Source organism: Novosphingobium sp. BL-S-34 (assembly GCF_056857015.1).
Genome location: NZ_CM166473.1, coordinates 1,474,235 through 1,530,864 on the forward strand (window position 1 = coordinate 1,474,235; position 56,630 = coordinate 1,530,864).

Below are 56,630 nucleotides of genomic sequence, written 5' to 3' on the forward strand. Positions count from 1 at the left end.
GAACTGCCTTTGAACCGCAAGGCCGTTGTAGATCAGGGCATTCTCGTCGACGCAGCAGGTGCTGACCGCGGCCACCTTGAACAGGTCCGAGTTGATCAGTGCCCAGCGCGCCGCCGAGGCCCCATCGCTAAGCCCCGTGATACCAAGGCGCGCGGGATCGGCGATGCCGCGATCAACCGCCGCCTTCACCCCGACCTCGATAGCTGACTGAATGCTGCGTCGCTCTGCCCAGTTGCGGTGGTAGGCGTTCAGCAATTGCTCCGGGGTCCTGATATCGGGATGGAGCGATGCCACCGAAGGGGGGCGCTCAATGCTGAGAACCGCAATGCCGCGCGCTGCGAGAGCAAAAATCGGGTACTCATCACCTGTGCCGCCGCGAAGAAAGCCTCGGCTGTTATACTGGACGACCACCATGGGCAGCCGGGTGCCACTGCGATAGCCCGGCGGCAGAGCGAGATCGCCCCAAGCTTCGAGACCGAGGTCGTTGCGCCACCGCAAGCGCTCAACCCTGCCAAGGGAAATTGCTTGGAACTCGGGGTTTGGATCGAAGAGATCCGACATCCTGCCGCTCAGCGTGTCGATCTGCGCGATACGTCGCGGCGTCGTCGCATTCTCGCGCGTGCAGACGAGACTTCCCCGCGCAAGCAGGCATCCCAGCAGGACGTCATCGGTCTTGAGGATTGAAACCGGCGCGGAGCCGGAATTACCCGACCATCGGTAAAGCGCGGTTGTTTCCTTGTTCCAGCCTTCCCGCCGCAGAAACAGCAGATCGTGCGCGAGCGGCGCCCACCAGACCCCCAGGAAATCGCCGTCACATGACGCGTGCCGACATGTGACAGTCGAGCTCTCACCGGATGCACGCGGGCTCGTGGTGACCGAGAGTTCCAGGGACGCATAGGGATTGCCATTACGGTGAGTGACGGTGGCAACCCGGCCGTCAGGTGCTGTCGCGCCCAGCGAACTATCCTGTTCAACGACGTGCTCTGAGGTGTCTGCGGGTCGATCATCGCCGCCATCGACCGAAACCGACCGGGTCACGAGCGGTTGGAGCGGCAGCTGCGGCACGGGGCCATGCGTCGGCAGGATCCTTTCATCGTAGAGCCAACCGCGGCGGCCTTCCGCTAAGATGTCCTGCAGTTTCTCTGCCGACGCCGCCCGGACTGTATAGATGACCCGCTTTCCGTCAGCGCTCCAGGCCGCAGCCTCCACATCGGCGTCGGAATGCGTGAGGGCTCTTGCGCCGTTCCCGTCTCTCCTGACGAGCCAGACCTCAACCTTGCCATCTTCACGATTGCCGTCCCGGCGAAGGAACAGGATCGACTGTCCGTCAGGCGACCATCTCGGCGTGACGACGACATTGAAACCGTCGGCGATCTGCGTTCCGTAAAATGGAAATCGCTGGAATATGTAATCGCCGGCGGGCGCGATCATTCTGATCTTGCGCCCTTTCCCAGCTTTCAGGTTCGCCGGTCCCTTGCCATCCAACGAGAGGGCAACGAGAGCTCGGCAATACCGATTTTCGAGAGGGTCGGCGCGCGTGAGGATGAAGGCAGCCTCCGTGCCGTCCGGCGAGATAGCGAGCGGGCCCGGTGCCTCGGTGGAGGCCCCATCTGCCGGTCCGAAATCGCGAAGCCGGATGAGATCGCCGGGTGTGATCGGCCGCAGTTCCGTTTGGGCCGACCGACCACCGGCGCCTATCGTGCGCGCAACAGTTGGATCGGCAGGTAGGAGGCCATCGCACCGCGTCTGCGCGATTGCAGGCACGGCAGCCGCCCCAGCCATGAGTGCGACCGCCAGACCGCAGGATCGCAGGTGCCGGCCGCTGGTCGAAGCGGTCACCATGCCTTGGTTACCCCGAAGCCGATGTAGCGACCGATCCCCGAGTAGTTCGTCGTGTCGAAGGACGTGTCGTAGATACTGCTTGTCGCGATGGTCTGGGGCGCATCGTCCAAGATGTTCTGGACCGTTAGGGTGAGAACGAGGCCGCGCAGCGGGCCTTGTGGCTGCTGAAAGGCATAGCGTGCGGTGAGATCGACGGTGGTCTGTCCGCTGATGTTGACGGTCGTGCCCGTCCGCTCGTCATCGACGCCGCCAACCCGGCTCACGGTGGTATTGAGCGAGAACCCGTCGAGGTTCCAGGTCGCGCTTGCGCGGCCGCGCCAGTTCGGCGGGTTGAACAGGGTGCCTGCAAGCTGCGTTGTCGCGGCACCGGCGATCAGGGTCTGGGTGCTGCGCAAATAGCTGGCATTGAGCGAGAGCGCGAGCGATCCGGCCCTCTCTCCGAGGTCCTGGGTGTAGTCCGCCAGGACGTCGACACCGTGAATACGCTGGTTTCCGGCATTCACGCTGGTATTGTTGGCGATGGCGACGACGCTGGAGGCGTCAAAGGCCGAGCCGGCGCCATTGTAGAACGTGGCGGCATTGGCAACGAGGGCCTCGACAGTGGCAAGGTTTGGGTTCCGCTCGATGTAGGGCGCGTAGAGCGCATTGCTCAGCGCCTGCGAGAAGTAAGTGATAGGCGCGACGATCCGGTCAGTGTAGCGCGTCGAGAAATAGCCCAACTGGAACCCGAGACCCGGTAGCTGACGCGGCTTGTACTCCAGCGTGGCCGTCCAGCTGGTGGCCTTTTCCGGACGAAGGTCCGGATTTCCACCGGTCAGATAGAGCGCAGTGCCGCCAGCGCCCCCGAGCGACGAGGCGTTGTAGTATAGCGCGCTCTGCGCCAGGTACTGCTGGTACAGCGTCGGGGCCCGGAAGGACTTGCCCCAGTTTGCCTTGAGCGCGAGATCCTCGACGGGCGCGAAGATCGCGCCCAGCTTCGGCGTTACGACGTCGTCAACCCCGGGATAATGTTCGAAACGCAGCGCCGCGCTGAGATTCAGGCGGTTGATCCAGTCAATCCCCTGCTCCGGCGCAACGACCGGCAGGCTCAGCTCGCCGTAGGCGTAGTAGCTGTCCTGCGAATGATGGCCGGTAAGGTAGTTGCCCTTGCCGCGATCGATGAATAGCTGGTTGTAGCGATAGCCGATGCCCATCGCTACCCTGGCAGCGCCCGCAGGCAATGCGAACAACGGTCCATCAGCGGCCAGCTCCACGGAACTGCCCTTGTTGCAGTAACACAGCGGGATGGTGCCCGTCTGCGTGCTGCCTGTGTAGCTGTTGCTCGCCAGGTGAACGTCTTCCGTCCCGTAGACACCCGAAAGCGCGAGGCGCCAGCCCCCCAGGAGGTTCAGCTTGAGCGACGGCGCAATCGAGAAGGACTTGCTTTGCGAGACCTTCTCGATGCGGCTTACCGAAAGATCACCGGACGTATTGTTCGGCTGGACGAGAACGCTGTCACGGTTGTTGAACAGGCCGTCGATTTCGAAGGTTAGATTGTCCGCGAGGTCCTGATGGGCTGCGCCGGCAAAGGCATTGCGCTTCATCGGCGGGATCAGTGTATTTCCGGGACGAGAAGCAGTGAAGGGCCGGTCGCCGGTCAGGATCTGCGTATTTCGGGCAAACTCATAGGAGCCGACGAAGCCGCCCGAGCCCCATCGCTTGCCAGCGGTAAGGCCGTACTGCTGCCGGAAATCACCGCCCGCCGTGGAAGTGCCGAGGTTGGCCGACGTAAGGATGCCGTCGTAGTCGCGGCGAAGGATGACATTGGCGACACCGGCCACGGCATCCGAACCGTAGAGCGCCGAGGCACCGTCAGCGACGATCTCGACGCGCTCGACAATGGCAAACGGCAGTGCCGAAATGTCGACGCCTTGCCGCGAACCATTGTACGCCAGACGGTGGCCGTTGATGAGCGTCAGCGTGGCATCGCTTCCCAGTCCGCGAAGGTTGACCGTCGATGCACCGCCGACATCGACGCCGCTTGCGGTGGGAACGTTAGCACCGAGGCCTGGATTCTGTCCTCCGCCGAACGATTGCGGAATGCTGCGCACGACATCGGCAAGTTCGGTCTTTCCCTGCTCCTGCGCCTTGTCGGTATCGACGGAGATCACCGGCGAGGTGACGGGAGCTCCGCGGATGCGGCTGCCGGTGACGGTTATTGCAGGACCCGCTTCGGATCTTTCCGAAGCCTCGGGGTTGTTCGGCAAGGTAGCGGCCTCGATGCGCCCTACGGAAAACCCGTCCTTGCTCCGCACTGCTTCCAGGCCGCTCCCTCCAAGCAGCAGACGCAGGGCTTCCTCCAGAGTGTACGTTCCGCGCAGAGCGGGAGCGCGCCTCGCGGCGACACTCCCGTCATCCGCAAGGACCGTCCGGCCCGAGAGCAGCGCCAGAGCCCGTAACGAATCTGCCAGGCGCTGCTCTGGAAGATCGATGGTTAGTTGCGCAGTTTGCTGCGCTTGTGCGACCGTCGGGCCAATAAGTACTCCGGTCAGCGAGGTCGTCGCCAACCACAGCGTGATGCCATATCCCGTCTTTTTCATTTTTTGCCGTTTCCCCCCTGTGCCGGACATCGGCGGGTCAAGGATGGAGACGGTGGTGGGGGTGACGGTCCCCCCACATTTTTTTGATCAGGAAAAAGCGGGGATCAGTTCGTCGGCGAAATTCTGATCTGATCAGGGTGGGAGCGATCGATGCGCAAGTGGTACATCCTGGCGATGACTTCGGCGAAACTGTCCGGTTCGCGCACGCGGAAGGCTCCGCTTACAAGGCGACGGCCAAGACCCCTGCCCGCCAGTACAAGCTTGGTGCGGTTGTAACGGTTAAGAACTGCAATCGCATCGTCGAGGCGGGTACTGTCAAGAGCAAGCATCCCGGAAGGCCACCCCGCGTCGGGACGGGGCGCGGCAACACGGCCGCTCACAGGCTCAATTGCCTCGCCGGATGTCAGCTTGAGGTCAGCCGCTGTCCCGGCGCTCCGGGTAACTGCAATCGGCCCCGCCGGCGCTGCAATCTGCAGATGCGGGCCGAGGTTGCTGGCATCGAACATTGACCCATCGACGCGAAGACTGTCCTGCGATGTCGCCACGATGAATTGGCGCGCGCCCTTTCCGCTATCGACGCGTACCCGGCCTTTCACGAGGAAAAGACGCTGCGCCGCGCCGCCGCCGTCAACCTTCACTTCGGTTTCGGTATCGAGCGTGATGAAGGGCCCATCCTTGAGGCGAAAGGTCCTGATCTCGCCAAGACCGGTTTTGTAAGTCGCCGCTGAAGCCGGCGTGATCAACTCGGGAATGAAAGGGTTGGATGCCAGGGCCATAGCGGCGAAGCAGGCCAGGGCGAGGGAAGCGGCAATGCCGATGGCTATGTGCGTGCTGCGCCGCTGATAGAAAGGCGCACGCCTCAGCTTCTCCGAGCCGATCCCGAACGGGCGCATCTCGCTGCGTTTCAGGTCGCGCGAATTTCCCCAGACCCGTTCGGCTTCATCGAAAGCTTCGCGGTGCCGCGGATCAGCTTCCAGCCAGACGGCGAGCTTGTCCTCGATGCCCGGCTCTCCGGCATTTCGCCTGAAAAGCCAGCTCGACGCCTCTCCGTGAAACTGATCGGCAAGCGAGTACCCCTCGCTGTCCGTCATGGCCGCAAATGCCGGCCGAGGTGCTTGATCGCCTTGCCCATGTGCTTCTCCACCCCTTTCACGCTCAGGCCCGTTTGCTTGGCGATTTCGGCATGACTAAAGCCATCGACCCGGCATGCCAGAAAAATCTGACGCGTCAGCGGTTTCAGGCGGGTTAGCGCATCCTCGATGCGTCGCAGTCGGTCGCGTGCCTCGAGCATCGCAATCGGATCGCCATCCGCCAGGACCACCTCTTCGATAGGCATGTGCTTGTCTTGCCCCCGCCGCACCGCGACACGCGCTCTGTCGACCAGCTGGTTCTGGGCGCATTGCCGCAGATATGGGCCTGGTTTTTCGAGAGTTTCCGCATTACCCCGTGCTACGAACCGGGCGAAGACCTGCTGTACGATATCTTCTGCATCGTCGAAGCCCGCCTTGCGCGCAACGAAGCCAACAAGGCCGGAGCGTTCATGGCGATAGAGTTTCTCAAGAGCGGCAACCTCACCCCTCGGAAGATCATGATCGGGGGGAAGCGGGTCGGACTCGTCAACCCCCGCGCGCGCAAGACTCAAACCGAAGCGCATCGGTTACGACCGGTTTCGCAAAAAGTGACCAGCAACCCCATGTGCACGGCTCTCCTCGATTACGAGGCAGAACCGGCTACGACCGGGTGGTGAGAAACGCACAAGAGCACGCGTCAACGCCTTTAGCTGCAAGCAGCCTGGACAGAGCGTCAACTACCCGGTCACGTCAGCCGAATACACGACGACGCAAAGGAAACTGTTTCTCTTGCGAGGTTCTCACGCCTCGGCATTGCTCACATGGTGCAACGCTTGGAGAAAGGTAATGAACTCTCGACAGTCTGCAAGCGTAAATTCACTTTCCACAGAACCGTGCCCGAAATAGCACAGCTTGGCCGCGCCTGACGGGTTTTACTCTATCGACGCGCGAAACTCGCTTTCGTCTTCACGAAGAGCCCTTGTCGAAGTGATCGGCAAACCTTGCTTTCCGTGCCCTTGTGCATTGCGGAGAAGCACGTATGGCGCGTCAGATGTGCTTCACCTACAAAGGACATGGTGCCTTCGTTCGGTCCGCTGATTGCCAAACGGCGAAAAGCCGTGAGCCAAGACACCAAACCGTCAATTCCTGGGGTCGGTGGCACATCTCAGGAAAGCAGTGAGCGCATTCTGACCAGTGAAGCGTTGGCGAGTGGGGACAGCATCCGCCCTTTCAAGTAAGCAGCAAAGACCGTCAGCGCGGGAGGAACACTGCAATATCTCAATATGCGTTTTGGTTTTGCCTTCAAACTCACCGGTAATAAGCTGCACCATCTCGCTGCGTGGCGGGTCGGATCTGCCTCTAATCACGACTGCCTCTGTGTCCGGGATGACCCGACACTTGACCCAAAACTCGTCGATACGGGTCATCTCAATCAATTCGTCCGGAAAACAGCCGCTCTGGAACGATGCGGCGTCGTCGAACGTGCCGCTGAGCCATATGCCGTACTCTTCGAAATACGGAAGGGCCAACATCCGATCATGGGCAGGTCGGGTGGCTTCGATGCAGTCTGTCATCACGCCTGAATAGACCGGACCCCACTCGTCGCTCATGCGCCTGAGCCCCGCCCACGCGAAACTCGTTCTATGGGAGAAACCCGGGTCGCGGGTGGGGACGCGCCCTTAACAACGGAAACTTCGCGATCTGCAGTAGACTGATAACAACTTCGACCGCGTCACGACCATACATCGGTATGCGCTCTCACGTCACACCGTCTTGATGCACGAGAAGCCACCCTTGGGCAGGATGCCCGACGACCGCCGGAACGCCCCGGCAATCGCCAAGGAGAACGTCGTGGCAAAGGTGCTGGTGCTCTACTACTCGTCCTACGGACACATCGAGAAAATGGCGAACGCCATCGCTGAAGGCGCCCGCGAAGCTGGTGCAGCCGTTGACGTCAAACGCGTGCCCGAGACGGTTCCGGAGGAGATCGCGCGTTCCGCGCACTTTAAGCTCGACCAGGCTGCACCGATCGCGGTGATCGACGACCTCGCCGAATACGACGCCATCCTGATCGGAACGGGCACGCGCTTCGGCCGTATGTCCAGCCAGATGGCGTCGTTCCTCGATCGGGCGGGAGGCCTGTGGATGCGCGGCGCGCTTAATGGGAAGGTCGGCGGTGCCTTCACATCCTCCGCGACCCAGCATGGCGGAAACGAGATGACGCTTTTCTCGATCATCACGAACCTCATGCACTTCGGTATGACCATTGTCGGCCTCTCCTACAGCCATCCCGGTCAGGGCACGATCGACGAGATCGCCGGCGGTGCCCCATACGGTGCGACCACGATCGCGGGCAGCGACGGCTCGCGACAACCTTCCGAGATCGAACTCGCTGGCGCTCGCCACCAGGGCATGCTGGTGGCGACCACCGCGGCCAAGCTGTTCAACTGATCCCCCGGCATCGGCGGGTCAGCCTGCGCCCCGGCTGCAGAGAGCGCATCAACCGTTGGACGATCGACTGACAATTTCGAGGCGTAGCGATCCGGCCCCATAGAACGCCTGCGGCGCAGCCAATCCGATATCACGACGCTGTCACCCCGAGCCCTCTGAGACCTTTTCCGATTCCCGTTTCTTCACACCTGTGTTGCGAGCCACACCTTCGAGACTCCAGGAGCTCTCGAACATCCTTCCGGAGCGCATCGAGCTTCGTCTGACCTAACTTGACGACCACTCCGATCCAGCCTGCAACGCACGGGACTAGCGCTCAACTTTGTCAGCTTTTATGCGCGCAAGCGCGAGCCTTACCCCATACCATGGCATATATTGCCCGACGGTCCCTTTGTGCGAGAATGGCGCGGCGTCGAGGCTCGTTCGGGGGGCTGCGCTTAAACGGGATCACGAGCGTGTCAACGAGAGCTGCCGATCTAGTCGCGAGCGTTCGTGGGTCCTCCGACTGGGACGCCCTCAGCGGACACGTGTGCGCCATATTCCGCGATCTCGACGAACAGTATGAGGTGATGATGCCGTTCTTCCGCGGGGGCATCGAGCGCGGCGAGCGCGCCTATCACACCATCGATCCTGCGCGCGTGAAGGACCACGCCGAGCGATTGGTCGCAGGCGGAATAGACGTGTCGGCCGCGATCGCTTCAGGCCAATTGACCATCAACGATTGGTCGCAGACATTCTTCGACCGTGGACCCTTTGATGCCATGGATATCATTGGCATGTTCAAGGATCTCTGCGAGGAGGGCCGCGAGATTGGCTATCCGCGAACCCGGTTCTTCTGCGAATACGAATACGCGAAGCTGATCCTGAACCCCGACCAGATGCTCGAGTACGAAGCGACGATGCAAATGCTCGGCCACGGGCCTTTCAACGCGATAGACGCATCGATCTGCTCGTATCGCATCCCCGAATGGACCGGTCAGGTGCTGGTGCAGGCGCTGCGGACCCATCCGACCGTCATCCTCAACGGCCACATCCACGAGAACCCCTTCTTCGAACCCCCGCAGACGGTCATCTCCGCACTCCATCAGAGGCAGCAGATGCATCGTTTCTGCTAAGCGGGAGCTGCGCACTTGCCTGAAGCTGCGCGGTCGCTGACCGAGGAGTGCGACTACCTCCGAGGCTGCGTGAACGACTTGGTCTCGATCCTCGGACTGCGCCCAATGTGGGCCGGCGCCGACCAGTCCCGTATCGCCGATATCCTGGCCGATGCCCTCGCTCAAACGGTCAGACCGCAATTCGTGCTGGTCCGCCTGTTCGACGCCTACGATGGGCCCGACATCGAGGCGTTCAGAGCAACGGCGAGCGACATCTCCACACTTAGGGACTCGGTCGCTTCCTCGGCTAACTCTTGGTTCAAGCACGAGGTCCGGCTCGGCAGTCACGCGCTCACATCCGTGATCGATGGCAACGAGCTTTCCATCGTAGCCCTCGATCTCGGGATCCGGGGCGAATTCGGGTTCGTGTTCGTCGGCTCCGATCATCCCGAATTCCCTTCTTCTGCTGAAAGGCTCCTCGTCAACGTGGCGGCAAGCCAGGCCCTGATAGCTGTGCAGCAGCACTGGCTCCTCCAGGAGCAGAAAGATGTCGCGGTGCGTCTCGACGCCCTTGTAGCGATGCGATCGCAGGAGTTGGAGGATGCCACCGAAGCACTCAGACGCAGCGAGGCACTCATGGCGCTTGCGGAGAAGGCCAACCTAACAGGTAGCTTCCGATGGCATCCCGCCAGCGACACGTTGGAGTGGTCGGCTCAGTCCCGCCGTCTCTTCGGATTCGAACTGGACAGACAAGTCACCAGCGAAGACTTCTTCAGCCGCGTGGATCCAGCTGATCGCGATCAACTCCGCAGCGCGGGCGATCGAGCGCTGCTGGAACCCATTGATCTCGATCTCACCTTCACGGCTATGCCGCCAGGGCATGATCCGCGTGTGCTCCATCTCGTCGCATTTCCGGGCACGCACGTGACCGAGCGGGGCGCCTACATCGGGACGATGCAGGACATAACCGAGCGGGTCCGCGCGGAGGCCGCAAACCGCCAGGCAGAGATCAGGATGCGCGAACTTCGCGACGAGCTGTCACACGCGAACCGGCTCGCGACGCTGGGCCAGTTCTCCGCTTCGATATCACATGATGTGAGCCAGCCGCTCTCCAGCGTTTCCGCGAACGCGATGGCGGGTCTGAACTGGCTCAATGCGCCCACGCCGAACCTGGACTCCGCCCGCCGCGCCATGGAGCGCATAGTGGGAGGAGTGAAGCGTGCGGCGGACATACTGGACAGGGTGAAGTCGTTCAGCCGGCGAAACGCACCGTGCGTCTTAGTCGACCTGAACGACCTTGTGCGCGACACCGTGGCGCTGGTGGATGCTGACGCGCGTCGACGCCGGGTCGTCGTTTCGATGGCGTCGATTGACGAACTGCCTCCGATCGAGGCCGATCGCGTGCAGATTCAGCAGGTCCTGATGAACCTGATCGTTAATGCGCTCGATGCCTTCGACGAGGGCTGGCTGGGTCCACGAACCGTCACGGTGAGTTCGTGGTGCCGAGACGGAGAGGTCGGTGTGGACGTCTTGGACACAGGGCCCGGTCTGTCGGAAGCGGCTCTCCCCCGGCTGTTCGAGGCATTCAACACGACCAAGCCCAGCGGCCTTGGGATGGGGCTTTCGATCTGCCGCGACATCCTCGCGGACCATCAGGGTCGCATCTGGGCCGGAGCCAATCAGCCGAATGGCGCGATCTTCTCGTTCGGCGTTCCGGTAGCCAATCCAGTCGCCGGGTCGAATTGACTGAGTGAAGTTGGGGACGTGCATCTTCTCCGATCCTACCAACGCGCGGGGGGCCGCCGCAGCGCGCTGGCTATCGCGCGCATATGGAGCGTAGGGAGTGCGCAACGGAATCTGAGAGGATCACAGAGTTGCTCGATGGCCCACGCCTAGCCCCGTTGACAGGATCGAAAGCCGACGCGCTCGTAGTGCTCGTCCACGGCTATGGTTCGAACGGAGACGACCTGATCTCGCTGGCGCGCGCGATCCAGCCGGCGCTGCCGGCCGCCGCCTTCGTAGCGCCGAACGCTCCGTCGCAGCTCCCCCAGATGGCCGCCGCCTACCAATGGTGGCCGATCGAGACCTTCTCCATGGCGGAGCGTGCCCACGGTGCCGCGGCGGCCGCCCCCGGGCTCGACGCCTTCCTGACGCTGGAGCTCGAAAAGGCGGAGGTGACTAGCGACCGCCTGCTGCTGGTCGGATTCAGCCAGGGGACGATGATGGCGCTGCACGTCGGGCTGCGACGCGCCCAGCCGGTCGCGGGCATCGTGGGCATTTCCGGCATGCTGGTCGCTCCCGAACTCCTTGAGGAGGAGATGCGCACCCGACCGCCAGTTCTCCTGATCCACGGGACCGAGGACGACGTCGTTCCGTTCAGGTCGATGGATCTGGCTGAGCGGACGCTGAGCGCGGCCGGCGTCGAGGTGGCGACACACGTCTCCGAAGGCGTAGGGCATGGCGTGGAACACGACGGCCTCGTCGCGACCGTCAATTTCGCACGCAGAATACTACTCTAGCCCGCCGCCGGAGCGATACCGTCCAAGGACGGTAGGGGCACCACTGCTCGTAGGATGGCGGCGCGGTCGCGGGTTGGCGCATGACTCCTCCTCCAAAGCAGGAGGATTAGAGATGGACGGACCCGTCGCAATTCGACTGGTCAGTGCCGCCGTGACCGCCGTCAGCATCATGTTCCTCGGCATCACCATCTGCATGGCCAGCGTGCCGGGATCGTCGCGCAAGGGCCGAGATCGCCCAGCGGGGCACGCCGACAGGAGTGCCGGCGTGCACCACGTGCCACCGTCCCGATTTACTCGGTAACGCGGCAATCGGTGCGCCCTCGATCGCCGGGAAGCCCGCCGCCTACATCATCGCCCGCCTCGCCCACTACGCCGGGCCGCAGGGACACAACCCAATGATGAAGCAAATTGCTGTGGGGTTAGCACCAGATGAGAAGCGGGCGGTTGCCAGCTACCTCGCGACGTTGAAGCCGGTCCATCGAGAAAATAGCCGATGAGGACCAAGAGCCGAAAAGGCATTCCAGGAACAACGATCACAGGGCAGGACAATCTTGAATCTGTTCCGCCTTCGCGATTGTCCGGCGGAGCTTTCTCGGGCAGCTAACGAGTGATCGGATTCATCGCGGGGGTGAGATTGCACAAGGGAGCATCAAGTATCGTCGGCGCATGCGCCGGCCTGCTGATGCTGCCCTGCGCGGCGACCAGCGGGGCCGCCCAAGAATCCGCTCAGACTGCACCATCCATTTCGGTTTCCCATCGCGGCTGGACGAAACAGATGGGCGCTCCAACCTTCGTTCAGTCCATCACTCAGGACAGACAGGGTTTCCTGTGGGTCGGAAGCCTGGACGGGCTGTTTCGGTTCGATGGTGTCAGCTTCGAACCGATCATGCCGCCGAAGGGCCACAAGCGGACCGCCTTGGCGGTGACGGCGCTGGCGACGTCGCCAGATGGGGACATCTGGATCGGATACGGGGCCGGTGGCGGCGTGTCCGTTTTCCGCGGATCGCGCGCCGTCGATGCGAAGCTGCCCCATCCCGGCGAAGCCATAACCGGGATCGCCATAGATGCACGCGGAGCCCCCTGGGTCATCAATTCTGGCGGCGGAGGCGAGAACATCCTTAGGCGGGCCGGTGACCGTTGGGTTCCGGTGCACGCTCCCGATGGCAGGTCCTTCAGCGACGTCGTCGACCTCGAGGTGGCGAGCGATGGATCGATGTGGGCCTATGCCTCTGGTAGGATCTACGTCGCTCGCCCCGGTGCGGTCGGCTTTGTGGCGACCGACATAACGGGCGATGAGATGGGCGACCTTGCGCGCGGGCCATCCGGAGAGATGATTCTGACCGAATCACATGGGGTCCGGCGTATCCAGGTCCATCCAGACGGACTTCCATCGAGCGCCACGCAGATCAGTTCGGTTCCGCCATTTAATCGCTTGAGCACATTGGTCGATCGTCAGGGCGTGCTCTGGGGCACAACCTACATGAACGGCGCGTTCTTTGGCCCTCTCGGCACTGCTCCCGTGTCCTATTCCGAGCCGCAAGGGATCACCTCGGCGAGGACCGTGGCGATCTTTATCGATCGTAGCGGCAACGTCTGGACTGGAGGCGAAGGTGGTCTCGATCGCTTCTCACGGCCAGTCGTCGAAACGGTGCCCGGCCTGCCGACCAATCCGCAGAACGGCTACAGGCTGCTGCTCAATGCGGCTGGAAACGTGCGGATCCTTGCCGGCAATACGGTGTGGGCGGTCTCCGGTTCCAAGGCGCCCACGCCCGTCATCGTGTTGCCGTCTCGGCCCTACGGCGCGTGCGTCGGAGGCCCGGGGGTCATCTGGACTGTTACAGGCGCAGGTCTTCGGGAAGTTCGCAACGGCCATCCGGTGAAGACCCATGAATGGCCGATCGCGCCGATCGCCGCACCCTTCTGTGCCGCGCGAGGTGACGGAGTCGTCCATGTCGTCGTCCCCGGAACCGGGCTCTTTCGGCTGGAAGGTGGCAAATGGCATCGAGTTCGACTGCCCCAGCATTTCGAGGAGATTTCGGATCTGGCGTTCGATCACAGCGGCCGGATGGTCCTCGTGGTCAATCGAGAGAGCATAGCCGTCGTCGATGGGCCGAGGGTGACATCCTGGAATGGCGAGAAGATCGGATTCGAGCATCCGACTTCGATCAGCTTTCTCTCAAGCGATACGGTGATTGGCGGCCTTACCGGTCTACTCAGACTGCGCGAGAACCGCATCTCCAAGCTCGACTTCGAGACCTATCCGTGGCTACGCGACACGCGTGCCCTGGTGGCGACAAAGGACGGCTATGTGTGGCTGATGGGCTTCAAGGGCATCAGCAAGCTGAGGCAGGCCGATCTCGAGGCGGCATTTGACAGTCCGGGTCGCCCAATCCCCTACCAGTTGTTCGACGACGACAATGCCACCGTTGGTATACCGCAACGCGCCTCCGGCCCCCAGGCCGCCGTCGATCGAAACGGCATCGCATGGTTCCTGACTAGGCAGCGGGTCTTTCAGGTTCGTTCCAATCACGAACCTTCCGCCGACCGTGCGGCGATCATCATCAAGTCGGTAGTGGTGGATGGGTCGCGGGTTACCGAGTTGGCTGGGCTGACGCTCCCTGGAGGACTCAGAACCGCGTCCTTCGATTTCGGCGTGGCCGACCTCACGACGCCGACCCACCGCCGCTTCCGATATCGCGTCGACGGCTACGACGACAGGTGGATCGAGATCGGCGGGCGCCGACAGATCAATCTGACAAGGCTTGGACCGGGTTCCTACAACCTCCGAGTCGAGACAGACAACGAGAAGAGGGAATGGGTCGGTCCAGGTGCGGAGCTCAGGTTCGTTGTCAGCCCACTGCTCCACCAGACCTGGTGGTTCCGCACTCTGGCGGTCTTGGGTACGGTTGTGATCGTCTGGCTTCTGGCACGATGGCGCATTCGAGCGGCCGAGGGAGCGGCCCGTCGCGATGCCGAGGGCAGAGTGGCGGAAAGGACGCGTATCGCCCGAGACCTTCACGACACATTTCTCCAAGGGTTTCAAGGTTCCGCCTTGCGCCTTCAGGCCGTGGCGGAACGTTTGCCAGAGGACAGCCGGGAACGGCAACGACTGGAGAACGTGCTTCGCGGCGTCGATGACATCCTCGAAGAGGGTCGTCGACGGGTCCAGTCACTACGGCGCGAGGACCGGCCGGTGGAACTGGACGAGGCGATCGAGGCCCTCGCCGGCGACCTGCTGGCAGGTGAGACGATAGCGTGGAAACTCAAGACTTCGGGAAAACCCAGGTCGATCACGGCCGACGCCGCCGACGAGATGCTTTTTATCATCCGGGAGGCGCTGGCGAACGTCATCCGCCACTCGGTGGCCGCTCACGTGGAGTTGAATATCCGCTACTCCACGGGCCAGGTGGAGATCCATGTTACCGACGATGGCGTCGGCATTCCCGCTGACGGAGCGGAGGATCTCGCCGCTGCCGGACATTTCGGCCTTGTCGGAATGAAGGAACGTGCTCTGTTGATCGACGCAAGCCTCCATATCGCATCCGCCTCCCCCGGAACTCGCGTGACGCTGAGCGTTCCGGCCCGGCGAGCCTATTCCAGCAACTAGGGATCGGGCGTCTCGGCAATTCGTCCGCCCCATGGCTGTGCAAGGCCCGGTCACTCAGAGCAGGAAGATGCCCCGCTGGTTGGCCACCGTGATCGCATGTGTGCGATCGGACACGTGGAGCTTCTCGTAGATGACCTTGAGGTGTGCCTTTACGGTCTCCTCGGACACGCCGAGCTCGTGGGCGACTTGCTTGTTGCCCCGGCCGAACGCGATCAGCTTCAGGACCGAGATCTCGCGTTCGGTCAGGGTCTCGTCCGCAACATGGTGGGCAATGCCATCAGCCACCTCCCGATGGATGTGCCGCACGCCCTTGCTGACCGATCGAATGGCACTCAGCATCTCGGTCCGCAGACTGTTCTTCAGCAGATAGCCCGTCGCTCCGGCCTTCAGCGCCCTGACCGCCTGGACGTCGCCCGCGAAGGTCGTCAGCACGAGGATCCTCGCGTTTGGATCCTCGGCGCGGATCGAGGTGATTGCCTCCAGACCGTCAATCCCAGGCATCTGGAGGTCCATCAGCACTACGTCGGGCCGGAGTGACCGGAAGCGCTCGACGGCTTCAGATCCGTCGGCCGCCTCGCCAACGAGCTCCATGTCCTCCTGGTTCTCCAGCATCGCGGCGATCCCGTCCCTGAGGACGGGATGGTCATCTGCGACGAGTATACGGATCATCCTGGGGACCACTCCTACTGGCTGGCACAAAGCAAACCCATCCGAATCGATGGCCAAGGGGACGTTAGCCAACTTCGGAGGCATCCGGCATCGACTTCATCCCTTCAGATAACTTGTTTGCAGTTCTTCGTCACAGGTTAGCGGGGCGGATGACGTAAGGAACCCCTAATCGGGGGAGCAGCCAACTCCCCGAATACGGATACCGGCCGAAGGCCCCGCATGTCAGACCCCGTTCCGGACGGACGCGGAGATCTGAGTGGACGACATGGCTGCCAATGCAACTGACGCGACACTCCGTTCCCAGGCGACCGCCGATAAGGATTCGGTCTATCTGACGGGCCTGGCCATGGCCTTGGGGTATTCGCTTGGAAATCCGCTTACCGCCCTCTCCGCCCAGGTGAAGTCGCTCCGCCGAAGGGTCGAGGCCGACGTGCTGGATGTTAAGCAGGCTCGTCTGGCGATCGAGCGGGTCGAGGCAATCCTCGAAGCCGCCACCAGCAGGGTGAGCGCAGTCACGCAGCAGTTCCACACTCCACGCGGATCGGCGTCGATCTGCGATCTGAACGATATCGTTCGTGAAGCCGCTGGACGCTATGCCCATCAGACCTTCTGCAGCCGGCTCCGCATCGATCTGGAACTCTCGGAGCTTCCCGAGCTCGACCTTGACCGGTCCCAGATATCACGGATAGTGGCAGAGCTGATGCTGAACGCGGCGGAGGCGATGTTCGTCAGCACCGCTTCGGACGGTCTCATGACCGTTCGCACCGCGTCCGGCGCAAACGATGTTATCCTCCAAGTCCACGATTCCGGCGGGGGCGCGATTGACCCCGAGCGGATATTCGACATGAGCCACACGACCAAGAGAGGGCGGTCCGGAATGGGCCTCAGCGTGGCCAGGGCGCTCGCCCTCGCCAATGGCGGACAGTTGTATGCTTCGGCGAACGACCGCGGCGGGCTGACCACCACGCTCACCTTCCCCAGACCTGGCCCGGAGATTCTGTAGGGCACCTCGCACCCCTACCAAGGTACGCCGCCAAGCCACGAAAGTCGCAGACGGCCGATACTCCAGACGGATGGCTGTATTGCGCAAACCACGGGATGATCAGGACCAGTGCCGCCTTCCGCGGTCATTCCCCGGAGCTCCACATGGCCTACCTGACGACCAACCCAGCGACCGGCAAGGTCGAGCGCGAATTCGAGACCATCACGGACGCGCAGCTGACCGCCATTCTCGAAGAGAGCGAGGACTGCTTCCGCAACGACTGGTCCAAGCGCTCCATCGCGGACCGCGCCGCAGCCATCCACCGTGCGGCGGACATCATCCGTGACGAGCAGGAGGCGATCGCAGCCATTATGTCGCGCGACATGGGCAAGCTGGTCGGACAGGCGATCGGCGAGCTGCAGCTGTCGGCCGCCATCCTCGACTACTATGCCGACACGGCGGCCGGCTTCCTCACCCCGAAGCCTTTGCCCGACGCACCGGGTGCCACCCTCCACGCGCAGCCGCTCGGCATCCTCCTAGCCGTCGAACCCTGGAACTTCCCCTTCTTCCAACTGGCCCGCGTGGTCGGTCCGCAGCTGATGGTCGGCAACGTCGTCATCGCGAAGCACGCCAGCAACGTGCCCCAGTGCGCCCTCACCTTTGAATCCGTCATGCGCGGGGCCGGCGTGCCCGCCGGAGCCTATTCGAACATCTTCGCGACCACCGATCAGGTCGGAACGGTGATCGACGATCCGCGCGTGCGGGGCGTCACCCTCACCGGTAGCGAGAAGGCGGGTGCCGCGGTCGCCGAGCGCGCCGCCCGCAACCTCAAGAAGTCCGTACTCGAACTGGGTGGCTCCGACGCGATGATCGTCCTGGAAGATGCGCCGTTCGAGGCCACGGTCATGAACGCGATGGTTGGCAAGATGAACAATGCCGGCCAGAGTTGCGTTGCGACGAAGCGGATGATCGTGGTCGGCGAGGAGCGCGGAAAGCAGTTCCTGGAGGCCATGACCGCAGCGATGGCGTCGCTGAAGGCGGGTGACCCGCTCGACCCGGCGACCACCCTGGCTCCCGTGTCATCGGAAGGCGCGCTCCAGGGGCTGCTGCGGCAGATCGAAGCCGCGCGCGCGGGCGGCGCCACGGTAACTCTCGGCGGCAGCCGTATCGACCGTGGGGGCAGCTATCTCGAACCCACCATCCTCACGGACGTGAAGCCCGACAATCCTGTGTATCGCCAAGAGATCTTCGGTCCGGTGCTGACATTTCACGTCGTCCCCGACGAGGCGTCGGCGATCGCGCTCGCGAACGACGTGCCCTTCGGTCTCGGTGGCTCCGTCTTCACCGCAGACCTCGAACGCGGCGAACGGGTCGCCCTTGCCATCGAGAGCGGCATGGCCTTCGTGAATGGCCCGACCTGGTCCACCCCGCAGATGCCGTTCGGCGGGGTCAAGAACTCGGGCTACGGCCGCGAACTGAGCCAGCTCGGGTTCGGCGAATTCGTTAACTGGAAGCTGGTGGCGATCGCTCCCGCCGGTGCGATGCCTCCCGGCGCCGACGCGGCAGGCTGAAACGGCTCGCCAGCCACTCGACGAGCTCGATCACCCGTCGTGGCTCTACCGAAAGCGAAACGGCCAGAACGTAGCGAGGCTCGAACGGCTCGGCCGTTGGCGGTCGGCCCCAAGGTAACCGCCATTCGATCGGCGCGGCCGCGAACTCCACCACCGTCCGGCCGTGCTACTGTTCGGGGATCACCGCCCCTATCGCACTTTCGCCTCGCGACGTCGCGGGATGCTCCAGGAGCCGCTCGAGTGGGCTTCCGATAAACGCCTTGGCGTCACTGGCGTCCATGACCCTCGGAAGGTAGAGAACGCCGCCCCAATCGTAGGTCTGTAGGGATGCTCGGCCTATCCGAAGCAACATGTGAGCGGACAGTTTGGTGACGCGCATGACTAGCATGTCCGCCACCATCCCCTCCCGCCATCGTGGGGCAGGATCGAGCCGAAGACCGGAAACGCAAAAAAACGGGAACCGCACAATGCGGTTCCCGCTCTCAGGTTCTCGCTGTAGTTCGATGTGTCCTATGAAGGGTCGCATCGACTGAACTGTCCGCTCCCGACCTATGAGAAGATGTAGTTGGAGAGGTCGACGGAAACGATAAGCGGCTCGGAGGCTGGTGTGTTGTCCGGCTTGCGCGGGTAGATCCGCAGCTTGCCGTAGAGCGTGATGCCCTGCACCTGGACCGGCTCGGTGAGATAGCGGGCGGCCGGATTGCTGCCCTGAATGTCGACCTCATAGTCGTGGCGACGAAGCATCCCGGCATCGTCGAAGTAGTAGGTCTGGACCGCGCTGTGGGTCGCGATTTCAGCAGGGAATGTCGCGCGCAGCCGACGCCAAGTCTCGCCACCCTCAGTCCACGGCTCGATCTCATCCGTGACGACGCCGGGTCGCTTGAGAAGAAAGGGCGACGTAAGATACGTCCACATCGTGTAGCCGGCGAAGTATCCGACCTGCGCGTCGCTCCAGCGCGTCTCCATCTCGTATCCGGCGAACGAGGCGCGCGGATCGAGAAGCTCCTCGACCACCTCGCCTTCGGGCGTCTCGATCGTGACGCGGTTCGGAGTGAAGTTCGAGTGGTTCTGCGTCGGCGCGAACGGCGAATGCGAGGTATGCTCGGTTGCCAGATCGATCTTGACATGGGCGTGTTCAAGCACGGTCGGCTTCCCCTTCAGCGCCCACAGAACGCCCCCTTGAACAAGGTCGGCATCCAGGGAGCGGAAGCTCTCGAAGCGCCCCAGGCCGCCATGCGCCCCAATCACGAAATCCAGAAGGTCGGTCATAAGAATCCTTTCGAACATCTCGCTGCAAGCCAGCAGGCGAACGCCTCTTAGAAGGTATGACAGGGAGCATGCGCCATTTGATCGCGGATAACGGTATGTGAGCGCCCTACTTCAGTATGGGCGGTCGCCACATTCCGACGTTGTCGACGTTGCGTCTGGGCGCGGGTTCAAGCCGACCAGCGTTGACGATTCGTGATGCGGACCCATTCCGGACCGAGCGCCTTGGGCTTCGCCGTCGCGCAGTAGACGTTCGCCGACAGCCACCACTTCTCGTTTGACCTGTCGACGACCTCAAGCCACCAGACGTTGCGCTCACCATCACAACGATAGGCTCGCGCCTTCAGCGGGTCCTTCATCTCGAAGGCCGCGCCAACCGCGCGGACGATCCAGCTGTCAGTGAACGACCTGTCTACGAGTTCGGAAAGAGCGGTCCGACCAACACCGAATTCCTGTGCCAGGAGCGCGATCGTGCTGTCGACGTCATCGGCCGCGCGATGGGCACCGTTGAAGAACCCCGCCTGGCACAGGAGGTAGCCGAGGCTCCGGCCGTCATAGCCGAAGTCGCGCCACGGGATCTCAACGCAGCTGCACGCCCCGGGAAGATCCCCGAGATCCAGCGAGCTTCCACCCGGGGGCGATCGAACTTGGCGTTATGAGCTATGCAGACGGTGGCGCTCGACAATATGCCGCGAGCGGTGCCGTCATCTATCACCTGTCCGGGGAGCGCAACGGTCGCGAGGTCACCTATCGCGTGACCCCGGACCTCGCGCGCAACGCAGCCGAGATCATGCTCGCGGCCATCGATCACGCGTCGTCGAAGCCCTGACTATCAGCGGCAGTTTTCGGACGGTTCGCGCTCGATGTGCTCGACGATGTGGATGACACCGCCGCTCGCGAGCGGGCCGTGCCCCAACGAGCGGTCGCCACGCTCGGCCAGTAGGCCCAGGATCGCGCTCGGAACGAGGTTGGCGACGACCAGATCGTCGCGGTCGATGCCTTCGCGTATCTCGGCGAGCGCGAGATACGCCGTCGGCACCGGGCTCCGAGCCCCTCGACTACCTTCTCGCGCGATCCCGCATGACAGGCATGGAACATCGAAACCTAACCGTCGAGCCGCGCGAACCTCAGCGTCTCTGTGAATAGGCGGCGGGTCGGGGACGCCCCGATGAAGATGCTCCGGCTATTGCCCCGCTCCGAACGGACATCGATTCAATCGCCGTGCGCGCAGGTCGATTCGAAATCCTGGCTCGAAGTGATGATTGCAGCCCTCATCGCGGTCTCCTGTCAGTTGGAAAGGCGACGAATGTAGGATGCAGTGTCTATTGTTCTATATATGTTGAACTATATAAAGTTCGATCGGCTTTGGTATTGGAGGCGACATAGCAATTACGAGGGGGTCGCGATGACCCACCCGTCGCTTCCGCTTGAGGGTCGCCCCGCTGACCTACGCAGTCGCCAGCATCTGCGCCGGCTGTTCGACCCGCCGCCTCTGCCGGGCAGCCCAGTTCTCGATGTCCTCGGCGCCGATCCCCAGCCGATCGAGAACGGCGCTTGCAGCGTCCAAGCCCGGCGGGATGGCGTTGTCTATCACCGGGGAGAGGCCAACAGCAGCGAACTCCTCGGCTTCGACCGAGCCGCCGACGACGGCGATCCGCGTGAGGTCCGGGAAGAAGCGGCGCGCCATGGGCGTCAGTCCGGTGGATTGATCAAGCGACGGCATGGTGAGGATGCTAAGCTGCCTTCCCGCCATCGCGGCGGGACCCCAGAACCTCGGATCGCCAAGGCTCCCGAACATCACGTGGTATCCGTCGGCCACCGCCTCGCGCAGACGTTGCGGATCGTCCTCGATGGCGGAGTAGCCAATGCCGAAGGAATTCAGAGCGTCGGCGATCGTCCGGCCGCGTTCATCCAGACCGACGATGAGCACGGGCTCGACGACCTCATGCGGGACGAGCTCCGTCTGCGACCGCGACGTCGCGCGGCGTCGGAGGCGGCCCGCCAGAACACGGCCCGCCGTGGCCAGGTTGGGAGCAACCGCGAACGTGAGCGCGACGGCGGCGATGATGACGGCGCTCCGCGCCTCACCCATCAACGCACGGACCGGCGGCTGTCCCCTTTCGAAGACCTTAGTTGGTCGCACACACACTTCGGTATGATACCGTCACAGCGGTCCGGCAGACTAAGAAGTCGTCAACTCCGAGCGCCGCTAGAACATGCTTGCGGCGCCCGAACACCATCCAACAGCTAGCGCCCCAAACTAGGGCGGCGCGTGGAAAAGGAGCCCAGCAGGTGATGAAACTTTCTTCCAGCGAAGTCGAGGCCAACAGATTTCTCGGAACGCCAAGCGATCTCGGCGATGACGCCACCCGCGACATCTCAGGTGCGCTCGGTGCACTGCTGGCCGACGTGTTCGCCCTCTACCTCAAGACCAAGAACTTCCATTGGCACATGAGCGGCCCGAACTTCCGCGACTACCACCTGCTGCTCGACGAGCAGGCCGCAGAGATCTTCGCGATGACCGATCCCATCGCCGAGCGTGCGCGCAAGATTGGTGGACAGACCATCCGGTCGATCTCCGACATAGCAGGCCGCCAGCGGCTCCTCGACAACAACGAACCCTTCGTTGATCCGCAGGACATGCTCGCCGAGCTGCACGACGACAACAAGCAGGTCGTGGCGGAGATGCGCCGCGTTCACGAGCTGTGCGACGAGCATGCCGACATCGCGACGGCCAGCCTGCTGGAGGTCTGGATCGACGAGAGCGAGCGTCGCGGCTGGTTCCTGTGGGAATGCGCGCGGAGCCGTCAGAGCGCCTGACGGGCGATCGACGGAACCGATACGCGCAGGACACGTATCCTTTCAATTCCCGCCTTCAGGAGCTCTCATGTCCAGAACCGTAGCAGACGTAATCGTCGAGACCCTCGAGCAGGCTGGCGTCAAACGCTGCTACGGCGTGCCGGCCGACACGCTGAACCATGTGACCGACTCGATCCGTCGGAGCGACATCCGTTGGGTCCATGTTCGCCACGAGGAGTCAGGCGGTTTCGCGGCCGGCGCTGAGGCCATGCTCACCGGCGAACTCACCGCATGTGCGGGATCCTGCGGACCGGGCAGCCTCCATTTCATCAACGGACTCTATGAAAGCCATCGGAACCGCGCGCCGGTCGTCCTGATCGCGAGCCAAATCGTGCGCGACGAACTCGGGTTCGACTTCCCGCAGGAGGTCGATTTCAAGCAGGTCTATGCCGGTTGCAGCGTGTTCTGCGAGGAGATCCGGACACCGGAACAGGCGCGGCGAATGACAGCGATGGCCGCTCAGGCGGCGTTGGCAAAGCGCGGCGTTGCGGTCCTCATCGTGCCCGCTGACGTTTCCTCGTCGAAGGCACCGGACGAACCCGCCTTCGCTGTCCATCGCACGTCCCCGCGGATCCTTCCGTCTATCACCGAGCTGCAGTCGGCAGCGGCACTGATCAACGCGGGTGAGCAGGTCGCGATATACGGCGGCTCGGGATGCGAGGAAGCGCATCAGCAGGTGATCGCCCTGGCCAAGAGGCTGCAGGCCCCGATCGCACACACTTCCCGCGCGAAGGACTTCCTGGAGCACGACAACCCCTACGTGGTCGGCATGACCGGTGTTTTCGGATCCGAGGCCGGTTTTCACACGCTGATGGAATGCGACACGCTCATCCTGCTCGGCTGCGACTTCGCCTGGCGGCAATTCTACCCGTCGGCCGCCAAGATCATCCAGATCGACATCGACGGCACGCATCTGGGGCGGCGCCATCCCGTCGACCTCGGCCTGGTCGGAACCGTGCGGGACACGCTCGACGCGCTCCTGCCGTTGATCGAAGAGCGCGACGACACCGAGTTCCTGGACGAATGCCTCGATCATCACGAGCGGGCAGTCGAGGCCCAAGGCAAGCATGCCCGCCTCGACGACCGCAACCCGATCCATCCGCAGTATCTGACCGAAGTAATCGCCGCCAATTCGGAGCCGGATGCCGTCTTCACCGCCGATGGCGGGTCTCCGATGGTCTGGCTGCTGAGGCACGTTCCATCGACTGGTCGCAACCGCACGGTCATTTCGCTCACGCACGGCACGATGGCCAACGCCATGCCGCAGGCCCTGGGCGCGAAGGCCGCCTTCCCCGACCGACAGGTCGTATCCCTGTCGGGCGACGGTGGGATCGCGATGATGATCGGCGACCTGCTCACAGCCGTGCAGGAAGAGCTCGCGATCAAAGTCTGCATCTTCAACAACAGCTCGCTAGGCTTCGTCGAGTTGGAGCAGAAGGTGGAAGGCCTGCTCGACAGCTTCACCGACCTGCACAATCCGGACTTCGCCGACGTCGCCCGCGCAATGGGTCTTTGGTCTCGACGGGTGGAGAAGAGCAGCGACCTCGAAGGCGCGGTGCGCCAGTGGCTCGCCGAGCCGGGTCCAGCTCTGCTCGACGTCGTGACCGACCGCTATGAACTGGTCATGCCGCCCAAGATCGAGGCCAAGCAGATATTCGGAACCGCGCTCTACTCGGCCACGGCGATTCTCGCGGGACGCGGAGGCGAGGTTGCCGGGCTGATCAAGAATGCCGTGACCTGATCCCACCATCGTCGTCCCCGCCTACCGATCCGAGAAGGGGTCCAGTTCAGTTGGCAGCCGGCAGGGCGCTTGCGCGCGCGGTAGCCTAAACGAGATCTTCGCCCCTCCGAGCGGCGAGGTGCCATCGAGCGTCAGCCTGCCTTGGTGGAGAGCGACGATCGATCTGCTGATCGTCAAGCCGAAGCCGGCACGGCCTGCTGCGCCGGGCACCAGTTCGGCGAAGGCGTTCGCGACGGCGGTCGCCGCTATGCCGGCCCCACTGTCGCTCACGGAGCACTCCACGCAGTCGTCATCGACAACTATATCGATGGCGACCTCCCGCACAGCGCAAGCGGACCGATCTACGGCCTCGATGGCGTTCATGAGGAGGTTGACGACAACCTGGCCGATCTGCGCCCGATCCATCGAAACGCAGTCGTCGCATCCCGTTAACCTGGTCGCGATGGTCACGCCCGCCGTCTTGGCGTCGCCTTCGACGAGTCGCATGGCAGCGGTCACGACGTTGCTCATCCGCTGGGGCGCGAGAACCGGTGCATGGTTCATCGCCATGCTGCGAAGACGGTCGATGATCCCGCGGGACCTGACGGCCGAGGAGAGGATCCGGTCGAACGCGTGTCGAGCCTCGTTGATCTGCGGGGCATCTTTGTCCAGCCACCGTGCACCGGTGGTCGCCATCGCGGCTATCGCGACTAGCGGCTGGCTGATCTCATGGGCAAACCAGCTCGACAGCTCCGTTAGAAGCGATAGCCTGTAAGATTGGACGAACTGCGCCTGAAGCCGGATGAGATCCGTCTTCGCTGCGACGCGGTCGCCAATGTCGACCATCGCGATGATCGACGCTCGCCGCCCATCCTCCCTTACGGTAGCGCTGGCGAGGATGACGTCACGCCTGCCGCCGTCGAGCATGTTCAGCTCCGTCTCGCATTCGTGATTGCGCGCCTGCACCCCGGCGACCAACGTCTGGATAAAGACGTCGGGCCGGCTCCGCCACGCGAAGGCGACCGATCGACCGACGAGTTCGTCCGCAGAACCGGCTCCCAGTATCCTCACCGCTTCGGGGTTGACGTCCTCGATGATGCAGAGATCCGCGGCGCGATCGAGCAGCCCCGGATTCGCTTCGAAGAATGCGCCCAAGTCCGTGTCGGGACCCACGCCAAGCTCCGCGTAGAAGGGCGACAAACGGTCACCGTTCACCCTGCAGAGGCCAAGGGGAAGGTTCCGGAAGAGAGTGCGCTGCAATGCGGCGGTGTCCGCCCCCGCATCCTTGGCAGGTGCCAGTCCGCGCAGATCGGTACATTGGACCGCGACGCGCACCTTCGACCCGACCCTTTGCGACACGCGAGCGGTGAAGATCACGGGACACGGGTCGCCGTCGATCCGACGCATTCGACCTTCACGTCTCACAACGCCGTCGGTGGCACCGGCGGATGCGATGACGTCGATGAATGCATCCCGGTCCGCATCGGGAAAGATGGCTACCGGGGTGAGGCCTCGAGCAGCTGATTCCGGCCAACCCAGCAATTCCAACGCCGCACGGTTGATCGAAACGAGGCGGGTGATACCGAGAAGCCGAGCAGGATCTACGCGCACATCGGGCTCACCCATCTGCGTCTCGGCAGATTCCAGCAGCTCGGTGACGTCGAGCTCGATCGCGGCGATCGCCATCCTGTCGTCGGAGAGACGCGGCCCACGCCTTGTCGTCGAAGTCCCGGTGCCAGCGATCGGATTCTTTGAGATACCGCGCCTAGGCGCATCGGAAGCGAGCGCCTGTGTCATGCTGTCCATCTCGGTTCCCGCAGATGTCTTTTGAAGTCAGCGTGCAGCCGCATCCTGTTCCTCACCTTCCTCCACCTCTGCGGTCGGCGGATCCCCGCCACGAAGTCGGTGGCAGTGTATGCAGGTCGCGCGCTTGCGTCGTCCCATACACCGGTATGGGCCGACGTGGGCGGCCGCCTGAATGACAACGGCTTCGTTTCACAAGACTACCGTGCCGGAAGCTCCAATCCACAGTTCCATCATGGGACCGTCGGTCATCGTCCCTTGAACGAGAAGACTGGCCGAGGCTTGCCGCTTTGAAAGGCATCGACAGACGCCGGCAGAGCCAGCTTCACGTCACCAGTTTCGAACAGAGGGAGTGCGATGTCGGCCAAGGACTCATCGGCCGCAGATACCCCGCCGGTTGCCCAAATACGCAGAAGGGTCTTGTGGGCGGCATGGGCACGCGTCGGCCCCGCCGATAGCCTTGTCACTAGTGTCCTCGCTTCCTCGCGAACCAAATCATCGGGAACGACGCGGTTCACTACGCCGAAGTGCTCCATGATTTGCGCTGGGATTTGTTCCGATGTCAGGGCCCATTCCATCGCCTTCGAGCGCCCGGCCCGTTCAGCTATGCGGTAGACACCGCCGAGCAACGTCACGATTGCGAGAGACTGCTCCGGATGGCCGAAGCGTGCAGTCTGCCCCGCGAATATCACATCGGCCCGGACCGCCAACTCCAGTCCCCCGCCGAGGCACAAGCCCTGGACGGCAGCCACGGTCGGGATGGGCAGCCGCTCAAACCGGTTGAAGCTCTGCATGAAACGTTCCAATAGATTTCGCAGCTCGTGCGCGCTCAGGTCCGGCCAAGGAACGATGTCGCCCCCGAAGCTGAAGTCAGGGCCATCCGCTTGCAGCAACAACGCACGAGCGTCGCTGTCTCCAATTGCGGAAATGGCATCGTCGAACTCATCCAACATCTGGGGCGACAGTCGGTTCTGAGCTCCGTTCGACAGCGTAATGACTGCGGTGGAGCCATCGATGGCAAAGTTCAGATGGGTCATCGCCAGGGCTCCTCAACCGACAGGTCCAAAGGACCAGACGACAGCCGAGGCGCTCGACGTCGAAGACTGGCCACGACATGACAATCGCAAGTTGAGGGACGGCGGGCCACTCGACACTCGATGGGTCCGACCCATACTTCAGTAGGCTGCACCATAACTGTTCGGTCGGTCGGATCGGCAGGCAGCAGTCTACTGGGAAATCGGAACAGCGAATGGCGGCAGTTCGCCAACAGCGGCATACCTTCGTCTTGATTGGACCCGACCTAAGACGAATGCATCTCTGCGGACCAACGCTCTACCCTCCATCAGAAGACAAGATCCGGACCTGAGATCAGATGTTGGGGAGCGACCGGATCACTTTCGCCGCGCGCGAGAACCAACTGATCAATGAGGTGGAGCGATGGTCAATCAAACAGGTAACCGCAGTCAACTTCGGATAGCAGTCGCGGGTGCGACAGGACGCGTGGGCCGCGCACTCGTCGCGAGGCTCGCCAAGGATCCTGTGCAGGTCGTCGCCCTCAGCCGAAATGCGAGCAGCATCGCTACCAGTGCCAGCGTCCAGGCGGCTGAGGCAGACTTCGACAAACCGTCGACTCTCCTCGAAGCGATGCAAGGTGCGGATCGTCTATTCCTCGCTCACGGCACGTCAGATCGGCAGGTCGCCAATGAGATCGCGTTGATCGACGCGGCGGTCACAGCGGGCGTCTCCCACATCGTCAAGCTCTCCGCGATGGGGCCGCCCACCCGCCTCCATCCATTCGACTGGCACATGCAGATCGAAGCCAATCTCGCTGGGCGGGAAATTGGCTACACCGTCCTCAGGCCGAGTTCGTTCGTTGATACCCTGAACCGTGCAAAGGCGCCCGTCGCGGAAGCGACTTGGGGTGGCGCCGCCGGAGACGGCCTCGTCAATCTGATCGACTCCCGGGATGTAGCGGAGGTCGCGCGGGTAGCGCTGCTCGATGAGCTCTTTCTCTCATCGCAACGAGCATATCACCTGACTGGGCCAGCATGTGTCACCATGCCCCAGGTCGCTGAAGAGCTATCAAAACTTCTTGATCGCCCTGTGACCTACCAGCATCGGACAAGGGCTGAGCAACGCGCCCTATTGATAGCCTCTGGCTCCAGTGAAATGGTCACAGATCTGCTGCTCGGACTGGATCGCATTTTCCGCGAAGGGGTCCTCGCCGAAACGACGACGACGGTTAGCGATCTGCTCGGAAGACCCGCGCGCTCCGTGGTCCAGTGGCTAACCGACAATCTCAACGGATTCATGAAGTAATCCGACGGTTTCGCCATCCCGCTTGTCATGATTTGATACTGCCGCCCCAGGCTCCCGGCGGGTATCACTGATCCGCGATCTAACGCGTCCATCCACCTCCCAAGCTCCTGTAGAGCGCAATCACCGCCGTCACGCGTTCGGACCGGTTCGAGAGCGCCTGAAGCCGAACCTCCAGCAGGGAGCGCTCGGCATCAAGCTGTTCGAGATAGGAGGAGTAGCCCGATCGGTAGCGACGGCGAGCAAGATCGAGCGCCGTCGCCGTCGCCACGACCTGCCGATCGAGAGCGTCCTGCTCCTGGGAAAGCCGAGCCACTCCTGTCATCGCGTTCTCCACCTCCTCGAAGGCCGTCAGGACCGTGCCGCGATATGCGAAGGCGGCAGCATCGCGGCGTGCCGCCGATGCGTCAGCCTGCGCACGGAGCTCGCCACCTTGGAAGAGTGGCGCCAATATGGATCCACCCAGTGAGAACAGGCTTATGGGGTTACCGAGGAGAGTGGACGCCACGCCCCCAACCGTGCCGCTCAGCTGAAGGGTCGGGAGAAAGCGTGCGCGCGCGGCGTCGAGGCTCCGGTCGGTCGATGCCAATCGCATCTCGGCCTTCGCAATGTCCGGCCGCCGCCTGACGAGTTCCGATGGCAACGCACCTGGAACAGCGATGCGCAGCAACGATTCCAGCCGTTCACCCCTGAGTATCTCTCCGGGCATGTCCCCGACTAGCACGCTCAGCGCATTCTCCTGCTGCGAGATCGAGCGCCTCGTTGCTGGAACGAGCCGCGCAGCCGCCTCAAGTGCCGCCTGAGCCTGCGCCAATTCGAGCTTCGAACCATAGCCGGCGTCCGTCCGCCGCCGGATCACCCCGAGCTCGAGCTCCCGCGACTTCACCGTCTCCTCGACGAGGAGCAGTTGCTCATCCAGTCCGCGGAGCAGAGCGTATCCGGAGACGACCGTGGCCGTCAGCGTAATCCGGGTCGCGTCCCGCGCGAACTCGCTCGCCTGGAACGCCTTCCGGGCGGCATCGGATGTCGCGGAGATGCGTCCGAAGAGATCAACCTCGTAGGATATTGTCAGCTCGCCCGCCGCCTGCGTCTGGTCGACGCCCACGCCGAACAGGTTGACGCTCCGGGATCTTCCGCCCCTTCCGTCGATCCCGACTGACGGCAAGAGACGGCTGGCTGCCTGCCTGAACTGCGCGCGCGCTTCCGCGACCTTCGTGCCCGCGATCAGCAGGTCGGTGTTTCGCTCGAGTGCCTTGGCCACGAGGGCATCGAGAACGGGGTCGCCGAACTGCCTCCACCATTCGCCGTCAATGGCAATCGGCGTGCCGCCGTTCCCGCGCCATCGTTCTGGAGCTTCGACACTCGCCAGCGGAGGCACGGCTGGCCGGGGACCGGCACAGCCCGCCAGGACTGAAGCGAGACAGAGCGCGCGAAAGGACTTCATGGCGTGGCCGCTAGCTCGACGCGCGCGTCGACCGACATGCCCGGCCGCAAGCGCGCAGCAAGAGGCTGGCCCTGATCGATGCGGATGAGGATGCCCAGCCTCTGCGGAACCTTCACGAAGTTGCCGGTGGCGTTGTCGGGCTTCAGGACCGCGAACTCCCAGCCAGTCGCCGGTGCGATGTGCGACACCCTGCCCGACAGCCGTCGACCACCGAGCGCGTCCACGGCGATCGAGGCTCGCTGGCCGATCGCCATCCGGTCGGTCTGACCTTCCTTGAACTGGGCAATCACCCACCGTTCGGGCGGGACGATCTCCAGCAAGGCGGTTCCATTCGTCACGAACTGGCCGCGTCGGACGTGGATCTCTCCCAGCTGCCCGGCCTCGGGTGCCCGGATGACAGTGTGGAGCAGATCGATCCGGGCCAGCCGCAACTGTGCCCGGGCCACTTTCACCTGCGCCTCCAGGCCACCCCGGCCGACGTCGATCGTCTTCAGGTCCTGACGCGCGATCTCCGTCTTGGCCGTGGCCTGACGCAGTCCGGATTCCGCCTGCGCCAGTGCCGCAGCGGTCTCGTCGCGCTCCCGCATCGATATCGAGCCGTCGCCCACGAGATCGATGGCGCGAGCCATGTCCGCCTTTGCTCGAAGAAGCTGCGCCGACGCATCGGCGGCAGCGGCGTCCTCGCCGGCTATTCCCGACGCCCGCGACGCCCGCGCCTGCTGGCTGTTGGAGAGTGCAGCCAGTTGAACATCGAGGTTCGCCTCCGCCTGCTCGACACGTGCGCGGTAGATGTCGTCGTCGATGAGCGCGAGCACCTGCCCGGAAGTGACCGTATCGTAGTCGCGGACCAGAACGCGGTTCACATATCCGCTGACCTGAGGAGCGATGACCACCGTCCTGCCGCGGACCAGGGCGTTGTCCGTCATCTGCGAGTTCCCGGAGAAGGGACCGATGCCCCAGACCTGAAGCACGATCGCGACCGCGAGCAGCAGCGCGAGGGCCAGCAGGACCGTCACGACCGGCTTCTGGCGTGGCGGATGCCAGGGGCCTGTGGTGCCGGACGTGTCCGGTTCGGGAGACGGGGCACCCGGCGCCAGTGCCGCCGGTGGCGATACCTCGGTCATGCCGGCACCTGCGTGGGCACGCTGCGGTTCCGTAGCCGGTCGCGCAGGGTCACGCCGGCGATGAAAATGCCGATCCCGAACGCGATGACCGTGACCACCCAGAAGGCGTCGTTGAAGGCGAGGACGCTCGCCTGACCGTTGAGCGCCTGCCCGAGCAGTGCGTTCGCCTGCTGCGACCGCGCGATCGGATCGCCGATGCGCGGAGCAAGCTGCTGCGCGTAGCCGCCGACGCGCTCGATGAACGCCGGATCTCCGGTGGAAATTGCTTCAGCCAGACGCTCGGAATGGACCCGCGTGCGCATGACTTGGATGCTGCCGAGCAGCGCCGATCCCGCCAGTCCCCCGACGTTCTGCGTGGTGCTGAACAGCACGACGAAGCTCACCAGGTAGTTGGGGCCGCGTTTGATGATGTGGCCTATGCCGAACATGAGCGCCGGGCCGAGGAACAGCGTCGTGCCAAAGCCGAGAAGCGCCTGGCTCAGATACAGTTCCGGAGGTCGGGTGAGGCTCGTGGAGTGCGTGTCCAGCCAGGCACCCAAACCGATGATGAAGGCGGCCGCCATGATCATCGTGACGATGCGCTCCGCCTTCAGCGTGAGCGCGACCGTGGCGATGCCAGCCGCCATCGCCACGAACACCGTAGCGAACAGGGGATGCAACTGGTCGCTGGTGAGCCCGCCGAGTGTCAGCAGTCCCACCGCGGCATAGGTCTGTTCACTCAGTCCGAGCCGCACGACGACAGCGATGAGCATGAAGAACAGGATGTCGCTGGTGCCATACCACCGGACCCAGAGAAGAGGCCGCGCCCGCTTGTCCTCGATGAGAAGCGCGAGGCCAAGCAGCGGAATCGAGGCGGCCAACGCCCATCCAAGCCAGGCGGCATCGGTCCACCAGTAGAACCGACCGAGGGACAGCACGGTGCAGATCAGCAGCATCGCGGTGATCACCAGCACGGCTGTCACCGCATCGAGTGGCTCGAACGCCTTTCCGCGCTCGACCGGCGGCAAGGGGATGAGATTGAGCATCGCCCACGCACCCAGCGCCAAGGCGAACTCCACCATGTGAAGCCCCTGCCATCCCATCGGCGCGATGGCGGACAGCGGAAACATCCGGGCGAGCGGGACGGCCAGCTGCGGAAGGCTGAAGCCGACCACGGCTGCGATCGGGCGCATCTTCACCGGGAACACCTGGAAGATGTTGTATAGCGAGAGCGTGGTGAGGCCGCCGGCGGCGATGCCGCTGATGGCCCGTGCGAGGATGGCCGTGCCCAGCGACGGATGCAGGATCTGGATGATCTGGGCCAGCATCAGCGCCCCGAGAACGACGTGCATCGTCGCCGTGATGCCGAACTGCACCCTCGCCTTCACGAGCATGAGATTGGCTGTCGCGTTGAACGCCACGTAGACTGCCAGCAGGAGATTGGCCTCTGCGACGTAGAGACCCATGTCGCCCGAGATCGACGTGAGGTTGGCCGTAATCATCCCGTTGCCGAGACCGCTACCCAGAGCCATCACGCCGGCCGAGACCGCGTAGAGCACCCGATTTCGACGAGTGTGCCGCGCAGAATAGGGAGCACCGGGAAAAAGAGGCTTCTCCTCCGGTGAGAAGCGATACTCGGAACGTGCGGCAGTCATGGACGTGGCCCCTCAGACCTCTCGCGCCGCCCGATGGACCAGGCGCTTCTATCGCGAAGGTCGCCAGCTTCCCGGCGTGAGCCGATATCGGCAATCTAGACGACGGTATGTCAGGGCCGGCACTTCGGACGGTGCCGCGGCCGGCCCCGACCTCGCTCAGAAGCGGAAGCCGACGCCGCCGATGATCTGGTTGCGCGAGAAGTCGTCGGAATAGTTCGAGTAGCGATACTCGCCGGTGACGAAGAAGCTCTGGGTCAGGGCGTATTCGACGCCCGCGCCGAGCCGGAAGCCCGACCGGTTGTCGCGCCGCTCGAACGCGACCGCCGTGCTTCCCGTCGCCGGGGTGAAGCGATCCGTGAACCGGGCATTCGTGTAGCCCGCCTTGCCGTAGAGGAGGACGCTCGGCGCCACGACGTAGCCGATGCGACCACCGGCGTAGAAATCGCGATCCGCACGCTCGCAGCGGCGGCCACCCGTCTCGGCGAAGCAGGACTTCTGCGTGGTGCCGGTAACTTCGACTTCCGGTGCCAGGCGGACGTTGCCGATCGCGATGTCGTATCCGGCGTTGCCGCCATAGACGAAGCCCGAGCCGTTCTCGCCGTCATGGTCGATGCGGTCCCAGCCACCGATGACCGTGACGCGCGGGCCGACGAAGGGCTCGTCCGCCTGTGCGAACGCCGGCACGCTGAAGCCGATGGCCGACACCGCGGCGACAGCGGCAAAAATCTTCTGATACATGGGGAGACTCCTAATAAGCGCCGAATGTCGGCCACTGGAGTCTGATTAGCGATTTCACCGGCAGGTTATTACAATACCAAGGTAATGGATATACCAAGTGACGTGATCTATAGACGCCACTCCGCAGACAATCTACTTTAGGAATGTCGCGATATTGCTTCTACATACCAATGTATCGGAGGAAAAAACATTGGAACGTGATCAGGCCGCTGCTCTGATGAACCCACCGATACCACCGTATGATGGCCCTGATGGCCAAGGGACTGCATGTTCGATTGGCTCCTTCCCCCCAAGGAGCATCCTCTCCAAGACTAGGGGCGGCCCTCACAGGCCGCCCCACTTTTCCTGGCAGCGATCTCGAAGATCGCGGATTGACCGGCCATTGGCGCGGCACGACGACGGGGCGGAGTCCGACCCGACGGCCGCTCAGGCAGTCTCGGTGAAGTCGAAGGAACCCCTGCCGACGGCGATCAGCGCTTCCATGTCCGCCATGTGCGAAGTAGCGGGCGCTGCGGTCGGCATGTCAGCGTCCGTCGTGACGACCGACGCCCCTCTCGTCAAAGTCCGATGCACCGGGCAGCGGTCGGCGATCTCCAGGAGGCGGCTTCGCTGGGTAGACTCCACCTCGCCTTCGAACTCGATCCTGCGCGTGAATACGTCGGGGGGATCGCATGCTTCGTCCCGGCGATGCCCCACTGCGGTGCAACGCACCTTCACGTCCCACCCCTTCCGCTCGATGTAGAGGAGAAGGGTCATCGTTGTGCAGGCGGCCAAGGCCGACGCGAGAAGCTGATACGGACTGGGTCCGGACCCGAGCCCGCCCGCAGCGACCGGCTCGTCGGCCATGAACTGCGCGCCGCCCGCGGTAACAGCGAGCTTGAACCGGCCCTCCGCCGTCTTCTCCGCAATGGCCTCATCCAGACGTTGGTCGATCTTCATTTCAGCTCCATTCGCAGGATCGCAACTTAACCGCGTTCGCAGACCTGACCCATGATGGTAACGGCCTTAGACGAAAAACCAGCTGTCGGGCGTTCGCCGGTCCACATCATGAAACGGGTGCCCGGGCTGGCGCTCTCCCAGGCATGCTGACCACCCAGCTTGCGTGACACCGCCTGAATGATGTGCGAGCCAAGCCCGTGCGATCCACCGTGGTGATGGCCGATGCCGACGCCATCGTCCTCGACGGCCAGCGTCCAGTCCCCAGAGGGAGTGACATCGAAGATGACGCGGACCTCACCGGGGACATCGACCTTGTAGGCGTGTTTGCACGCGTTCCCGACCAACTCCGTCACGAGGATTGCAAAGGCGGCGGCATGCTCATTCGGAAGATCGAAGTCATCCGCCCTCACCGTGATCGTGCGGCAGTCCCGGCTATCGGACACCAAAGCGCGAAGGGAGTCTCCGAGATCATCCAGGAAGACTCCCAGATTGATCGTATCGAGTTCGACTTCCCGATAGAGGCGCCGGTGGACGCTCGCCACGGCCTGGATCCGGCGCTGCGTCGCGGCGAGCACGCCGGCGGCCACCGGATCGTCCACGCACCGGCTATCGAGTTCGACGATGGCTGCGATAAGCGCCAGATTGTTGGCGATGCGATGGTTCATCTCGGAAGCCGCCAAGACGTCTTCGGCGAGGTGCAACGGGCGCGGATTCATATGAGTCACTCCACTCAACCCGATCAGCGGTGGCCACCCGGGCGAAAAGATCAGCCCGATCCCTTTCGGACATCACTTCCTCGCACCCGCGGACTGGCGCCCCCGAAAGGCATTAGCTCACAGTGACTTCGATAGCGCGTCGTTGGAGCGCGGTGCACCGGAACACCGGCGTGGGCGCTGCATACGTTGGTATGGAGTGGGGAACATCGCGCGCGACCGCCGGAGAATGAGAGGGCCTACCGACCGATGTTCGGATTCAGATAGTCCCACACCTGCGAAATGACCACGGAGCCTTCGCCCACCGAGGATGCGACCCGCTTCACCGAGCGAGCACGAACGTCGCCCACGGCGAAGATCCCGGGACACGACGTGGCGAACGAGGATGCACCGTGGGCCGCCTCCCCTGTCACGACGAAGCCCTTGTCGTCGAGTTGGACGAGATCCGATAGCCAGTCCGTGTTGGGCGCGGCACCGACCATGATGAACAGCGAGCATGCATCAACGCTCCGTTCGGCACCGTCCTCGGCGTTTCGCACGGTCACCCGTTGCAGGCGCACTTCCCCTTCCAGCGAAACCACCTCGGCCCCGTATTCGATCGTGATCGCCGGATCAGCCTCGAGTCTGCTGGAGAGATAGCTCGACATCGACGCCGCGAGGCTTCGGCCGCGCACGAGAAGCGTGACGTGACGGGCGGACCGGCTGAGATACATGGCTGCCTGGCCCGCAGAGTTTCCCCCGCCGATCACTACCACCGCGCCGTCATGACAGCTGCGTGCCTCGTTCTCGGTCGCAGCGTAGTAGACGCCGGCGCCTTCCAACTGGGCAAGCCCCTGAATCGGAAGGCGGCGATACTGCACGCCCGTCGCGACGACGACGGCCCTGGCCCGGACCCGCTGACCGTTGTCGAACGTGGCGCAATAGTCTCCGTCATCCAGCCGCTCGAGCACACTTACGCGGCGGGGCACGACGAACCTGGTGCCGAACTTCATCGCCTGCACCTCGCCTCGCCAGACGAGGTCCGCACCGGAGATGCCGGTCGGGAATCCCATGTAGTTCTCGATCCTGCTCGACGTCCCGGCCTGCCCGCCCACCGCGGTGTCCTCGACGACGAGGGCGCTGAGGCCTTCGGCACCGGCATACACGCCAGCGGCGACGCCCGCCGGACCACCGCCGATGATCACGACGTCGAAGGCTTCGTCATCGACGAGATCGCGCCCCAGACCCAGCAGCCGCGCGATGGACTCCGGTGTCGGATCCTCGACGACCGCCCTGCCGAAGATGACCATCGGGCCGGCCGCCTCGATGGCGCAGCTGCGGGCGGCGTGGATCGCCTCGTCACTCTCTGCGGGAAGCGAGGCGAATGGGATCCGGTTGCGGCTGGCGAAATCCTCGATCCGGCCGATCAGCCGATCCTCGTCCGCGCCGATGAGGATGAGCACGCTGTCCCTAGTGTCGAGCTGGCGCCGACGCCGCGCCGCGAACACCGTGATGATGATGTCCGACATCTCCGGGATGTGGGCCATCAGCCGCAGCATCTCGGCGCGATCCACCTCGATGACCTGCGTGGGTCGCGACGTCCGGAGGAGCATCGTCCAGTTACCACCGTCCAGGAATGCGATCTCACCCATGAACTGGGCCGGGCCGAGGGTGTAGGGAAGATGCCGCTCCTCGGTGAGCGGGTTCACCACCTCGATTTCGCCATCGATCACGTAGATGAAGCGATCGGCCGGTTCGCCGGGTTTCGCGAGGAAGACCCCGGCCGGGTATTCACGCAGAGCTCCAGCCGCACGCAGCGCCTCGACGTGCGACGCCGACAGCGGCGTCCGCTGCATCTCCTGCAGATCTCTGCCAATCGTCTCCATGAATTCGTGCTCCCGGGTGCAACCCCTCTGACGTTTGAAATCCGGCTATCCGGCGAGCGCTCGCTCTATGCAGTCTATCAATTCGTCCGGATCGAACGGCTTCCGTATGAAGCACCAGACGCCATGCAGATGCGCCTGACGCTCGATCTCGACGCTCGGAAACGCCGTTATCAGGATGATCGGCAGGCACTCGGCCTTGAGATGCTTCGCAAGATCGAGGCCGCTCCGGCCGGGCATCTGCACGTCGCTGATCACCAGGTCGAAGGCGTCCTCCCGATCAGATAGAAAAAGGTCCGCGGACGCAAAGAGGGTCGCATCGATCCCCATGCTCTCAACCAGGCTGCCAAGCGCCGACGCCACATCCTCATCGTCGTCCACGATCGCAATCAACTTCCGCGACCTAACCGGCGGTAACGCTTCACTCAAAAGACGGTCTCCTTCGACTCTCGACCATCTCTGCCGATCGAATCACATGGAACACACCGTCAGGGCATGCCCGACAGAATAACTCTCAATCTACAGCCCCGGACGCACAGACCCGACCCATACCGTGGTATTGGTTGCCGAGACATGCGGCCGGGGCTTACTCTATGTTGTTGACCGTCCGGTCTTCCGTCTGCCTGGAGCCGCGATGTCACTGTCCCTGCGCATAGCCGTCATCGACGATGACGATGAAATCAGGCTCGCGCTCGACGATCTCCTATCCAGCTTCTCCCATGTGGTGAAATGCTATGCTGACGGGAGCGCGTTCCTCGAAGACCAAGGGGAATTTCAACCGGACATGATAGTCACGGACTATCACATGCCGGGCATTACCGGGATCGAGACCATCAGGAGGCTTAGAGCAAGCGGGAACTCGACACCCGTGATACTTATCACTGCGTTCGCCAACGAGACCGCGCGCAAGGAAGCCATCGGAGTGGGTTGCCTTGCCCTACTGAAGAAGCCTTTCGATCCGAACGAACTGATAAGACTTATCGAAGGGGCAGCGGGCAGCTGCCCTCCTCACCATGCCTGAACGCAAGGGTTTCCAGCAGGTCTTATGGTGAAGGTGCGGCTGTTTCTCGGGCAACAGGTTCCGCAGTGAAACCAGCAGCGCTGCATATCCCCAGTTAACATCGATCGCGACGTCGGGTCTCGCATGAAGGCGATCAGCGCGAAAGTCCAAGGCGCTCGCACCTTGGGCGGGCCCTGTGGGTCAGGGGGCGTAGGTCCTGCTCGTGCTCTCCTCTGCGCCTCGACGAAAGGTCTTCGGAGCGCGAACGCATCAAGGTTCAAGTCGCCCGGCGGCGCGTATCCATGCCGAGCCGGACGATTATCAGAAGCCTTCGATCACGGTCTTGCCGATGACTTTGCCGCGCTCGACGATGCCATGCACCTCCTTGAGGTTGGCGGCATTTATCGGTGACGAGGTGCGAGTCAGCGTCTGCAGGACGCCCGCGTCGACAAGGGCCAAAACCTCCTCGGGCAATTTGTGCTGCTCAATCCTGTCGGGGTTGACGTCGACGGGGTTCACCGACACCGCCTTGACCCAGACGAGGATGCCACGCGGCCCCGGCAGCGGTTGTGGGATCTCCAGATCCAGGAGGAAATCGACACGGTCGATTGCTCCCGCCTCGTTGTAGCTCACGGCCTTTATATCGGCATCTCCATGATATTGGTTCCCAGCGCAAATCGGGGGTGGCCGAGCAGCGCGCCATCGCCGTTATCGAACGTCCGCCGTTCAGTTTCGCATGGCCGCGGATCGCTCACGCTTTCAATGAGCGCCTCTAGCTGATCCTCCGACCAGCCGGCCATGAGGAAGCGCCCGACCTCGGCGCTCGGGATTCCCCAGCCGCACCGGCCCGCGATGCGCGCGGTGTGGCGGAGCGTCTCCAGGCACGGGCCTTCCGGCTCGTCGCCGCCGACGAGACCGACCAGCGCTTGGCCGAACGGTGAGCAGGCTAGCGGCAACGATCCGGGTCGCGAGCCCATCGCGATTACGAGCCACTGAAGCGGAGTGAACGGCGAAGCGCTTGCGGGAGCGTCCGGCGCGGCGGTGGCTTTGATCTCGAACATGATGTCGGGGCTCCGATTGAAAGGGGCCGATCCTTGCGGTCCCTTCATCTTGCCCGGTGATCGAGGACCGAACCATTCTACGGAAGATGATGGAGCCCCTTACCTCGGTATGGCGGGCGGAGCTTCAGATCTCGGGCGGGAGCTGCTCCGTCAGGTGCTCGATAAGGACCCTCAAACGCCTGAGGTGCCTCAAATCCTCGTGACAGCCGAGCCAGAGCTCGCGGGACGGCGGCGCGTCGGCTCTCCCTCATCCGTCAGTAGGAAGCCGGGAGCCGACCGCTGAAACAATGCCGAACCCACCGCCCCCTATTACGCGCGGAGCCTGTGGTCAGCCATCGGTAGGCTGAGCCGCAAATGGCGCGCAGCGGAGGTCAGCGTGCCCGCCCGCGCGATCTCGAGGAAGAGCCTGACGTCATCCCAATTAATTCGATCTACGGAGTGCCGTCCAGCCATACTGCCAATCATTCATCCATGCATGGCAGATCGGATGCAAGCGATGTCTCCTCCACCGGAATGCATACCATCGGTCAGGTTGGCTCGCCCACCGGACAACGCGATATCGGTGTCAAACATACCCAGGAGCTTAGCGATGGATCACCGAGAGCACGATCGTCCGGTCGATGAGAAGGCGCAGCAAGATGCCGCTCTCGACGAGGCACTCGAAGAGACCTTCCCCACAAGCGACGTCATTCAACTCAGCGCGCACCCCGAACGGGAACTGGACGGTGAACCTTCCCGGCGCACATGGTTCGTGACCGGCAGTGCACGGGGGCTCGGCCGGGAAATCGTGTCGGCGGCCCTTCGAGCCGGGGATCAGGTAGTGGCGACCGCCCGCGATGTCTCGGCGCTGGCCGAACTCGAGGCCGACTATCCGGATCGGATGCTCGCCGTCGAACTCGACGTCACGGATGAGGCGATGGTGATCAACGCGGTGAAGCGCGGAATCCGTGCCTTTGGCGGTGTAGACGTGCTGGTGAACAATGCCGGCTACGCCGATGTCGCATCCGTTGAAGACATGACGTCCGAAGACTTCAGACGACAAATTGAGACGAACTTCTTCGGTGTGGTGAACGTGACGCGCGCCATCCTGCCGATCGTGCGGGAGCAGGGCACCGGTCACATCCTCCAGATCGCGTCGGTCGGGGCCCGTCTGGCGGTCGCAGGACTTTCTGCCTACCAGAGCGCAAAATTCGCAGTTCGGGGCTTCTCCCTCGTCCTTGCGCAGGAGGTGGGACCACTTGGGATCAAGGACACCGTCGTGCAGCCGGGGGGCATCCGCACCGACTGGGCGGGATCATCGATGAAATCGCCGAGGCCGAGCGAGCCATACGAGGCGACCGTGGGCCGAAGGACGGACATGCTTCGCTCCAATAGCGGCAAAGAGACCTCGGATCCGGCGCGGATTGCGCAGATTCTCTTGGAGATCGCTGGAAAACACGACACACCGGTCGAACTTCTGCTTGGCAGCGATGCGCTGGAATTCTCCAACAAGGCTGCAGAGGCTGTCGCCGCGTCGGACCTGAAATGGGCCGACGTCACACGAAGCTCCGACTTCGCCGTCTGACGATGCAGGCCGGAGCGTCTACGAGAGCATCAATGCCCTAATAACTGGGTTGGCGCGACTATCGGCCAGCGGCATCAAGCTGCTCGAACTCCTCGTCGGTCAAGGTGATGGAGAGGGCTCGGACGTTCTCCTCCAAATGCTTGACCGATGAGGTTCCCGGGATGGGCAGGATCACTCGGCTCCGCCGCAGAAGCCAAGCGATCGCTATCTGGCCCGAGCCAACACCGTAACGCGCAGCGATCCGCTCAAGAATCGACCCCGGTTCCGTAAGCCGACCAGCAGCCAGGGGGAACCAGGGAATAAACCCGATGCCGTTCGCGTCGCAGTAGTCGAGCACGTCCTCACTGCCGCGATCCGCAAGATTATAGCGATTCTGCACCGTGGCGACCGGAAAGACCGCGCGGGCGGCCTCGATATCGTCAATGCTTACCTCGCTAAGCCCCGCATGGCGAATGACGCCCGTGTCCATCAGCTGCCTGATGACTGCGAACTGCTCGTCGCGAGGCACCTGCCGGTCGATCCGATGGAGCTGCCAGAGGTCGATCCGTTCTACTTCCAGCGCCTCGCGGCTGCGCAGCGCCTGCGTCAGGAGATATTCGGGATCCCCGCGGGGCACCCATTGATCGGGTCCTGGGCGGGTCAGACCGGCCTTCGTCGCAATGTGCAAGCCCGAGGGATAGGGGAAAAGCGCCTCGCGGATCAGCGGCTCCGACACGCCTGGACCGTAGCTGTCGGCGGTGTCGATCAGATTGATGCCAAGTTCGGGGATTCGGCGGAGCGTCGCGAGAACCTTCTCCCGGTCGGCTGGAGGCCCCCAGATGCCCGGCCCCGTCACCCGCATGGCGCCGTATCCGAGACGGGAGACCTTCAGGTCCCCGCCGATCGAGAATGTCAGATCGTCCATGTTTCGCCTCTCGTGCAGCAGCTTGGAGTTAAGGACGCGGAGCTGGACACCGAAAGCGACTTCGCACCCGAATAGATATACAGCTTCATCACATTGCTGATCAGAACGAGGTAATGACCGAGCGGGCGATCGCGCCGTGCTTCAGGTCCTCATAGGCTTCGTTGATCTCGGAGATGTTCACCTCCCGCGATATCAGATCGTCGAGATTGAAACGGCCTTGGAGATATAGATCCGCATACATCGGGATGTCGTGCTTGATGTTGCTCGACCCCATGAACACGCCCTTCAGCTCGATCTGCCGGACGATCACGTCGAGACCCGCGACCGGGAAGGTCTGGCCGGGACGATGCAGACCGATGAGATATGCAGCACCGCCGGGACGGACGACGGCGACGGCGAGTTCCGACGTGACCGGGAGACCAATGACCTCGAAGGCATGGTCTGCGCCGCGCGGCAGGATCGCCTTGACGGCAGGAACGGGATCACCCTCGCCAGAATTGATGAAATCGGTCGCGCCGAACTTGCGGGCCAACGCCTCCTTGGCGGGCTGGTTGTCGATCGCGATGATGTGTGAGGCGCCCGCGAGCTTCGCGCCTGCGATCGCGTTCAGACCCACTCCGCCGATACCGATGACCACGACCGTGTCGCCGGTCTTCAGGTCTGCTGAGTTGATCGCGGCGCCCGCGCCGGTGATCACGCCGCAGCCCAGAACAGAAGCCTGCGGAAACGGCACCTCGTCGGGGATCTTCACCAACTGGTTCTCATGGACGAGGGTCTGCTCGGCGAACGCAGCGATGCCCCAGCCGGTGTAGACTGGCGTGTCGTCGGAGGAGCGGGTGAGCCGCTGACCATCGCTGGCGGCCCGCATCGTCTCCTCGGGATGCTCGCACTGGTAGGTGCGGCCTGACAAACACGACACGCAATGACCGCAGAACTGAACGAGCGAGCCGACCACATGGTCACCGACCTTCAACTCGCGGACATCGGGACCGACCTCCCGCACCACGCCGGCCAACTCGTGACCGAGAACCGCCGGGAGCGGCGTGCCGTAGTTGGCCTCGGCGAGGTGGAGGTCCGAGTGGCAGAGACCGCACGCCTTCACGTCGACCAGGACCTCGCGGCCCATCGGCGCGTCGATGCGGACCTCCTCGATGTCGAAGCGGACCTCGTTTGCGTTCAAAACTGCTGCCTTCATGCTCAATCATCCTCATTCGGCGATTGCCCACCGGAGGGGGCCTTGCTCGCCTAAGGATGGCGGATTGAGCCGGGTCAGCCAGACCTACCCCGGTATGGGTGCAGCCTCACTGGGTATGCCGAATTGGCTACGACGCCAGACCCCATACCGAAGTATTGTGTCGCTCGATCGACATAGCTGGCATCTATGGTCGATATCAGGCAACTTAGGACACAGCTAAAATGGAGGCCGCGTTGTTGAGTCAAGCGAAGGCGGCCAGTGGTATTGGCACGGTTCAGAAGCCAGTGGTCCTGGTCGTCGACGACGATCCCGACATCCGTGAGAGCCTGACCGACATGTTCGAGTCCGTCGGCATGCGGGCGGTCGTCTATGGAACGACGGCCGAAATGCTGAGCGATACGCTTCCTGATTGCCCAAGCTGCCTGGTGCTCGACCTGAGGCTCCCCGGCTCAAGCGGTCTGGAGCTCCAGTCGCAGCTGGCGAACCAAGGCATCGACATCCCCATCATCTTCATCACCGGTCATGCTGACGTGCCGACCAGCGTCCGCGCGATGAAGGCTGGCGCCCTCGACTTCCTATCGAAACCCTTTCGAGAACAGGAGCTTCTCGACGCGGTCGCTGATGCGCTCAGACGTGATGGCGAACGGCGCCTCCAGCAGCGCGAGCGCGACTCCGTCCGACAGCTCGCGCAGCAGCTCACCTTGCGCGAAACCGATGTGTTGCGCGGCGTCGCGCGTGGCCTCCTCAACAAGCAGATCGCGTTCGAGCTGGGCATCACCGAGGTGACGGTGAAGATGCACCGGTCGAGCGCCGGCAAGAAGCTGAAGTCGATCTCGGTCGCCGACATGATCCGCAAGATCGAACTGCTCGAGCTCTAAAGGCGCCCGCCGGGAGCCGACCGACGCCCTTTCCAAGCAGCGGCAGCCCACCCCAACCCGTCCAATGGCGTCCTCGGCCATACCAGGGTATGGCTGTGCCGCCGATCACCCGTGCGGCAACCTCCCCTCGCAGGGAGGACAGCATGGTCGAGATCAACATCAATGATGAGAGACGCGAGACGAGCGTGGACGGCGACACGCCGCTGCTCTGGGTTCTCCGCGACATACTGGGCCTGACTGGGACGAAGTTCGGCTGCGGCATCGCCCAGTGCGGTGCGTGCACGGTCCACGTCGACGGTGAAGCCGTTCGATCTTGCAGACTACCAGTCAGCGCAGTCGGCAAGCGGGCCATCACCACGATTGAAGGCGTAGGCTCCACGGCGATCGGTGCCGCAGTTCAAAAGGCGTGGCTCGATCTCGAGGTCATCCAGTGCGGATACTGCCAGTCGGGGCAGATCATGGCGGCCGCGGCGCTCCTCGCCTCCAATCCGAAGCCCGACGACGACGCGATTGACGCCGCCATGTCCGGCAACATCTGCCGGTGCGGCACCTACGTCCGCATTCGCGAGGGTATCAAGCAGGCCGCGATCCGTGCCTGAGGCCGCTCTCTCAAGGCGTGACGCCCTTCGCCTCGCTGCCGCGGGAGGCGCCGTCTTCCTGCTCGGCGTCAATCTCCGCAGTGCCAGCATCGCCGCCGTCTCCGATGCGACTACGGCAGCCTTCGCCCCCGACGCATTTGTCCGCATAGCCGGCGATGGACGCGCGACCCTCATCATGCCTCAGACCGAAATGGGTCAGGGCATCTACACCGCGCTCTCGATGCTGATCGCGGAGGAGCTCGACCTTCCACTCGACGGCGTGACGCTCGAGGCAGCGCCCGCAAGCGACAAGCTCTACGGCAACCCCATCTTCAAGGTGCAGGCCACCGGCGGCTCGACCTCGGTCAGGGGCTATTGGCTCCAGCTGCGCAACGTGGGCGCAAGCGCGCGTGCAATGCTCGTTGCTGCCGCAGCTCGTCGCTGGCGCGTCGATCCCGCAGGCTGTCGGACCGAGGCCGGCGCGGTCATCCACGACGACAGTGGGCGCCGCGCAGAATACGGAACGCTCGCCGGCGCCGCGATGCGAGAGACGCCGCCGACACAGCCTACGCTCAAGAGGCCCGAGCAATTCCGGCTCATCGGCCGGTCGCACCGTCGCCTTGACACACCAGAGAAGACGAACGGTTCCCTGAAATATGGCATTGACGCGATGCCTGAGGGCGTCCGCTTCGCGAGCCTCGCCTGCGCGCCCGTCACCGGCGGGAAGATCGCGCACATCGACGATACGCAGGCGCGTGGACTGCCCGGCGTCAGCCAAATCATAGTGCTCGACGATCTCGTCGCGGTGGTCGCGGACACCAGCTGGGGCGCGATGCGTGCCCTCGCCGCCATCGACATTCAGTGGAGCGACGGAGAGTTCGGTTCTCTCTCGACGGAGCACCTGCGGACCGCCCTCGCCGAAGCAGGCAGGTCCGAGGGAGCGGTCGCGGTGGATACTGGCGCGAAGCCGAAACTCTCAGGCGAGGAGGTGATCTCCGAGTTCTATGAGCTCCCGCTGCTCGCCCACGCCGCTATGGAGCCGATGAACTGCACCGTGCAAGTTACGCCGGACAGTTGCGAAGTCTGGGTCGGAACTCAGGTCATGACGATGGCCCAGCGAGCCGCAGCGGAGGAGGCCGGGCTGCCGCCAGAACGGGTGACGGTTCACAACCATCTGATCGGTGGGGGCTTTGGTCGACGGCTCGAGGTGGACGGCGTCCGCAAGGCCGTCCGCATCGCCCGCCACGTCGATGGGCCCGTCAAGGTCGTCTGGTCCCGCGAGGAGGACATTGCCCGCGCGCCGTATCGATCTGTCTATGGCAGCTGGATGCGAGCGAGCGTCGAGGACGGCAAGCCGGTCGCCTGGGGCCACAAGGTCGTCGGGCCGACGGTCGTGGGTCGCTGGCTCCCTCCCGCCTTCGATGGGAAGATCGACAACGACGCCGTCGATGGCGCCGCCGAGACGCCCTACGACTTCCCATCAAGCTACGTGACCTGGGTGCGACACGAACCACGGGGCATCAACACCGCCTTCTGGCGCGGCGTCGGTCCCAACATGAACGTGTTCGCGACTGAGAGCTTCCTCGACCGCGTGGCGCGCGAAGTCGAAAGTGATCCGCTCGAATTCCGCAGAAGCCTGATTGGGAAGCAGGTGCGCGCACGCGCCGTGCTCGATCTGGCCGCTGAAAAGGCCGGTTGGGGATCGTCCCTACCCGACCGGCATGGTCGCGGCATCAGCCTGCAATACGCCTTCGGCACCTATGTCTGCACGATCGCCGAGGTTTCGGTCGACGACGAGGGCGGCGTCCGGGTGCTGCGGATGACCTCAGCGGTGGACTGCGGAACGCCGGTGAATCCGGACGGCATCGTCTCCCAAATCCAGGGAGGGATCGTATTCGGCCTTTCCGCAGCTCTCCACGGTCGCATCACGATCGCCAACGGTCGCACCGAGCAGAGCAACTTCCACGACTACCGGGTGGTCCGGATGGACGAGACGCCGCGGATCGAAGTCCATGTCGTGCGTAACGCGGAGGTGCCCGGTGGCATCGGCGAGCCAGGGACAGTCTCGGTCCAGGCAGCGGTCGCCAATGCGATCTACGCGGCCACGGGCGTCCACCTGACCCGGATGCCCGTCGATACAGCCCGGCTGGCGAAAGGGGCTCTGTGATGATCGGGCGCCGCCGAAACCTGCTCATGCTCATCGGAGCCGCGCTCCTCGTCTTGCTGGTGGTGGCGTGGCGGATGCTCTTCCTCCCGGACGCCCTCGCCTTCGCTGGCGGAACGCGCGTATCGCTTGCGGAATACACGCGTGCCCCGCTGACGGGCGTGCCCGCCGAACTGGAGAATGCGGATCCCCTCACGAAGGGGCGTTACCTCGCTGAGGCGGCGGATTGCGCCGCATGCCACACGGCGAAGGGCGGCACGCCATTTGCCGGAGGCCGTCCCTTCAAACTGCCCTTCGGCACCATCTACACACCCAACATCACGCCAGATCGCGATACTGGAATCGGCGCGTGGACGGATGCCCAGTTCCTGCGCGCGGTGCACAAGGGCATCGGACGCAGCGGCGAGCGGCTCTATCCCGCCTTCCCCTACGCGTCCTATACGATGCTGACGGACGACGACGTGCTCGCGATAAGGCGCTACCTCGCGTCGTTGCCTCCGGTCAGCAGACCCAATCAGCCGAACACCTTCGCGTTCCCGTTCAACCAGCGCTGGCTGATGGCGATCTGGGGCACGTTCTTCAATCCGGGCAAGCGGTTCGAACCGGTAGCCGAGCGGAGCCCGCAATGGAACCGGGGCGCCTATCTTGTCGAGGCTGCCGGACATTGCGGAGAGTGCCATACGCCACGCACCCTCATGCAGGCGATGAACACCCGGGCCAAGTTCTCCGGTGGCCAGGCAGAGGGCTGGAACGCCTACAACATCACCGGAGACCGGCTGAGCGGCATCGGCGCCTGGACCGACGCCGAGCTCGCCCAATATCTGTCGAAGGGTCACGCTGAAGGGCGTGGCGTTGCGTCAGGGCCGATGGCGGAAGCCGTTGAACTGAGCACGAGCCGCCTGACCGCGTCCGACATCGCTGCGATGGTCGCGTATCTTCGCACCATCCCAGCCGTGCGCACCGAGGCCTCGCCTGAGATGGCAGGCCCCGCCCCTGCCCTCGCCAGCGCCGGTCCCGGGGACAACCTCCCCGGAAAGCGGATATTCCAAGGCGCCTGCGCCAGCTGCCACGCCTGGAGCGGCCGTGGGGCGATCACCAGCGACCAGCAGCTCACCGGCAACCGCGCGGTGAACGACGGCACCGCCGCAAACGTCGCGATGATGATCCTCAACGGCACGGGCGGATCCCCCGAGCGAGCGGGTGCATACATGCCGAGCTTCCGAGCCGCCTACACCGACGCCGAGATCGCGGACGTGGCCAACTACGTGACCGCGCGCTTCGGCTCCAAACCTTCCCGCATCAGCGCCGAAGACGTGAAGCGCGTGCGCGAGGAATAACTTCAAACCACAGGAGAACACGCAATGCACATGATGGACTGGAATGGATATCGCGACCAGGTGCTCGCCGGCGTCGGCGGCATCGGCAAGCTCACGCCCGACACCACGCGCGGCTACGCCATGCTGGGCGGTGCCGGTGCGAAGACCGGGCACCTCGATCCCAAGACGCGGGAGCTGATCGCAGTGGCCTGCGCGATCACGTTGCGCTGCGACGGCTGCATCACGGTTCACACCAAGGCCGCCCGCGAGGCGGGTGCTACCGAGGAGGAGCTCGCCGAGGCGCTCGCAGTCGCGATCTCGCTAAACGCAGGTGCCGGACTGGTCTACTCCACCCGCGCGATGGATGCGTTCGCCGCCTCGGCCGAGTTGTGAGAACACGGACGGCCGGAGGCGTGACCGCCCCCGGCCGTCGTCGCCTCCAGAAGAGCTAATCTACTTCCTGGGAGCGACCGACTGCACTTCGTCCGTCCAGATTTCTTGGTCAGGCTCAAAGATGTCACCCTAGATCGCTTTGACCGGGCGTTGCCACCCGTGGCTTGTTTTGACCTAGACTATATGCCTGCCATTTAGGTGAGAATGGACGTCGCTCCTGAACGCGCCCGCTTCCGAACCGGTGGCCCGCCCGCCCGGAGGATACTCGAAGCGAACGGCAGGACAGACAAACAGGCGAGGATCGCGGCGATGCAGGCGTCACCGATCGCAGGGCGTATGGCGGCAAACACGATGATCGCCGTGGCGGTCAGAATTGCCAGTGGCGGCGTTGCGCGACCTACCCCTCTTCTCTTCATTCTCCCAACTCCCTGAGAGTTGCGGGTTCCGGAGGCCGACGGTCTCGGAACCCGCCTCTGCGTGATCAGGCCGCCAGCGGGACGGGGATCGGATTCTCGACCATCGCAGCGTTGAAGCCGTTGACCACGGCATGCTCGCTAGCACCCGGATTGTCGCGGAACGCCTTGATGCCATCGACGATGATCTCCTCGTCGTCGGTTGCCAGCTTCGTCATGGTCTCCGCGATGAAGTCGTCGAGCGGCATCGCGCGCGGGTCGCCGCTCTTGCCGATGAGGTCGGTGTCCACCCATGGCGGAGCGATCTCCTGCACCAGCACCGAGCTGTCGCGCAGCATGAAGCGCTGCGAAAGCGTATAGGTGTGAAGCGCCGCCTTGCTGGCCGAGTAGACGGCGTTGGTCGCCAACGGCACATAGGCGAGAACCGACGTGTTGTTTATGACCACGCTGCGCGGCTGGGCCTTCAGGTGCTCGATCAGCGCCGAGGTCATGCGGATCGGCCCCAACAGGTTCGTCGTGAGGATCGCTTGGCTGACCGCATCGTCCACGACGCTTGAGGGATCGTCGAACGGCATGATGCCGGCATTGTTAATGAGGACGTTGAGATTGGGAAAACGCGACGTCAGCTCAGCGGCCGCCGCCTCGATGCTCGCGGGATCGGTGATGTCGAGCCGGAGGCCCGCCATGCCGGGGTTGGCCGCGACCACCTCGTCAATGAGCGCCTGACGGCGGCCGGCGACGATGACCTGATTGCCCAGCTTGTGGAACTGCTCGGCCAGCGCGCGGCCGATGCCCGACGTCGATCCGGTGATGAAGATGGTGTTGTCAGTCAGTTGCATGTCTCTTCTCCGAGGTAAAATGTTCAGTCGAGGTCGCCGCCGCTGCGGATCCAGGTGGCGACGAGGTTTGCGTCTTCGGTGGAGGCGTCCTCCCAGACAAAGTGTCCGGCGTTGAGGACCACGTGTCGGCAGTGAGGAAGGATGCGCTCGAGCAGTTCGCCGTTGGCAGGCGGCACCAGCGGGTCGGTCTGGCCCGAGATGACCAGGACCGGAGTTCCGATCTTCCCGGCGAAAGCCTGAAGGATCGGCAGATCGCGTGGATAGGCCCGGACATATTCCGCCGCCTCTCGATACCGCCCATCCGCGGAAGAGAGGCGGTAGTCCTCCATGACATCGGCCGGGGCTCCGTCGCCCCCAGTGCCTTGATGCCCTCGACGATCACTCGAGCATCCTTGCCGACATCCAAGCCCTCCACCCGGCCTTCGATGATCCCGCGCAGGCGCTCACCGACGAGACTCATGTCCGTGCCACCGCTGCCGATCGTGATCGTCGCGAAGAGGTCGGGTGCGTCATGGGCTGCGAACAGCATCGCGGCGGTTCCAACGTCCGGACCGACGGCATGGCAGCGCTCGATGCCCATCCGATCAAGCAGCCGAATGATGAACGCACCCATGCCCGCAGGAGAGAGAGCCGTCGGATTGGCGTCCGAACGCCCGAAGCCCGGCAGATCCACCGCGACCAGCGGACCGAGTTCCGCCAACTGGGTCCAAACCTTCCGAAACGCGTAGAGGCTTTGAGGCCATGCGCTCGTCAGGAGGATCGGAACGCCGGCCGTGCGCCCTCCCCGGACGATCCGCAGCGCGAAACCGTCCAGTTCGATCGTCTCAGGCTCCGGCATGACCTCCGCCAGGCCCGCTCTCTCGCCCACGGCGCTCACGACACCTTCGCGAGATAGCGAGCACCGGGTTCGGCATGGGCCAGATCAGCGGAGATGCGACGGCGCAGGGCCTCGTATTCATCCCAGAGCGCTCCGTCCTGAAGCGGCGGAATGGTAACCACCTCGCCCAGGTCGAGACCAGCCAGAGCCGCGTCGACCATCTTCTCGGCAGGCATCGCCAGCGGGCTGTCGGCGTATGTTCCGAAGCCGGCGATTTCCCAGAACTCAGTGGCCGTGCCGCCGGGCAGGACAGTCTGGACCCGCACGCCCCTGTCTCCAAGCTCATGCTGGAGCGACTGGGTGAAGGCGAGCACGAAGGCCTTGGTGCCACCATACACACCGTTGAGAATTTCGGGTCCGATCGCGACGATCGAGGAGATGTTGATGATCGTTCCAGTGCCACGGGCGACGAAGGCCGGTGCCACCGCGTAGCTCAAACGCATGAGCGCCGTGACGTTGAGATCGACCATGAGCTCCATTCGCTCGACGTCTGTGTCGAGAAGCGGGGTCACGCCGCCGAAGCCGGCATTGTTCACCAGCATCGTGATCGAGGCGTTGTCACGAAGGACCTGCTCGACCCGGAAGAGGTCGTCGCCGTCTGAAAGGTCGGCGGTGAGCACGTTGACCGCGCGGGCGGCCTCGTCGCTGATCCGCTCCGCGACGGCCTGCAGACGGTCGGTGTTGCGCGCGACGAGAATCAGATCGTAGCCGCGCTTGGCGAGCCGATCGGCATAGATCGCCCCGATCCCACTCGAGGCGCCGGTGACGAGCGCAGTTCCCATGTTGCTCATTGGAAGTCTCCTTCTAGGCCGCCCGTTGCGGTCGAGTGATAGTTAGGCTTGAAAGTGTGCGTCCGAAATGACATAGAAACGTCATTTCAGGACATTCCAAGGGCACGCCATGCGCAAGGTCGGTTTCATCCTGCATCCGGGCTACTCGCCTATGAGCCTGGCGGTCGCGACGGTCTTCGAGATCGCCAATCTGCAAGCCGGCGAGGCCGTCTACGACGTGCAGATGCTCTCCGAAACAGGCGGGCCGGTCCGGACGTCCGTGGGGTTCGAGGTGATGACGACGCCGTTCTCGGGAGAGCCGCTGGATCTGCTCGTCGTGGGTGGCAGCATGGAGGACGCGACGCCCGAGGTTGTTGACTTCGTCCGCATGGCGCCGAAGTTCGCCCGGCGCATCGCCGCGCCTTGCATTGGTGCCCTGGTCCTGGCGGAGGCGGGGCTTCTGGACGGCAGGCGCGCAACTACGCACTGGATGTATGCGCGCGGGATGGCGGAGCGGTATCCTCGGATAAAAGTGGAGGAGGACCGCATCTTTATCGCCGACGGGCCAATCTGGACATCCGCGGGCATGACCGCCGGCATCGATCTCGCTCTCGCTCTGGTCGAAGAGGATCTCGGCATGGAGGCCACGCGCTTCGTGGCGCGAAAGCTCGTCGTCTATCATCGCCGCAGCGGCGGTCAGTCGCAGTTCTCGACCCTTCTCGAACTCGAACCCAAGTCGGACAGGATGCAGGCGGTGCTGACCTTCGCGCGGCGCAACCTCACCAGCCGGTTGTCGGTCGAGGACCTCGCCGAGGTGGCGCATCTCTCGCCGAGGCAGTTCAGCCGCGCGTTCCAGACCGAGACCGGGCAGTCGCCTGCAAAGGCCATCGAGCATCTCAGGCTCGAGACGGCCCGCACGCTCATGGAGGACAGCAACCACTCGATCCACGTCGTCGCACAGCAGACGGGGTTCGCGGATCGGGACCGTATGCGGCGAGCGTTCCTGCGGACCTTCGGTCAACCTCCGAACGTGATACGTCGCGCGGCGCGCGGCGCTGTGGCACCTGATCTCATCGACGCCTGACATGGTCGCTAAGGCCTCAGAGCCTCGCGAGGAGGGTGAAGAGCAGCGTCGCGAGGAGGCCGCTTGATCCGATCGCCGCACGCAACGCCGCCTGCGAAAAGTGCCTGCCGTAGATGCTCATCGCTCACCTCGCTCTAGAAGGTGCCGGGCCAGCCTGCTGCGGGGGCGATGCAGCATCAGGGGGGTGGGTCTTGCTGGCCCGGTCGATGCGAATATCGCCGAACACCCAGCCGCCAAACAGCCGTCCGCCGGTCGGTCGAACCTGTTCTTTGGTAGGGGTCGCAGTCGACGACGTCATCCAGAGGCGCGTAGCGAGCATTTTGGCTTGACGCCTCCTGCTACCCTTCGAAACCGAAACGAAAGCGCAGTGCTTCAACAGCTTCGGGGAGGCGGTGTCGCAGGCGAATGGGTCGTGGCGCTGCAAGGGAATCCGCAGCGCGAGCGCGATCGCGTCCGCGAACCCGCAGGTCCGGCTGGCCTGGCTGGGCGGCACCGACTAACAGACACAGAGTCATAACGACACGGACGACCGCGTGTCGCCAGCGGCACTCGATGAACTAGGCGAATTCAACCTCGGCCATCAGCGCGTCAGCGAGCTGGCGGACCAGCTCGTGCGCGCCAAGCCGCCGACCTAGCCGTCGAGGAATATCCGGGCATGCTTCAGGAAGAGCTCCGGGTGCTGGAACTGCGAGGCATGCCCCGCGTCCGGATAGATGACCAGCTGCGCATCTGGAATGTGCTGCTGCAGGTGGAAGGAATTGATCGTCGGCAGCATCACGTCGAGCGTGCCGTTGACGATCATCGTCGGCGCCGTGATCGCCGCGAGGTCCGCGAAGCGCTCGCCGTGCGGCTCGAGCCAATCGCGACCCGCCAGCTGCTGCGCCATGATGCCCTCAGGCGCCGTCGGAGGATCGCGATCCTCGGTGCGCTCCATGCGACGCTCCCAGAACGCCCGACCTGCCGCCTTGCCTGTCTCCGAATGCCCGAAGAACAGCCAGAGGAAGTCGTCCTGGTTAGCATTTCCAGTCGCGCGCTGCCGCACCTCGACGATGAATGGCGAGGGCTCGCCGCCGCGTGGGCTGGTGCCGCACAGGATCAGCCGGTTCAGCCGCTGCGCGTTCGCCTTTGCGAACGCCTGGGCGACCATGCCGCCGAACGAGAAGCCCAGAAGATCGAACTTGTCGAGGCCGATCGCATCCACGAAATCGAGGATGGCGGCCGCCACACCCTCTATCGTCCGCGGCGTCTCACCAGTCGAGCCACCGATGCCGGGGAAGTCGACGAGGATCACCTCCCGTCCTTCCGCCAACCCATTCGTAAGGAGAGGATCCCAATGATCCATGCCGCCAGTGAAGTGCTGAAGCAGCACGATCGGCGTTCCCGTCGCGTGACCGAAACGACGGTATGCGAAATTCGTGCTACCGACTTCGACGTGACGCGCAGGCGCAGTCTGATGATTATCCATTACGATTCTCCTCTGCCGCCAGAACTGGAGCGTCGCCGGTCGCAAGGCGATACCTACGATGGTCTGGGGCGGCTTATCGGTTGGTCGTCACCCGTGGACAGGATGACGCGTCGCGTGGACGGAACTCATCAGCGACGGCTTCTTAAATGGGCTGGCCGAACACTGGCCGCGGCGATTGCGCTGTCTGGCTGCGGCAAGGGCTCCTGAACACTTTAACGAACGCCGCCGAGGGCATGCGCGATACCGGAGACATCGTGCAAAGACCGGGACGATTGTGATTGTCGAAGTCAGGTTCGCGGATAGCGTTTCGGGCACTTAACAGGAGAAGCCGGAACGGCTCTTCCAGCCGTTCTTCACGACAAATCCCAAAGCCTCGGCGTGAGCCTTCAGAGCTGCTGCACCACGGTCAAGAAACGGGGTCAGCTGAACATGCGCAATTCAGAGAGCGCCAGAGCCGCAAACACCTTTGCTCCCCATCGCGGTAACAGCCTCAGCCGCCCAGGCGCACCGACCATGGTATGGGCGCGCGCCGCCCCTAGTAGAATGGCGCACAGCAGCACGCAGCCGCATGATCATCACGCAACCTTCACGAGGAGCGTGATGACCTACACCCCCGCCAACCCGGCCTATGCCGATCCGCTTGAGCCCGCGCTGCCGCCGAGCAACTTCACGCTCGATATCGAACGGGTGGCGCTCGTCATCACCGATCCGCAGACCGATTTTCTCGGCGAGGACGGTGCCGCATACGCGGTGTTCGCTGAGAGTATCGCCGAACACGGAACGGTGCCCAACCTGCGCAAGCTGATGGAGGCGGCCCGCACCGCCGGGATCCCCATCATCATCTCGCCCCACTACTACTATCCCCATGACGACCGCTGGAAGTTCAACGCACCTGGCGAGGCGCTCATGCACAAGCTCGGCATGTTCCAGCGGAAGGACCCGCTCTCTGTCGACGGCTTCGAAGGCTCGGGCGCCGACTGGCTGCCGGCCCTGAAGGACGTGATCGAGGATGGACGGACCGTGGTCTGCTCACCCCACAAGATTGCCGGTCCCCAGACCAACGACACCTTCTTCCAGCTGCGGAAGACCGGAGCCACCCAGGTTATCCTCGCCGGCATGGCAGCGAACTTCTGCGTGGAATCCCACCTGCGCGACTTCGTCGAGCACGGGCTGGAGGTCGTAGTCGTCCGCGACGCGACTGCAGGAAGCAAGATTCCTGAGGGAGACGCATACGCAGCCGCGCTGCTCAACTTCCGCTGGCTGGCCAACGCACTCTGGTCGACCGAGGAAGCCGTCGAGAACTTGAAAGGAGCCGAATGACTGCGTTTCTCGAACCGGGCTGGACGCCGGAGACCAGCCGCCGCGAGCTGCTTGGCGGCATTGCCGCCCTCGGCCTAGTCGCCACCCTTCCCGCCTGCACCCAGGCCAACACCTCGCCAGACGTCAAAGGAAACACCACCATGGCAACCATCACTCTCAAGGACGGAACAGAGATCTTCTACAAGGACTGGGGTCCCAAGGACGCGCAGCCCGTAGTCTTCCATCACGGCTGGCCGCTCTCGGCCGACGATTGGGACACGCAGATGCTGTTCTTTCTCAGCAAGGGCTTCCGCGTGATCGCCCATGACCGCCGCGGTCATGGCCGTTCGACCCAGACCGACACCGGCAACGACATGGACACCTACGTCGCCGACCTTATCGAATTGACCGATAAGCTCGATCTGAAGAACGCCGTCCACATCGGCCACTCGACCGGTGGTGGCGAGGCAGCCCGCTACGCGGCCCGCGCCAAACCAGGCCGTGTAGCCAAGGTTGTGCTCGCCGGTGCGGTGCCGCCGGTCATGGTGAAATCCGACAAGAACCCTAGCGGCTCGCCGATCTCCGTGTTTGACGGCCTCCGTAGCGCGCTCGCAGCGAACCGCGCCCAGTTCTTCCTCGATCTGGCCAGTGGTCCCTTCTACGGGTTCAACCGCCCGGATGCGAAGGTCATCCCTGCGACCGTGCAGAACTGGTGGCGGCAGGGCATGATGGGCGGCGCCAAGGCGCATTACGACTGCATCAAGGCCTTCTCGGAAACCGACTTCACCGAGGATCTGAAGAAGATCGAGGTGCCGACGCTCGTCATGCATGGCGAGGACGATCAGATCGTCCCGATCGCGGATGCCGCCTTGCTTTCGGTGAAGCTCCTCAAGAAGGGCGAGCTGAAGACCTACAAGGGCTATCCCCACGGCATGCTCACGATCCACGCCGACGTGCTCAACCCGGAAATCCTGGCGTTCATCAAGGCCTGATTTGGTCGCGGTTATCCGAGAGCTGAAAATCTGAGGCTCTCCGCATCAAGTGGTGCGGGGAGCCTTGGTCTTGTTTCCGCTTCGGCTACTGCTGGTAGCTCACATCTTGGCCAGGACGCCCTCATAATCGTTGCGACGTTCTCCCGATATCGCAGCAACCGAGTTGATGCCCGCTCGGACAGATCCCGGCCCTACCGACGAAGCTAACCGCGTTCTGGCACATCAGTCTGCAGCCGAAGATCTCGAAGCAAGCGGCAGGTCAAACGTGAAACACGCCCCTCCTCCGTCGCCGTTAGTGACTGTCAGCTGACCACCCATGGCCTCGACAGCCGAGCGACATATCTGCAACCCCATCCCGATGCCTGTCGCCTTGGTCGTGAAGAAGGGTTCGAAAAGCCTCTGCAGGTTCTCTTCCGGTATGCCTGGCCCGGTATCATAGACGCGCACTCGCGCCGTATCGCCCTGCTCCGATATCTCGATGGATATTCGGCGTGGCTCGACCTGGCCGCGCATCGCGTCCGCTGCATTGGTCACCAGATTCACGAGCACTTGCTGCAACTCCACCGCGTCGCCCCTGATCATCGGCAATCTGGCAGGCGCGCTGATCTGCAACTCTACACTCGATCTCGCCAGGTCGTGGGTCAGTACGTCAGCGGTCTCGTTCACGAGTTTCGGCAGGTCGATTTCTTGCACCGCGCGCCTACCGGCCACGATATTCTCGCGCGTTCTAGCCACGATATCCGCAGCCCGCTCGGCCGTGCGTTCGACCCGGTCCAATACGCGCTCGATCTTCTCGATGTCCGGTCCATCACGCGACACTAGACGGCGGACGGTCTTCGCGTCGATCAGCAGTGACGCTATCGGCTGGTTCAGCTCGTGAGCGATGGACGCGGAAAGAGCACCGACGGTGGCGACCCGGTTCGCACGCGCCAGTTCCTGCTGAGTTGCGCGCCGCATCTCTTCGAGCCGCTCCTGCTCGGTCAGGTCGATGTGGCTCGACAGGTGTAAACCACCGGCCAACCGGTTGACCATAAAGTAG

53 protein-coding genes and 1 pseudogene (2 of these 54 running past the window's edge) are annotated in these 56,630 nt (G+C 63.6%); 23 read left to right on the top strand and 31 right to left on the bottom strand.

From position 1 onward, the window contains the following. The 5 genes from AC1VV3_RS20335 to AC1VV3_RS20355 form a co-directional block, all read right to left on the bottom strand. Positions 1-1,842, bottom strand: partial view of an Atxe2 family lasso peptide isopeptidase gene (locus tag AC1VV3_RS20335; protein WP_482962314.1) — the 5' portion only. The gene continues 360 nt to the left of window position 1, outside the view; 1,842 of the gene's 2,202 nt are visible here — the first part of the coding sequence; the start codon lies at positions 1,840-1,842; the stop codon falls past the left edge of the window. Further along, positions 1,836-4,421 carry a TonB-dependent receptor plug domain-containing protein gene (locus AC1VV3_RS20340; protein WP_482962315.1) on the bottom strand — a complete coding sequence of 862 codons (2,586 nt, stop codon included), beginning with the start codon at positions 4,419-4,421 and terminating at the stop codon, positions 1,836-1,838. The genes AC1VV3_RS20335 and AC1VV3_RS20340 overlap by 7 nt, the downstream gene beginning before the upstream one ends. A 104-nt stretch (positions 4,422-4,525) precedes the next feature. Further along, positions 4,526-5,512, bottom strand: a complete 987-nt coding sequence (locus AC1VV3_RS20345) for a FecR family protein (RefSeq protein WP_482962316.1) — start codon at positions 5,510-5,512, stop codon at positions 4,526-4,528. Next, on the bottom strand, positions 5,509-6,075 hold the full coding sequence (locus AC1VV3_RS20350; protein WP_482962317.1) for an RNA polymerase sigma factor: 567 nt from the start codon (positions 6,073-6,075) through the stop codon (positions 5,509-5,511). The genes AC1VV3_RS20345 and AC1VV3_RS20350 overlap by 4 nt, the downstream gene beginning before the upstream one ends. Before the next feature lie 555 nt (positions 6,076-6,630). After that, complete coding sequence (locus AC1VV3_RS20355; protein WP_482962318.1) at positions 6,631-7,101, bottom strand: hypothetical protein; 471 nt, start codon at positions 7,099-7,101, stop codon at positions 6,631-6,633. A gap of 241 nt (positions 7,102-7,342) precedes the next feature. On the opposite strand from AC1VV3_RS20355, the gene wrbA reads away from it, so the two are divergent. From wrbA to AC1VV3_RS20385, 6 genes are all read left to right on the top strand, one after another. Continuing rightward, positions 7,343-7,942, top strand: coding sequence for an NAD(P)H:quinone oxidoreductase (gene wrbA / locus AC1VV3_RS20360; protein WP_482963165.1), 600 nt, complete (start codon positions 7,343-7,345; stop codon positions 7,940-7,942). Positions 7,943-8,466: 524 nt separating this feature from the next. Further along, entirely contained in the window at positions 8,467-9,054 is a 588-nt protein-coding gene (locus tag AC1VV3_RS20365) for an MEDS domain-containing protein (RefSeq protein WP_482962319.1), read from the top strand. A 15-nt stretch (positions 9,055-9,069) separates the two neighbouring features. Further along, positions 9,070-10,779, top strand: coding sequence for a sensor histidine kinase (locus AC1VV3_RS20370; protein ID WP_482962320.1), 1,710 nt, complete (start codon positions 9,070-9,072; stop codon positions 10,777-10,779). A gap of 155 nt (positions 10,780-10,934) precedes the next feature. Then, complete coding sequence (locus AC1VV3_RS20375) at positions 10,935-11,552, top strand: alpha/beta hydrolase (protein WP_482962321.1); 618 nt, start codon at positions 10,935-10,937, stop codon at positions 11,550-11,552. 257 nt (positions 11,553-11,809) lie between these two features. After that, on the top strand, positions 11,810-12,049 hold the full coding sequence (locus AC1VV3_RS20380) for a c-type cytochrome (RefSeq protein ID WP_482962322.1): 240 nt from the start codon (positions 11,810-11,812) through the stop codon (positions 12,047-12,049). Between the two features lie 110 nt (positions 12,050-12,159). Next, the gene (locus AC1VV3_RS20385) at positions 12,160-15,159 is read left to right on the top strand and encodes a sensor histidine kinase (protein WP_482962323.1); all 3,000 of its coding nucleotides are present in this window, start codon (positions 12,160-12,162) and stop codon (positions 15,157-15,159) included. A gap of 54 nt (positions 15,160-15,213) precedes the next feature. On the opposite strand, the gene AC1VV3_RS20390 is transcribed toward AC1VV3_RS20385, so the two are convergent. Beyond that, entirely contained in the window at positions 15,214-15,828 is a 615-nt protein-coding gene (locus AC1VV3_RS20390; RefSeq protein ID WP_431568124.1) for a response regulator transcription factor, read from the bottom strand. 265 nt (positions 15,829-16,093) lie between these two features. Here AC1VV3_RS20390 and AC1VV3_RS20395 point away from each other — a divergent pair, with 265 nt between their 5' ends. Both AC1VV3_RS20395 and AC1VV3_RS20400 read left to right on the top strand, forming a co-directional pair. After that, positions 16,094-16,831 carry a sensor histidine kinase gene (locus tag AC1VV3_RS20395; RefSeq protein ID WP_431568218.1) on the top strand — a complete coding sequence of 246 codons (738 nt, stop codon included), beginning with the start codon at positions 16,094-16,096 and terminating at the stop codon, positions 16,829-16,831. Between the two features lie 143 nt (positions 16,832-16,974). Beyond that, complete coding sequence (locus tag AC1VV3_RS20400) at positions 16,975-18,381, top strand: NAD-dependent succinate-semialdehyde dehydrogenase (protein WP_482962324.1); 1,407 nt, start codon at positions 16,975-16,977, stop codon at positions 18,379-18,381. Between the two features lie 549 nt (positions 18,382-18,930). Here the strand turns inward: AC1VV3_RS20400 and AC1VV3_RS20405 are convergent. Together AC1VV3_RS20405 and AC1VV3_RS20410 are read right to left on the bottom strand one after the other, a co-directional pair. After that, positions 18,931-19,650 carry a hypothetical protein gene (locus AC1VV3_RS20405; RefSeq protein ID WP_431568126.1) on the bottom strand — a complete coding sequence of 240 codons (720 nt, stop codon included), beginning with the start codon at positions 19,648-19,650 and terminating at the stop codon, positions 18,931-18,933. A 167-nt stretch (positions 19,651-19,817) separates the two neighbouring features. Beyond that, positions 19,818-20,006 carry a hypothetical protein gene (locus AC1VV3_RS20410; RefSeq protein WP_482962325.1) on the bottom strand — a complete coding sequence of 63 codons (189 nt, stop codon included), beginning with the start codon at positions 20,004-20,006 and terminating at the stop codon, positions 19,818-19,820. A gap of 296 nt (positions 20,007-20,302) precedes the next feature. On the opposite strand from AC1VV3_RS20410, the gene AC1VV3_RS20415 reads away from it, so the two are divergent. Further along, complete coding sequence (locus tag AC1VV3_RS20415) at positions 20,303-20,476, top strand: hypothetical protein (RefSeq protein ID WP_431568128.1); 174 nt, start codon at positions 20,303-20,305, stop codon at positions 20,474-20,476. Positions 20,477-20,479: 3 nt separating this feature from the next. Here AC1VV3_RS20415 and AC1VV3_RS20420 read toward each other — a convergent pair whose 3' ends face one another. Together AC1VV3_RS20420 and AC1VV3_RS20425 are read right to left on the bottom strand one after the other, a co-directional pair. Then, positions 20,480-20,686, bottom strand: coding sequence for a hypothetical protein (locus tag AC1VV3_RS20420; protein WP_482962326.1), 207 nt, complete (start codon positions 20,684-20,686; stop codon positions 20,480-20,482). A gap of 408 nt (positions 20,687-21,094) precedes the next feature. Further along, on the bottom strand, positions 21,095-21,739 hold the full coding sequence (locus AC1VV3_RS20425) for an NAD-binding protein (protein WP_482962327.1): 645 nt from the start codon (positions 21,737-21,739) through the stop codon (positions 21,095-21,097). A gap of 203 nt (positions 21,740-21,942) precedes the next feature. Here AC1VV3_RS20425 and AC1VV3_RS20430 point away from each other — a divergent pair, with 203 nt between their 5' ends. Together AC1VV3_RS20430 and AC1VV3_RS20435 are read left to right on the top strand one after the other, a co-directional pair. Next, positions 21,943-22,467, top strand: coding sequence for a Dps family protein (locus tag AC1VV3_RS20430; RefSeq protein ID WP_431568131.1), 525 nt, complete (start codon positions 21,943-21,945; stop codon positions 22,465-22,467). A gap of 67 nt (positions 22,468-22,534) precedes the next feature. After that, positions 22,535-24,247 carry a thiamine pyrophosphate-dependent enzyme gene (locus AC1VV3_RS20435; protein WP_482962328.1) on the top strand — a complete coding sequence of 571 codons (1,713 nt, stop codon included), beginning with the start codon at positions 22,535-22,537 and terminating at the stop codon, positions 24,245-24,247. A 21-nt stretch (positions 24,248-24,268) separates the two neighbouring features. On the opposite strand, the gene AC1VV3_RS20440 is transcribed toward AC1VV3_RS20435, so the two are convergent. Both AC1VV3_RS20440 and AC1VV3_RS20445 read right to left on the bottom strand, forming a co-directional pair. Beyond that, complete coding sequence (locus AC1VV3_RS20440) at positions 24,269-25,912, bottom strand: PAS domain-containing sensor histidine kinase (protein ID WP_482962329.1); 1,644 nt, start codon at positions 25,910-25,912, stop codon at positions 24,269-24,271. Positions 25,913-26,277: 365 nt separating this feature from the next. Next, entirely contained in the window at positions 26,278-27,066 is a 789-nt protein-coding gene (locus AC1VV3_RS20445; RefSeq protein WP_431568133.1) for an enoyl-CoA hydratase/isomerase family protein, read from the bottom strand. A gap of 400 nt (positions 27,067-27,466) precedes the next feature. On the opposite strand from AC1VV3_RS20445, the gene AC1VV3_RS20450 reads away from it, so the two are divergent. Next, positions 27,467-28,348, top strand: coding sequence for an NAD(P)H-binding protein (locus tag AC1VV3_RS20450; protein WP_431568134.1), 882 nt, complete (start codon positions 27,467-27,469; stop codon positions 28,346-28,348). 79 nt (positions 28,349-28,427) lie between these two features. Here the strand turns inward: AC1VV3_RS20450 and AC1VV3_RS20455 are convergent, their stop codons facing one another. The 8 genes from AC1VV3_RS20455 to AC1VV3_RS20490 all read right to left on the bottom strand — a co-directional run bounded on the left by AC1VV3_RS20455 (position 28,428) and on the right by AC1VV3_RS20490 (position 37,192). Continuing rightward, positions 28,428-29,789 (bottom strand): efflux transporter outer membrane subunit, encoded by a 1,362-nt coding sequence (locus AC1VV3_RS20455; RefSeq protein ID WP_482962330.1) that lies wholly within the window; start codon positions 29,787-29,789, stop codon positions 28,428-28,430. Further along, the gene (locus AC1VV3_RS20460) at positions 29,786-30,913 is read right to left on the bottom strand and encodes an HlyD family secretion protein (protein ID WP_482962331.1); all 1,128 of its coding nucleotides are present in this window, start codon (positions 30,911-30,913) and stop codon (positions 29,786-29,788) included. The genes AC1VV3_RS20455 and AC1VV3_RS20460 overlap by 4 nt, the downstream gene beginning before the upstream one ends. Continuing rightward, entirely contained in the window at positions 30,910-32,547 is a 1,638-nt protein-coding gene (locus AC1VV3_RS20465) for an MFS transporter (RefSeq protein ID WP_431568137.1), read from the bottom strand. Before AC1VV3_RS20465 ends, AC1VV3_RS20460 begins: the two co-directional genes overlap by 4 nt. A gap of 156 nt (positions 32,548-32,703) precedes the next feature. Continuing rightward, positions 32,704-33,285 carry an outer membrane protein gene (locus tag AC1VV3_RS20470; protein ID WP_431568138.1) on the bottom strand — a complete coding sequence of 194 codons (582 nt, stop codon included), beginning with the start codon at positions 33,283-33,285 and terminating at the stop codon, positions 32,704-32,706. Positions 33,286-33,711: 426 nt separating this feature from the next. Next, on the bottom strand, positions 33,712-34,224 hold the full coding sequence (locus tag AC1VV3_RS20475) for an OsmC family protein (protein WP_431568139.1): 513 nt from the start codon (positions 34,222-34,224) through the stop codon (positions 33,712-33,714). A gap of 26 nt (positions 34,225-34,250) precedes the next feature. Next, entirely contained in the window at positions 34,251-34,940 is a 690-nt protein-coding gene (locus AC1VV3_RS20480) for a sensor histidine kinase (protein ID WP_482962332.1), read from the bottom strand. A gap of 236 nt (positions 34,941-35,176) precedes the next feature. Next, positions 35,177-36,802 carry an FAD-dependent oxidoreductase gene (locus tag AC1VV3_RS20485; protein WP_431568141.1) on the bottom strand — a complete coding sequence of 542 codons (1,626 nt, stop codon included), beginning with the start codon at positions 36,800-36,802 and terminating at the stop codon, positions 35,177-35,179. Positions 36,803-36,847: 45 nt separating this feature from the next. After that, complete coding sequence (locus AC1VV3_RS20490; RefSeq protein ID WP_431568142.1) at positions 36,848-37,192, bottom strand: response regulator transcription factor; 345 nt, start codon at positions 37,190-37,192, stop codon at positions 36,848-36,850. A gap of 241 nt (positions 37,193-37,433) precedes the next feature. Here AC1VV3_RS20490 and AC1VV3_RS20495 point away from each other — a divergent pair, with 241 nt between their 5' ends. Beyond that, the gene (locus AC1VV3_RS20495) at positions 37,434-37,820 is read left to right on the top strand and encodes a response regulator (protein ID WP_431568143.1); all 387 of its coding nucleotides are present in this window, start codon (positions 37,434-37,436) and stop codon (positions 37,818-37,820) included. 300 nt (positions 37,821-38,120) lie between these two features. On the opposite strand, the gene AC1VV3_RS20500 is transcribed toward AC1VV3_RS20495, so the two are convergent. The 3 genes from AC1VV3_RS20500 to AC1VV3_RS20510 form a co-directional block, all read right to left on the bottom strand. Next, positions 38,121-38,432, bottom strand: coding sequence for a hypothetical protein (locus AC1VV3_RS20500; RefSeq protein WP_431568144.1), 312 nt, complete (start codon positions 38,430-38,432; stop codon positions 38,121-38,123). A gap of 5 nt (positions 38,433-38,437) precedes the next feature. Continuing rightward, on the bottom strand, positions 38,438-38,860 hold the full coding sequence (locus AC1VV3_RS20505; RefSeq protein ID WP_431568145.1) for a hypothetical protein: 423 nt from the start codon (positions 38,858-38,860) through the stop codon (positions 38,438-38,440). A 309-nt stretch (positions 38,861-39,169) separates the two neighbouring features. Further along, positions 39,170-39,325, bottom strand: coding sequence for a helix-turn-helix domain-containing protein (locus AC1VV3_RS20510; protein WP_482962333.1), 156 nt, complete (start codon positions 39,323-39,325; stop codon positions 39,170-39,172). A 124-nt stretch (positions 39,326-39,449) separates the two neighbouring features. On the opposite strand from AC1VV3_RS20510, the gene AC1VV3_RS20515 reads away from it, so the two are divergent. Beyond that, the gene (locus AC1VV3_RS20515) at positions 39,450-40,424 is read left to right on the top strand and encodes an SDR family NAD(P)-dependent oxidoreductase (RefSeq protein WP_482962334.1); all 975 of its coding nucleotides are present in this window, start codon (positions 39,450-39,452) and stop codon (positions 40,422-40,424) included. Positions 40,425-40,482: 58 nt separating this feature from the next. Here AC1VV3_RS20515 and AC1VV3_RS20520 read toward each other — a convergent pair whose 3' ends face one another. Next, on the bottom strand, positions 40,483-41,328 hold the full coding sequence (locus tag AC1VV3_RS20520) for an aldo/keto reductase (protein WP_431568147.1): 846 nt from the start codon (positions 41,326-41,328) through the stop codon (positions 40,483-40,485). A gap of 100 nt (positions 41,329-41,428) precedes the next feature. Further along, positions 41,429-42,523, bottom strand: coding sequence for a Zn-dependent alcohol dehydrogenase (locus AC1VV3_RS20525; RefSeq protein WP_482962335.1), 1,095 nt, complete (start codon positions 42,521-42,523; stop codon positions 41,429-41,431). A 221-nt stretch (positions 42,524-42,744) separates the two neighbouring features. Between AC1VV3_RS20525 and AC1VV3_RS20530 the strand changes: the two genes are divergently transcribed. From AC1VV3_RS20530 to AC1VV3_RS20550, 5 genes are all read left to right on the top strand, one after another. Next, positions 42,745-43,401 (top strand): response regulator transcription factor, encoded by a 657-nt coding sequence (locus AC1VV3_RS20530; RefSeq protein ID WP_431568149.1) that lies wholly within the window; start codon positions 42,745-42,747, stop codon positions 43,399-43,401. A gap of 143 nt (positions 43,402-43,544) precedes the next feature. Next, entirely contained in the window at positions 43,545-44,000 is a 456-nt protein-coding gene (locus tag AC1VV3_RS20535) for a (2Fe-2S)-binding protein (protein ID WP_482962336.1), read from the top strand. Next, positions 43,993-46,146, top strand: a complete 2,154-nt coding sequence (locus AC1VV3_RS20540) for a xanthine dehydrogenase family protein molybdopterin-binding subunit (RefSeq protein ID WP_482962337.1) — start codon at positions 43,993-43,995, stop codon at positions 46,144-46,146. The genes AC1VV3_RS20535 and AC1VV3_RS20540 overlap by 8 nt, the downstream gene beginning before the upstream one ends. Then, positions 46,146-47,480: a c-type cytochrome gene (locus AC1VV3_RS20545; protein WP_482962338.1), complete on the top strand. Its 1,335-nt coding sequence runs from the start codon at positions 46,146-46,148 to the stop codon at positions 47,478-47,480. Before AC1VV3_RS20540 ends, AC1VV3_RS20545 begins: the two co-directional genes overlap by 1 nt. 24 nt (positions 47,481-47,504) lie before the next feature. Further along, a complete protein-coding gene (locus AC1VV3_RS20550; protein WP_431568153.1) occupies positions 47,505-47,852 on the top strand; it encodes a carboxymuconolactone decarboxylase family protein in 348 nt (115 codons plus the stop codon). 481 nt (positions 47,853-48,333) lie between these two features. Here AC1VV3_RS20550 and AC1VV3_RS20555 read toward each other — a convergent pair whose 3' ends face one another. The 4 genes and pseudogenes from AC1VV3_RS20555 to AC1VV3_RS20570 form a co-directional block, all read right to left on the bottom strand. Next, positions 48,334-49,104, bottom strand: coding sequence for an SDR family oxidoreductase (locus tag AC1VV3_RS20555; RefSeq protein WP_482962339.1), 771 nt, complete (start codon positions 49,102-49,104; stop codon positions 48,334-48,336). Positions 49,105-49,127: 23 nt separating this feature from the next. Next, a complete protein-coding gene (locus tag AC1VV3_RS20560; RefSeq protein ID WP_482962340.1) occupies positions 49,128-49,433 on the bottom strand; it encodes an alpha/beta fold hydrolase in 306 nt (101 codons plus the stop codon). 152 nt (positions 49,434-49,585) lie between these two features. After that, positions 49,586-49,942 (bottom strand): annotated as a pseudogene (locus AC1VV3_RS20565) (alpha/beta fold hydrolase); the annotation flags it as partial. Positions 49,943-49,977: 35 nt separating this feature from the next. Beyond that, positions 49,978-50,772 (bottom strand): SDR family NAD(P)-dependent oxidoreductase, encoded by a 795-nt coding sequence (locus AC1VV3_RS20570; protein ID WP_482962341.1) that lies wholly within the window; start codon positions 50,770-50,772, stop codon positions 49,978-49,980. Between the two features lie 109 nt (positions 50,773-50,881). On the opposite strand from AC1VV3_RS20570, the gene AC1VV3_RS20575 reads away from it, so the two are divergent. Next, entirely contained in the window at positions 50,882-51,835 is a 954-nt protein-coding gene (locus AC1VV3_RS20575) for a GlxA family transcriptional regulator (RefSeq protein WP_482962342.1), read from the top strand. A gap of 631 nt (positions 51,836-52,466) precedes the next feature. Here the strand turns inward: AC1VV3_RS20575 and AC1VV3_RS20580 are convergent. Further along, entirely contained in the window at positions 52,467-53,177 is a 711-nt protein-coding gene (locus AC1VV3_RS20580) for an alpha/beta fold hydrolase (protein WP_482962343.1), read from the bottom strand. Here AC1VV3_RS20580 and AC1VV3_RS20585 point away from each other — a divergent pair. From AC1VV3_RS20585 to AC1VV3_RS20595, 3 genes are all read left to right on the top strand, one after another. Then, positions 53,169-53,507 carry a hypothetical protein gene (locus AC1VV3_RS20585; RefSeq protein WP_482962344.1) on the top strand — a complete coding sequence of 113 codons (339 nt, stop codon included), beginning with the start codon at positions 53,169-53,171 and terminating at the stop codon, positions 53,505-53,507. The genes AC1VV3_RS20580 and AC1VV3_RS20585 overlap by 9 nt on opposite strands. 393 nt (positions 53,508-53,900) lie before the next feature. Next, positions 53,901-54,620: a cysteine hydrolase family protein gene (locus AC1VV3_RS20590; RefSeq protein WP_431568158.1), complete on the top strand. Its 720-nt coding sequence runs from the start codon at positions 53,901-53,903 to the stop codon at positions 54,618-54,620. A gap of 140 nt (positions 54,621-54,760) precedes the next feature. Next, entirely contained in the window at positions 54,761-55,591 is an 831-nt protein-coding gene (locus AC1VV3_RS20595) for an alpha/beta fold hydrolase (protein ID WP_482963166.1), read from the top strand. Positions 55,592-55,813: 222 nt separating this feature from the next. On the opposite strand, the gene AC1VV3_RS20600 is transcribed toward AC1VV3_RS20595, so the two are convergent. Then, positions 55,814-56,630, bottom strand: the 3' portion of a protein-coding gene (locus tag AC1VV3_RS20600) for a PAS domain-containing sensor histidine kinase (protein WP_482962345.1). It continues 1,517 nt past the right edge of the window; 817 of the gene's 2,334 nt are visible here — the last part of the coding sequence; the start codon falls outside the window, past its right edge; it ends in the stop codon at positions 55,814-55,816.

Excerpts from the sequence above, each read along its gene's own strand:
- AC1VV3_RS20475 (WP_431568139.1), bottom strand. The coding sequence starts at position 34,224 with ATGAAGATCGACCAACGTCTGGATGAGGCCATTGCGGAGAAGACGGCG.
- AC1VV3_RS20575 (WP_482962342.1), top strand. The coding sequence starts at position 50,882 with ATGCGCAAGGTCGGTTTCATCCTGCATCCGGGCTACTCGCCTATGAGC.
- AC1VV3_RS20345 (WP_482962316.1), bottom strand. The coding sequence starts at position 5,512 with ATGACGGACAGCGAGGGGTACTCGCTTGCCGATCAGTTTCACGGAGAG.
- AC1VV3_RS20535 (WP_482962336.1), top strand. The coding sequence starts at position 43,545 with ATGGTCGAGATCAACATCAATGATGAGAGACGCGAGACGAGCGTGGAC.
- AC1VV3_RS20445 (WP_431568133.1), bottom strand. The coding sequence starts at position 27,066 with ATGACCCATCTGAACTTTGCCATCGATGGCTCCACCGCAGTCATTACG.
- AC1VV3_RS20550 (WP_431568153.1), top strand. The coding sequence starts at position 47,505 with ATGCACATGATGGACTGGAATGGATATCGCGACCAGGTGCTCGCCGGC.
- AC1VV3_RS20495 (WP_431568143.1), top strand. The coding sequence starts at position 37,434 with ATGTCACTGTCCCTGCGCATAGCCGTCATCGACGATGACGATGAAATC.
- AC1VV3_RS20405 (WP_431568126.1), bottom strand. The coding sequence starts at position 19,650 with ATGACCGACCTTCTGGATTTCGTGATTGGGGCGCATGGCGGCCTGGGG.
- AC1VV3_RS20555 (WP_482962339.1), bottom strand. The coding sequence starts at position 49,104 with ATGCAACTGACTGACAACACCATCTTCATCACCGGATCGACGTCGGGC.
- AC1VV3_RS20520 (WP_431568147.1), bottom strand. The coding sequence starts at position 41,328 with ATGGACGATCTGACATTCTCGATCGGCGGGGACCTGAAGGTCTCCCGT.
- AC1VV3_RS20395 (WP_431568218.1), top strand. The coding sequence starts at position 16,094 with ATGGCTGCCAATGCAACTGACGCGACACTCCGTTCCCAGGCGACCGCC.
- AC1VV3_RS20595 (WP_482963166.1), top strand. The coding sequence starts at position 54,761 with ATGGCAACCATCACTCTCAAGGACGGAACAGAGATCTTCTACAAGGAC.
- AC1VV3_RS20455 (WP_482962330.1), bottom strand. The coding sequence starts at position 29,789 with ATGAAGTCCTTTCGCGCGCTCTGTCTCGCTTCAGTCCTGGCGGGCTGT.
- AC1VV3_RS20590 (WP_431568158.1), top strand. The coding sequence starts at position 53,901 with ATGACCTACACCCCCGCCAACCCGGCCTATGCCGATCCGCTTGAGCCC.
- AC1VV3_RS20435 (WP_482962328.1), top strand. The coding sequence starts at position 22,535 with ATGTCCAGAACCGTAGCAGACGTAATCGTCGAGACCCTCGAGCAGGCT.
- AC1VV3_RS20515 (WP_482962334.1), top strand. The coding sequence starts at position 39,450 with ATGGATCACCGAGAGCACGATCGTCCGGTCGATGAGAAGGCGCAGCAA.
- AC1VV3_RS20415 (WP_431568128.1), top strand. The coding sequence starts at position 20,303 with ATGAGCTATGCAGACGGTGGCGCTCGACAATATGCCGCGAGCGGTGCC.
- AC1VV3_RS20425 (WP_482962327.1), bottom strand. The coding sequence starts at position 21,739 with ATGGGTGAGGCGCGGAGCGCCGTCATCATCGCCGCCGTCGCGCTCACG.
- AC1VV3_RS20355 (WP_482962318.1), bottom strand. The coding sequence starts at position 7,101 with ATGAGCGACGAGTGGGGTCCGGTCTATTCAGGCGTGATGACAGACTGC.
- AC1VV3_RS20505 (WP_431568145.1), bottom strand. The coding sequence starts at position 38,860 with ATGTTCGAGATCAAAGCCACCGCCGCGCCGGACGCTCCCGCAAGCGCT.
- AC1VV3_RS20430 (WP_431568131.1), top strand. The coding sequence starts at position 21,943 with ATGAAACTTTCTTCCAGCGAAGTCGAGGCCAACAGATTTCTCGGAACG.
- AC1VV3_RS20465 (WP_431568137.1), bottom strand. The coding sequence starts at position 32,547 with ATGACTGCCGCACGTTCCGAGTATCGCTTCTCACCGGAGGAGAAGCCT.
- AC1VV3_RS20470 (WP_431568138.1), bottom strand. The coding sequence starts at position 33,285 with ATGTATCAGAAGATTTTTGCCGCTGTCGCCGCGGTGTCGGCCATCGGC.
- AC1VV3_RS20525 (WP_482962335.1), bottom strand. The coding sequence starts at position 42,523 with ATGAAGGCAGCAGTTTTGAACGCAAACGAGGTCCGCTTCGACATCGAG.
- AC1VV3_RS20545 (WP_482962338.1), top strand. The coding sequence starts at position 46,146 with ATGATCGGGCGCCGCCGAAACCTGCTCATGCTCATCGGAGCCGCGCTC.
- AC1VV3_RS20340 (WP_482962315.1), bottom strand. The coding sequence starts at position 4,421 with ATGAAAAAGACGGGATATGGCATCACGCTGTGGTTGGCGACGACCTCG.
- AC1VV3_RS20585 (WP_482962344.1), top strand. The coding sequence starts at position 53,169 with ATGATCCATGCCGCCAGTGAAGTGCTGAAGCAGCACGATCGGCGTTCC.
- AC1VV3_RS20440 (WP_482962329.1), bottom strand. The coding sequence starts at position 25,912 with ATGGCGATCGCCGCGATCGAGCTCGACGTCACCGAGCTGCTGGAATCT.
- AC1VV3_RS20580 (WP_482962343.1), bottom strand. The coding sequence starts at position 53,177 with ATGGATCATTGGGATCCTCTCCTTACGAATGGGTTGGCGGAAGGACGG.
- AC1VV3_RS20485 (WP_431568141.1), bottom strand. The coding sequence starts at position 36,802 with ATGGAGACGATTGGCAGAGATCTGCAGGAGATGCAGCGGACGCCGCTG.
- AC1VV3_RS20530 (WP_431568149.1), top strand. The coding sequence starts at position 42,745 with ATGGAGGCCGCGTTGTTGAGTCAAGCGAAGGCGGCCAGTGGTATTGGC.
- AC1VV3_RS20350 (WP_482962317.1), bottom strand. The coding sequence starts at position 6,075 with ATGCGCTTCGGTTTGAGTCTTGCGCGCGCGGGGGTTGACGAGTCCGAC.
- AC1VV3_RS20400 (WP_482962324.1), top strand. The coding sequence starts at position 16,975 with ATGGCCTACCTGACGACCAACCCAGCGACCGGCAAGGTCGAGCGCGAA.
- AC1VV3_RS20390 (WP_431568124.1), bottom strand. The coding sequence starts at position 15,828 with ATGATCCGTATACTCGTCGCAGATGACCATCCCGTCCTCAGGGACGGG.
- AC1VV3_RS20460 (WP_482962331.1), bottom strand. The coding sequence starts at position 30,913 with ATGACCGAGGTATCGCCACCGGCGGCACTGGCGCCGGGTGCCCCGTCT.
- AC1VV3_RS20560 (WP_482962340.1), bottom strand. The coding sequence starts at position 49,433 with ATGGAGGACTACCGCCTCTCTTCCGCGGATGGGCGGTATCGAGAGGCG.
- AC1VV3_RS20410 (WP_482962325.1), bottom strand. The coding sequence starts at position 20,006 with ATGAAGGACCCGCTGAAGGCGCGAGCCTATCGTTGTGATGGTGAGCGC.
- AC1VV3_RS20510 (WP_482962333.1), bottom strand. The coding sequence starts at position 39,325 with ATGATTGGCAGTATGGCTGGACGGCACTCCGTAGATCGAATTAATTGG.
- AC1VV3_RS20570 (WP_482962341.1), bottom strand. The coding sequence starts at position 50,772 with ATGAGCAACATGGGAACTGCGCTCGTCACCGGCGCCTCGAGTGGGATC.
- AC1VV3_RS20480 (WP_482962332.1), bottom strand. The coding sequence starts at position 34,940 with ATGAATCCGCGCCCGTTGCACCTCGCCGAAGACGTCTTGGCGGCTTCC.
- AC1VV3_RS20450 (WP_431568134.1), top strand. The coding sequence starts at position 27,467 with ATGGTCAATCAAACAGGTAACCGCAGTCAACTTCGGATAGCAGTCGCG.